This window comes from Mycolicibacterium novocastrense (assembly GCF_001499835.1).
GTDB classification, from domain to species: domain Bacteria; phylum Actinomycetota; class Actinomycetes; order Mycobacteriales; family Mycobacteriaceae; genus Mycobacterium; species Mycobacterium novocastrense.
The window spans coordinates 54,216-99,183 of sequence record NZ_LQIH01000016.1 but is presented as its reverse complement, the minus strand read 5'-3'; the positions used below and the strand labels follow the sequence as shown (position 1 = coordinate 99,183).

The 44,968-nt window shown below is 67.0% G+C and carries 48 protein-coding genes (1 of these 48 running past the window's edge); 28 read left to right on the top strand and 20 right to left on the bottom strand.

The features are described 5' to 3' along the window. Positions 1-127: 127 nt before the first annotated feature. The 9 genes from AU072_RS14200 to AU072_RS14160 all read right to left on the bottom strand — a co-directional run bounded on the left by AU072_RS14200 (position 128) and on the right by AU072_RS14160 (position 7,422). Positions 128-1,006 (bottom strand): SDR family NAD(P)-dependent oxidoreductase, encoded by an 879-nt coding sequence (locus AU072_RS14200; protein ID WP_064414352.1) that lies wholly within the window; start codon positions 1,004-1,006, stop codon positions 128-130. Next, complete coding sequence (locus AU072_RS14195) at positions 996-1,442, bottom strand: nuclear transport factor 2 family protein (protein ID WP_064401914.1); 447 nt, start codon at positions 1,440-1,442, stop codon at positions 996-998. Before AU072_RS14195 ends, AU072_RS14200 begins: the two co-directional genes overlap by 11 nt. 5 nt (positions 1,443-1,447) lie before the next feature. Beyond that, entirely contained in the window at positions 1,448-2,575 is a 1,128-nt protein-coding gene (locus AU072_RS14190; RefSeq protein WP_064414351.1) for an NDMA-dependent alcohol dehydrogenase, read from the bottom strand. Between the two features lie 91 nt (positions 2,576-2,666). After that, positions 2,667-3,212, bottom strand: a complete 546-nt coding sequence (locus tag AU072_RS14185) for a nuclear transport factor 2-like protein (protein ID WP_064414350.1) — start codon at positions 3,210-3,212, stop codon at positions 2,667-2,669. Between the two features lie 2 nt (positions 3,213-3,214). Further along, positions 3,215-3,424, bottom strand: a complete 210-nt coding sequence (locus AU072_RS14180) for a ferredoxin Fdx (RefSeq protein WP_064348029.1) — start codon at positions 3,422-3,424, stop codon at positions 3,215-3,217. Between the two features lie 8 nt (positions 3,425-3,432). Next, the gene (locus tag AU072_RS14175) at positions 3,433-4,785 is read right to left on the bottom strand and encodes a lanosterol 14-alpha demethylase (protein ID WP_064414349.1); all 1,353 of its coding nucleotides are present in this window, start codon (positions 4,783-4,785) and stop codon (positions 3,433-3,435) included. Then, complete coding sequence (locus AU072_RS14170) at positions 4,782-5,609, bottom strand: SDR family oxidoreductase (RefSeq protein WP_064348031.1); 828 nt, start codon at positions 5,607-5,609, stop codon at positions 4,782-4,784. Before AU072_RS14170 ends, AU072_RS14175 begins: the two co-directional genes overlap by 4 nt. Beyond that, entirely contained in the window at positions 5,609-6,817 is a 1,209-nt protein-coding gene (locus AU072_RS14165) for a cytochrome P450 (RefSeq protein ID WP_064414348.1), read from the bottom strand. Before AU072_RS14165 ends, AU072_RS14170 begins: the two co-directional genes overlap by 1 nt. Then, entirely contained in the window at positions 6,814-7,422 is a 609-nt protein-coding gene (locus AU072_RS14160) for a TetR/AcrR family transcriptional regulator (protein ID WP_064414347.1), read from the bottom strand. Before AU072_RS14160 ends, AU072_RS14165 begins: the two co-directional genes overlap by 4 nt. 139 nt (positions 7,423-7,561) lie before the next feature. On the opposite strand from AU072_RS14160, the gene AU072_RS14155 reads away from it, so the two are divergent. The 5 genes from AU072_RS14155 (at position 7,562) to AU072_RS14135 (ending at position 12,388) form a co-directional block, all read left to right on the top strand. Beyond that, complete coding sequence (locus tag AU072_RS14155; protein ID WP_064414369.1) at positions 7,562-9,028, top strand: aldehyde dehydrogenase; 1,467 nt, start codon at positions 7,562-7,564, stop codon at positions 9,026-9,028. 82 nt (positions 9,029-9,110) lie between these two features. Continuing rightward, complete coding sequence (locus tag AU072_RS14150; RefSeq protein WP_064414346.1) at positions 9,111-9,872, top strand: SDR family oxidoreductase; 762 nt, start codon at positions 9,111-9,113, stop codon at positions 9,870-9,872. After that, complete coding sequence (locus AU072_RS14145; protein WP_082680820.1) at positions 9,869-10,717, top strand: NAD(P)-dependent oxidoreductase; 849 nt, start codon at positions 9,869-9,871, stop codon at positions 10,715-10,717. Before AU072_RS14150 ends, AU072_RS14145 begins: the two co-directional genes overlap by 4 nt. A 2-nt stretch (positions 10,718-10,719) precedes the next feature. Then, positions 10,720-11,172, top strand: coding sequence for a carboxymuconolactone decarboxylase family protein (locus AU072_RS14140; protein ID WP_064414345.1), 453 nt, complete (start codon positions 10,720-10,722; stop codon positions 11,170-11,172). Next, positions 11,162-12,388 (top strand): hypothetical protein, encoded by a 1,227-nt coding sequence (locus AU072_RS14135; RefSeq protein WP_064414344.1) that lies wholly within the window; start codon positions 11,162-11,164, stop codon positions 12,386-12,388. Before AU072_RS14140 ends, AU072_RS14135 begins: the two co-directional genes overlap by 11 nt. A gap of 6 nt (positions 12,389-12,394) precedes the next feature. Here AU072_RS14135 and AU072_RS14130 read toward each other — a convergent pair whose 3' ends face one another. From AU072_RS14130 to AU072_RS14120, 3 genes are read right to left on the bottom strand one after another with little or no spacing between them, the layout of a single operon-like run. After that, positions 12,395-12,895 carry an EspA/EspE family type VII secretion system effector gene (locus AU072_RS14130; RefSeq protein WP_064414343.1) on the bottom strand — a complete coding sequence of 167 codons (501 nt, stop codon included), beginning with the start codon at positions 12,893-12,895 and terminating at the stop codon, positions 12,395-12,397. A 52-nt stretch (positions 12,896-12,947) separates the two neighbouring features. Further along, positions 12,948-13,556: a TetR/AcrR family transcriptional regulator gene (locus tag AU072_RS14125; protein ID WP_064414342.1), complete on the bottom strand. Its 609-nt coding sequence runs from the start codon at positions 13,554-13,556 to the stop codon at positions 12,948-12,950. Between the two features lie 26 nt (positions 13,557-13,582). Continuing rightward, complete coding sequence (locus AU072_RS14120) at positions 13,583-14,812, bottom strand: cytochrome P450 (protein WP_064414341.1); 1,230 nt, start codon at positions 14,810-14,812, stop codon at positions 13,583-13,585. Between the two features lie 71 nt (positions 14,813-14,883). Between AU072_RS14120 and purD the strand changes: the two genes are divergently transcribed. Continuing rightward, a complete protein-coding gene (gene purD / locus AU072_RS14115) occupies positions 14,884-16,152 on the top strand; it encodes a phosphoribosylamine--glycine ligase (protein WP_064414340.1) in 1,269 nt (422 codons plus the stop codon). Here purD and AU072_RS14110 read toward each other — a convergent pair. Next, entirely contained in the window at positions 16,149-16,970 is an 822-nt protein-coding gene (locus tag AU072_RS14110; protein WP_064414339.1) for an alpha/beta hydrolase, read from the bottom strand. The two genes, purD and AU072_RS14110, sit on opposite strands and share 4 nt — an antisense overlap. Before the next feature lie 130 nt (positions 16,971-17,100). Here AU072_RS14110 and AU072_RS14105 point away from each other — a divergent pair, with 130 nt between their 5' ends. Next, the gene (locus tag AU072_RS14105; RefSeq protein ID WP_064414338.1) at positions 17,101-17,730 is read left to right on the top strand and encodes a TetR/AcrR family transcriptional regulator; all 630 of its coding nucleotides are present in this window, start codon (positions 17,101-17,103) and stop codon (positions 17,728-17,730) included. A gap of 91 nt (positions 17,731-17,821) precedes the next feature. Continuing rightward, on the top strand, positions 17,822-19,198 hold the full coding sequence (locus tag AU072_RS14100) for an APC family permease (protein WP_064414337.1): 1,377 nt from the start codon (positions 17,822-17,824) through the stop codon (positions 19,196-19,198). On the opposite strand, the gene AU072_RS14095 is transcribed toward AU072_RS14100, so the two are convergent. Then, positions 19,174-19,965 carry a DUF429 domain-containing protein gene (locus AU072_RS14095; protein ID WP_064414336.1) on the bottom strand — a complete coding sequence of 264 codons (792 nt, stop codon included), beginning with the start codon at positions 19,963-19,965 and terminating at the stop codon, positions 19,174-19,176. The genes AU072_RS14100 and AU072_RS14095 overlap by 25 nt on opposite strands. Before the next feature lie 40 nt (positions 19,966-20,005). Between AU072_RS14095 and purB the strand changes: the two genes are divergently transcribed. The 4 genes from purB to AU072_RS14075 are packed head-to-tail and all read left to right on the top strand — an operon-like array spanning position 20,006 to position 24,191. After that, entirely contained in the window at positions 20,006-21,424 is a 1,419-nt protein-coding gene (gene purB / locus AU072_RS14090; RefSeq protein ID WP_064414335.1) for an adenylosuccinate lyase, read from the top strand. Beyond that, positions 21,421-22,653, top strand: a complete 1,233-nt coding sequence (locus AU072_RS14085; protein ID WP_064414334.1) for a cytochrome P450 — start codon at positions 21,421-21,423, stop codon at positions 22,651-22,653. Before purB ends, AU072_RS14085 begins: the two co-directional genes overlap by 4 nt. 10 nt (positions 22,654-22,663) lie before the next feature. Then, on the top strand, positions 22,664-23,626 hold the full coding sequence (locus AU072_RS14080) for a tellurite resistance/C4-dicarboxylate transporter family protein (protein ID WP_328586850.1): 963 nt from the start codon (positions 22,664-22,666) through the stop codon (positions 23,624-23,626). Next, positions 23,613-24,191 (top strand): DUF1707 SHOCT-like domain-containing protein, encoded by a 579-nt coding sequence (locus tag AU072_RS14075; protein WP_064414333.1) that lies wholly within the window; start codon positions 23,613-23,615, stop codon positions 24,189-24,191. Before AU072_RS14080 ends, AU072_RS14075 begins: the two co-directional genes overlap by 14 nt. On the opposite strand, the gene AU072_RS14070 is transcribed toward AU072_RS14075, so the two are convergent. Continuing rightward, positions 24,138-25,052: a type IV toxin-antitoxin system AbiEi family antitoxin domain-containing protein gene (locus AU072_RS14070; protein WP_064414332.1), complete on the bottom strand. Its 915-nt coding sequence runs from the start codon at positions 25,050-25,052 to the stop codon at positions 24,138-24,140. The two genes, AU072_RS14075 and AU072_RS14070, sit on opposite strands and share 54 nt — an antisense overlap. Before the next feature lie 100 nt (positions 25,053-25,152). Further along, a complete protein-coding gene (locus tag AU072_RS14065) occupies positions 25,153-25,770 on the bottom strand; it encodes a hypothetical protein (protein WP_064414331.1) in 618 nt (205 codons plus the stop codon). A gap of 31 nt (positions 25,771-25,801) precedes the next feature. On the opposite strand from AU072_RS14065, the gene AU072_RS14060 reads away from it, so the two are divergent. The 6 genes from AU072_RS14060 (at position 25,802) to AU072_RS14035 (ending at position 32,349) form a co-directional block, all read left to right on the top strand. Then, a complete protein-coding gene (locus AU072_RS14060) occupies positions 25,802-26,701 on the top strand; it encodes a phosphoribosylaminoimidazolesuccinocarboxamide synthase (RefSeq protein WP_064414330.1) in 900 nt (299 codons plus the stop codon). Then, entirely contained in the window at positions 26,698-28,803 is a 2,106-nt protein-coding gene (locus AU072_RS14055) for a S9 family peptidase (RefSeq protein WP_064414329.1), read from the top strand. The genes AU072_RS14060 and AU072_RS14055 overlap by 4 nt, the downstream gene beginning before the upstream one ends. Positions 28,804-28,848: 45 nt before the next feature. Beyond that, complete coding sequence (locus AU072_RS14050) at positions 28,849-29,406, top strand: TetR/AcrR family transcriptional regulator (RefSeq protein ID WP_064414328.1); 558 nt, start codon at positions 28,849-28,851, stop codon at positions 29,404-29,406. Between the two features lie 9 nt (positions 29,407-29,415). After that, positions 29,416-29,913, top strand: a complete 498-nt coding sequence (locus AU072_RS14045; RefSeq protein WP_064414327.1) for a glutathione peroxidase — start codon at positions 29,416-29,418, stop codon at positions 29,911-29,913. Between the two features lie 69 nt (positions 29,914-29,982). Continuing rightward, positions 29,983-30,687, top strand: a complete 705-nt coding sequence (locus AU072_RS14040; RefSeq protein WP_064414326.1) for a DUF2334 domain-containing protein — start codon at positions 29,983-29,985, stop codon at positions 30,685-30,687. A 24-nt stretch (positions 30,688-30,711) separates the two neighbouring features. Beyond that, entirely contained in the window at positions 30,712-32,349 is a 1,638-nt protein-coding gene (locus AU072_RS14035) for an FAD-binding dehydrogenase (protein WP_064414366.1), read from the top strand. A 1-nt stretch (position 32,350) separates the two neighbouring features. On the opposite strand, the gene AU072_RS14030 is transcribed toward AU072_RS14035, so the two are convergent. After that, the gene (locus AU072_RS14030) at positions 32,351-33,004 is read right to left on the bottom strand and encodes an MBL fold metallo-hydrolase (RefSeq protein ID WP_064414325.1); all 654 of its coding nucleotides are present in this window, start codon (positions 33,002-33,004) and stop codon (positions 32,351-32,353) included. A 46-nt stretch (positions 33,005-33,050) separates the two neighbouring features. Here AU072_RS14030 and AU072_RS14025 point away from each other — a divergent pair, with 46 nt between their 5' ends. The 3 genes from AU072_RS14025 to purQ are packed head-to-tail and all read left to right on the top strand — an operon-like array spanning position 33,051 to position 34,674. Continuing rightward, entirely contained in the window at positions 33,051-33,728 is a 678-nt protein-coding gene (locus AU072_RS14025) for a hypothetical protein (protein ID WP_064414324.1), read from the top strand. 35 nt (positions 33,729-33,763) lie between these two features. After that, positions 33,764-34,003 (top strand): phosphoribosylformylglycinamidine synthase subunit PurS, encoded by a 240-nt coding sequence (gene purS, locus AU072_RS14020; RefSeq protein WP_064401883.1) that lies wholly within the window; start codon positions 33,764-33,766, stop codon positions 34,001-34,003. After that, positions 34,000-34,674 (top strand): phosphoribosylformylglycinamidine synthase subunit PurQ, encoded by a 675-nt coding sequence (gene purQ / locus AU072_RS14015; RefSeq protein WP_064414323.1) that lies wholly within the window; start codon positions 34,000-34,002, stop codon positions 34,672-34,674. Before purS ends, purQ begins: the two co-directional genes overlap by 4 nt. Before the next feature lie 11 nt (positions 34,675-34,685). Here purQ and AU072_RS14010 read toward each other — a convergent pair whose 3' ends face one another. Both AU072_RS14010 and AU072_RS14005 read right to left on the bottom strand, forming a co-directional pair. Beyond that, on the bottom strand, positions 34,686-35,483 hold the full coding sequence (locus AU072_RS14010) for a family 1 encapsulin nanocompartment shell protein (protein ID WP_064414322.1): 798 nt from the start codon (positions 35,481-35,483) through the stop codon (positions 34,686-34,688). Then, positions 35,483-36,481 carry a Dyp-type peroxidase gene (locus AU072_RS14005; RefSeq protein ID WP_064414321.1) on the bottom strand — a complete coding sequence of 333 codons (999 nt, stop codon included), beginning with the start codon at positions 36,479-36,481 and terminating at the stop codon, positions 35,483-35,485. The genes AU072_RS14010 and AU072_RS14005 overlap by 1 nt, the downstream gene beginning before the upstream one ends. Positions 36,482-36,530: 49 nt before the next feature. Here AU072_RS14005 and AU072_RS14000 point away from each other — a divergent pair, with 49 nt between their 5' ends. The 7 genes from AU072_RS14000 to AU072_RS13970 are packed head-to-tail and all read left to right on the top strand — an operon-like array spanning position 36,531 to position 44,785. Further along, positions 36,531-37,790 carry a M18 family aminopeptidase gene (locus AU072_RS14000; protein ID WP_064414320.1) on the top strand — a complete coding sequence of 420 codons (1,260 nt, stop codon included), beginning with the start codon at positions 36,531-36,533 and terminating at the stop codon, positions 37,788-37,790. A gap of 15 nt (positions 37,791-37,805) precedes the next feature. Further along, positions 37,806-38,162, top strand: coding sequence for a VOC family protein (locus tag AU072_RS13995; protein ID WP_064414319.1), 357 nt, complete (start codon positions 37,806-37,808; stop codon positions 38,160-38,162). A 41-nt stretch (positions 38,163-38,203) separates the two neighbouring features. Further along, the gene (locus AU072_RS13990; protein WP_064414318.1) at positions 38,204-39,289 is read left to right on the top strand and encodes a serine hydrolase domain-containing protein; all 1,086 of its coding nucleotides are present in this window, start codon (positions 38,204-38,206) and stop codon (positions 39,287-39,289) included. Between the two features lie 45 nt (positions 39,290-39,334). Continuing rightward, a complete protein-coding gene (gene purL / locus AU072_RS13985) occupies positions 39,335-41,653 on the top strand; it encodes a phosphoribosylformylglycinamidine synthase subunit PurL (RefSeq protein ID WP_064414317.1) in 2,319 nt (772 codons plus the stop codon). Beyond that, the gene (locus AU072_RS13980; protein WP_064414316.1) at positions 41,650-43,371 is read left to right on the top strand and encodes an alpha/beta hydrolase; all 1,722 of its coding nucleotides are present in this window, start codon (positions 41,650-41,652) and stop codon (positions 43,369-43,371) included. The genes purL and AU072_RS13980 overlap by 4 nt, the downstream gene beginning before the upstream one ends. Beyond that, entirely contained in the window at positions 43,371-43,997 is a 627-nt protein-coding gene (locus AU072_RS13975; RefSeq protein WP_064414315.1) for an Rv0804 family intramembrane glutamic endopeptidase, read from the top strand. The genes AU072_RS13980 and AU072_RS13975 overlap by 1 nt, the downstream gene beginning before the upstream one ends. Next, positions 43,994-44,785 (top strand): SDR family NAD(P)-dependent oxidoreductase, encoded by a 792-nt coding sequence (locus AU072_RS13970; protein ID WP_064414314.1) that lies wholly within the window; start codon positions 43,994-43,996, stop codon positions 44,783-44,785. Before AU072_RS13975 ends, AU072_RS13970 begins: the two co-directional genes overlap by 4 nt. Positions 44,786-44,789: 4 nt before the next feature. Here the strand turns inward: AU072_RS13970 and AU072_RS13965 are convergent, their stop codons facing one another. Beyond that, positions 44,790-44,968: the final stretch of an MCE family protein gene (locus tag AU072_RS13965; protein WP_064414313.1), read on the bottom strand. Its footprint extends 1,030 nt past the window's final position; only the last 179 of its 1,209 coding nucleotides appear in the window; the start codon falls outside the window, past its right edge — the gene reads right to left on this strand; its stop codon occupies positions 44,790-44,792.

The window sequence follows — 44,968 nt, the reverse complement described above, 5'->3', positions numbered from 1 at the left end:
ATGCGCGAGCGACGCAAGAAGGCGGGCCAGGAGTCACAGAAGTCGCCAAGCGCTCCAACATCCCAGCCCGCTAAACGGAACCCTACGACAAACCCACAAGTGGCTTGACCTTCGTTAGGAACTCAAATCAGCGTTGTTTTTCGCCTCCAGCGATCAACTCGCTGATTTCGGTGATCGACCATGGCGGCGACTCCGCGTGGTCGCGGTAGGCGAGGATCGTCGGCGTCGGCCTGTCGAACCGCCCCACGAACCCGCCTGCGGCGATGAAGATCTGACCCGTCACGTCCTTGGCCAGGTCGCTGACCAGATAGGCGTAGGTAGGCGCGACGTACTCCGGCGGCGCGGCATCGAGGGCGCCTTGCATGCTCACCTCGTCCAGCAGGCCGCGACGGTTGAGGTCTGCGATATGGGCCTCGTAGTCCGGCCCGGTGGAGAGCCGCGTCCTGGCCCCGGGGCAGACGACGTTCGCGCGTACACCGTGCTCCTTCAGCTCGGCGGCGATCGCGAGGGTCAGCCCGTTGACGCCGCCCTTGCCCGCCGGATAGCCCGTACCGCCGTAGTCGCCGAGGAACGCGAACGAGCTCGTGTTCACGATCGCACCTCCGCCCTGAGCGACCATCCTGGGCGCCGCGGCTCGGCAGGTTTCAAAGGTCGTATTGAGATGCGCGTCGATCAGCTCGCGGAACTGGCCGGACGTGATCGTGAGAATGGACGACCCGACGGGTTCGGCCGTGCCCGCACAGTTGATCAGAATGTCGATGCGCCCGAACTCCCGGACGCACGTGTCGATCAACGCGTCCGCCGTTTCGGGATCGGCTGGCGAGCCGGCCACTCCTTGCGCGTTTGGAATCCGTTGCGCCGCTTCGGTTACAGCCTGGGGATCACGGCCGTTGACGACGACTCCCGCACCGTGGGCGGCGAGCAGTTCGGCCACCGCCAGCCCCACACCGCGCGATCCGCCGACGACGACAGCGGCCCGCCCGGTCAGCGACGGGCTACTTGCCATCCGTTGACTGGCCACCCGCTTGGCCGAACTCCATCATGTCCATGTTCCAGTAGCCACGAAGGTTCGTGAGCAGACCGGCGTCGTTGACCTTGTAGGTGAACACTCCGCGCACCGTGCTGGTCATCCCGTTGTCGAACTTGCTGCGCAGCACCAGGATATGAGCCACCTCGTGCGGAGAACTGGAGGGGAACGTCTCCTCACAGGTGATCCGCAGGTCATTGGAGGCGATGTTGGCGTCGTAGAAGCCGGACACCGCCTCCTTCCCGCGGATTCCCGTGCCGTCGGGGTTGGTGAAGGACTGCCCGATCGGATCCTCGATGACGACGTCGTCGGCCATCAGGGCCAACCAACCCTCTTTGTCGTGGGAGTGCACGCATTTCCACGAATTGTGGGACGCCGCCAAAGCCGGTGTCTTCTCGACGGTTTCCTGGGACATGACCTCTACCGGTCGTCGTCGGTGTAGCGAATGACGCCGCGGATGTTGCGGCCCTCGAGCATGTCGGAGTAACCGTCGTTGATCTGCTCCAGCTTGTACTGCCGGGTGACCATGTCATCGAGGTTCAGCTTGCCGGCCTTGTACATCGACAGCAGCTGCGGGATGTCGTAGTGGGGGTTGCCGCCACCGAAGATGGTGCCCTGCAGGTTCTTCTGCAGCAGGGTCAGCATCGCCAGGTTGAGGTTGACCTCGGTGTCGAGCAGGCTGCCGATGGCGGTGACCACGCAGGTGCCGCCCTTGGCGGTCAGGCTGAGGTAGTTCTCGATGTCCTTGCCGTGCAACTCGCCCACGGTGATGATCACCTTGTGGGCCATCAGTCCCCAGGTGACCTCGCCGATACCGGCCATCGCGGATTCCCAGTCCGGATAGGCATGTGTGGCACCGAATTTCAGCGCCTGGTCACGCTTCCACTCCACCGGATCGATCGCGAAGATGCGACGCGCGCCCGCGGTGACGGCGCCCTGCAGAGCGCCCATGCCGACGCCGCCGACGCCGACGATCGCGACGTCCTCACCGGGCCGGATGTCACCGCTGCGGACGGCCGAGCCGTAGCCGGTGGTGATGCCGCAACCGACCAGGCAGGCAACCTCGAACGGGATCGACTCGTCGATCTTCACCACGGAACTCTTGTGCACGACCATGTAGGGCGAGAACGTGCCCAGCAGGGTCATCGGGAAGACGGGTTGCCCCTTGGCGTGAATGCGGTGGGTGCCGTCGGAGACCGCGGTGCCCCCGAGCAGGCCGGCGCCGAGGTCGCAGAGGTTGCGCATGCCGGCCTGACACGACGGACAGTTGCCGCAGGACGGGATGAACGACATCACGACGTGATCGCCGGGCTTGAGGTCTTCGACGCCCGGACCGACCTCGGTCACGATGCCCGCGCCCTCGTGGCCACCGAGGACCGGGAAACCGGCCATCGGGATGCCGCCGGTCACCAGGTGGTGGTCGGAGTGGCACATCCCCGACGCTTCCATCTGCACCTTGACCTCGTCCTTGACGGGGTCCCCGATCTCGATCTCCTCGATCGACCACGGCTGGTTGAACTCCCAGATGAGAGCACCTTTTGTCTTCATTCGAACGTGCCTTCCGCTAGTACCGGTGACCTCAGACTAGAGGCAGTAGTTAGGTAGGTCACACCCACCCCCAATCAACTGCTTGGCCGGGTCACCAGATCGGTACCGGTGCCTGGCCCAGGGGGTAATAACCGGGCAACTTCTCCCCGGCCAGGGAGCGCTCGATGCGCTTCTGCATACCGGGCGACAGGTCGCCGGACTCGATCAGCTTCGCGTACCCCTTGGCGACGTGGCCGAAGTCGAAGAAGTCGCGCTGCCACTCGATTTTCAGGTTTTCATCCAACCGGAACCAGCTGCCCCCGATCCCGTAGATCTCGTCTTTGGTGCCGTCGGACTTGTTCGCGATCTGCTTCCAGAAGCCGACAATCTCGCCCTGCTTGTCGTCGACGAGCACCTTCTGGTACTCGTAGACCCAGTTCTCCAGACCCTCCATCTCCAAACCCAGTGCGACATCCCGGATTTCATCTTTGCCGACGCACATGACGTCTTCTTTGGGGCCGATGTTCCAGCCGTAGGTCGCATCATCGGTGTAGAACTCGGCCAGCGGCTTCCAGTCGCCGTTGCGTTCGGCCTCCCGGTTGGCCTCCAGCCACTGCTCGACCCAGTTGTCGAGCGCTTCGCGGGGCAGTGACGGCATTGTCATTCTCCTGTTTCTTTGATGGCCAGTGCTTGGGTCGGGCACATGTCGACCGCGTTCTGTATCTCGTCGCGGGCGTCGTCGGGTGGTTCGGGGTCGAGGATTTCGACCTTGCCGCGTTTGGGGACGGTGAAGTAGTCGGGCGCCTCGAGCTCACACATCGCGTGCCCCTGGCACAGGTCCAGGTCTACTTCGACTCTGTAGCAGCCCATTCGATCCCCTACTTGGCGCGCCTGCGGTACCGGGCCTTCGCGGGCCGTTGCAGCTGCACCACCATCTTCGAGTGGTCATTGCGGTAACTGTCGGCCGGTTGCGCCATCTCGAATTCGTACTCGCGCAACAGGACCGAGAAGATCGCCTTGATCTGCATCTGGGCGAACGCCGCGCCGACGCAGCGATGCCTGCCGGCACCAAACGGAATCCAGGTCCAGCGGTTCACGATGTCGGCCTGCTCGGGCTTGTTGTAGCGGTCCGGATTGAAACCGTCGGGATCCGGGAAGTCCTCGGGAATCCGGTTGCTGATGGCCGGCGAGGCAGCGACGAAATCGCCCTTGTGAATGGGGAAGCCGGCGACCTCGAACTCACCCTGGGCCACCCGCATCAAAATGATCAACGGCGGGTGCAGCCGCAGCGTCTCCTTGACGACATTGTCCAGCAACGGAATCTGGCGCAGCGCATGAAAGCTCACCTCTTGACCGTCGGCGTAGAGCTCGTCGAGTTCGGCCTGAACCTTGGCGTAGATCTCGGGGTGCCGGATCAGCTCGATCAAGGTCCACGCAGACGTCCCCGAACTGGTGTGGTGCCCGGCGAACATCAGCGAGATGAACATGCCGGTGACTTCGTCGGCCGAGAAGCGGGGATTGCCGTCCTCGTCGCGGATCGACACCAGCACGTCGAGCATGTCGCGGTCGGACTTGTCCGCCGGCGGATTGGCCAGGCGCTGGTTCATGATCTCCTGCACCAACGCAACGAGTTTCACGCGCGCCTCGTCGCGGCGCTGGAAACTCTCGATCGGCAGGTAGGGGTCGACGTAGCACAGCGGGTCGGTGCCGCGCTCGAGATCGTGGTAGTACTCGGCGAACCGGTGGTCCAGCTGGTTGCGGAACTTCAGCCCGATCAGGCAGGCCGTCGACGTGTAGATCGTCAGCTCGGCGAAGAAGTCGAGCAGTTCAATCTCGCCCTCGTCGCCCCAATCGGCGATCATCTTCTTGACTTCGCCTTCGATGGTGGTGGCATGGCCCTTCATGTGTTCACCGCGAAGAGCGGAGTTGTGCAGCATCTCCTTGCGACGCTCGGGGCTTGCGTCGAACACCACGCCCTTGCCGAAGATCGGCGTCATGAACGGATAGGCCTCGGCCTGGTCGAGATCCTCATCGGCCGAACGGAAGAAGAACTCGTTGGCCTCGGCGCCGGACAGCAGGATGACGTGCTTGTCCACCAACTGGAACCAACCGACGTCGCCGCATTCCTCCCGAACCCGTTTCATCAGACCGATCGGGTCGGTGCGAAACTCCTCCAGATGTCCGTGTTCTTCTTCGCCGCCGGAAACCCGGGGCACGATCGCGGTCGTCATGACTTCAGGTTCTCCTCGTTCAACTTGAGCTGCTGGCGTTCTGCGGGTGCAGTGGTCAGCGGCGCTTCGGGCTGAAGCTCCATGTTCGCGATGAACCCACCGCGCGGCGTCTCCGCCACGAAGGCAATGGCGCGAGCGAGATCGGACGCCCGCAGAAAATAGTCGTGGCGGGCCTGGCCCCACTTCGCCCAATCTTCCAGCGCGGGCCCGATTTTCTCGGCGGGAAGGCTCCAGCCCATGCTGGTTTTGGTGGGGCCTGGGTGCACGATGGACGCGCGCACGCCGGTGCCCTCGAGTTCCATCTGGAAGTTGTTGACCATGGCGACAAGCGCGGCCTTCGCCGCCCCGTAGGCGCCCATATGCGGCCGCTGACGCAGCGCCACATCGGATCCGACGAAGATCAGGTCGCCGCGTCGGCGCTCGAGCATGCCGGGCAGCACCGCCGAGGCCAGCCGGTTGGCGCCGACCAGGTGAATCTGCAGCTGCGACTCGAACTCGTCGGTGCTGATCTCGGCCAGCTTGCCGAAATAGGTGTCACCGGCACCGGCGACGAGCACCTCGATCTCACCGAGCGCCTCAACGGATTGGGCGACAAACGTTTTCACCGAGTTGGGATCGGTGACGTCGAGGTGGAAGCCGACCGCCTCGCCGCCGTCGGCGTTGATCTTTCCGACGATGTCTTCGAGTTTCTCCACGCGTCGGGCGCCGAGCGCGACCGGAAACCCGCGCGCGGCCATCTCGATCGCCGTCGCCTCTCCGATTCCGGACGATGCGCCGGCGACGATGACGGGCCGGCGTTCGGGCAGGGGGTCGAACCGGGGCATCAGACAGTCTCCACAGTGATCGGTAGGTGAGCGAATCCGCGGACATTGCTCGAGTGGACGCGGACGGCGTTGGCCTCGTCCACCTCGTAACCGCGGATTCGCTTGAACAACTCGGTCAGCGCGACCCTGGCCTCCATGCGCGCCAGATGCGCGCCGAGGCAGAAGTGGGCGCCGCTACCGAAACTCAACAACTTGGGCCCGATTTCGCGACCGATGATGAACCGGTCCGGGTCCTCGAACACACGCTCGTCGCGGTGCGCCGAACCGGGCAGCAACAGCACGACATCCCCATCGGGAATTTCGGTGTCGTACAACGTCAGGTCACCGGCGACGGTGCGCGCCAGAATCTGGCTCGAGGTGTCGTAGCGCAGCGTTTCCTCGACCCACAGCGGTATCCGGTCCAGCTCGGTGTAGAGGGGGGTGAGTTGGTCAGGGTTGCGGTGGCCCCAGAACGCCGCGTTCGCAAGCAGTTTCGTCGTCGTCTCGTTACCGGCGATCACCATCAGGAACATGAAGCCGAGAATCTCGTCGTCGGTTAGCCGGTCGCCGTTGATCTCGGCCTCCAGCAACGCGGTGGTGAGGTCGTCCGTCGGGTTCTTGCGGCGTTCGGCCACCATGCCCTGGTAGTAGACGATCAGATTGATCGACGCCTCGACGGCCGCCGGCGGTACGTCGGTCACGCCCTCGTCGCGGTGCATCACACCGTCCGCCCACGCGCGCACCTGCGTGCGGTCCGGTTCCGGGACGCCCATCAGCTCGGAGATCACGTCCATCGGCAGCTTGCCCGCGAACTCGTCGACATAGTCGACGGTTTCGTTGGAGCGGGCCTTCTCCAGCATGACGTCGAGGTGCTGCACCGCGATCTCGGTGACGCGCGGTTCCAACTCGCGGATCCGACGAGGCGTGAAACCCTTCGACACCAGTGTGCGCAGCCGCAGGTGGTCGGGGTCGTCCATCGCCAAGAACGACATCGTCTTGGACGCGTGCGGGCCTCGGGAGGCAGGATCCAGGGATACGCCGAACTTGTTCGACAGCGTGGTGCTGTTGCGGAAACCCTCCCAGACGTCCTGATGTCGCGAAAGGGCCCAGAAGCCGAGTTCGTCATTGCGGTACAGCGGCGCCTCGTCGCGCAGCCGTTTGTAATACGGATACGGATCCTCGTGGAAGTCGTAATCGTATGGGTCGAGGACGATTTCGCTGACCGTCACTGGTCCTCCCCTATGACGAGGCCGACCACGTAACTGAGTCGGTCGGCGATCTGGTGGTAGGTGAACACGCCGCTGCCGGCGTTGACCAGCGCGCCGAAGAACGTCATCTCCAGTGCGGCAAGAGCTCGCGGGTCCGCGTCCGGTCCCATTGCCGAGCGGATGCGACGGTGGATCTCACCGCCGATGCGGTCGCGCACCACCCGCACCGCGGGGTCCGCACCGCTGAGCAGCGCGGTCGTGCACGCGGCCGCGACCTCCGGTTCGTCGGCGACGGTCAACGCCATCGCGCGCAGGGCCTTCTCGACGCGGGTCACCCTGCTGTCGTTGACGTCGGTGAAGTACGGCACCTGACGGATGAGGTCGAGGTACACCTCCGCGATCAAATGGTTCTTCGACGAGAAATAGGTGTAGGCGGTGGCCGGCGCGACCTTGGCCCTGGCGGCGACGGCGCGCACCGTCAGATCGGCGTACGAGGATTCGCGCAACATTTCGACACCGGCGGTGAGCACCTTGCGGAACGTCTCCTCCTGGCGGCGGTTCCGCGGTGTTTCGCCGGTACTGACAGGCGTCGAGCCTGTGACCGCAACCACGGGTTCGCTGGACACCTGTCCAAGTTATCGGACCAGCCCTGGGATCCGCAAGTACGCAGCTAGAAAACCATATGCTTGCCAGCCGCACCGCGAGGAGACTATCGTTCGGTTCATCAATTCGGACAGTTGTCCAGCAATGGTGAACGGAGACCGCATGGCTGTGCTGGCGAATCGGGAAAGTCTGCTGCTCATCGACGGCAAGCTCGTCGCCGGCAGCGGCGGGTCGTTCGAGACCGTCAACCCCGCGACCGAGGAAGTGCTCGGTGTTGCGGCCGACGCCACCGCCGACGACATGGGTCGTGCCATCGAAGCCGCGAGGCGCGCCTTCGACGAAACCGACTGGTCGACCGACACCGGGCTGCGGGTGCGGTGCCTGCGCCAGCTGCAGGCGGTCTTGAAGGACCACATCGAGGAACTGCGGGAGATCACGATCGGCGAGGTCGGTGCGCCGCGGATGTTGACCTCGGCAGCCCAGCTCGAGGGACCGGTCGAGGATCTGAGCTTCTGCGCCGACACCGCGGAGTCATACCAGTGGGTCACCGATCTGGGGGAAGCGTCGCCGATGGGCATCAAAACCCGCCGGCGGATCGCACGCGAGGCCGTCGGTGTCGTCGGCGCCATCACGCCGTGGAACTTCCCGCACCAGATCAACCTCGCCAAGATCGGCCCGGCGCTGGCCGCGGGCAACACCATCGTGCTCAAGCCGGCACCGGACACCCCGTGGTGCGCGGCCGCCGTCGGGGAGTTGATCGCCGAGTACACCGACATCCCGCCGGGGGTGGTCAACATCGTGACCTCCAGCGACCACGGGGTCGGCGCGCTACTGTCCAAAGACCCACGGGTGGACATGGTTTCGTTCACCGGGTCGACGGCGACCGGCCGCAGCGTGATGGCCGACGGCGCCGCGACGATCAAGAAGGTGTTCCTGGAGCTGGGCGGCAAGTCGGCGTTTCTGGTGCTCGACGACGCCGACCTGGCCGCCGCCTGTTCGATGTCGGCGTTCACCGCGTCGATGCACGCCGGGCAGGGCTGTGCCATCACGACCCGACTGGTGGTGCCCCGGGCACGTTACGACGAGGCGGTGGAGGCGGCTGCGGCGACGATGGGCGGGCTGAGGCCGGGCGACCCCCAGGACGCCGGAACCATCTGCGGCCCACTCATTTCCGCACGCCAGCGCGACCGGGTTCAGGGCTACCTCGACTCCGCTATCGACGAGGGCGGCAAGTTCGCCGTCGGGGGTGGCCGGCCCGCCGACCGCGACACCGGCTTCTTCATCGAACCCACCGTCATCGCCGGGCTGGACAACAACGCCAAGGTCTCCCGCGAGGAGATCTTCGGGCCGGTGCTGACGGTCATCGCGCATGACGGTGACGACGACGCGGTCCGCATCGCCAACGATTCGGCGTACGGCCTTTCCGGAACCGTGTTCTCGGCCGACGAAGAACGCGCGAACCGGGTCGCGGCACGGATGCGGGTCGGTACGGTCAACATCAACGGCGGCGTCTGGTATTCGGCGGATATGCCATTCGGTGGCTACAAACAGTCCGGGCTCGGCCGGGAGATGGGGCTGGCCGGCTTCGAGGAATACCTGGAGATCAAGGCGATCGCCACGGCGGTCTGACACGCCGAACGTGGGTAGCCCGCACGTTCAGACACAAAAAACGTGACACAACCCCACACTCGGCAACGACGAAAGGAACGCGATGGGGCTCTACGGAGACCAGTTCAAGGACAAGGTGGCGATCGTCACCGGTGCGGGCGGCGGTATCGGCCAAGCATATGCCGAGGCGCTGGCGCGCGAAGGCGCCGCGGTGGTGGTGGCCGACATCAACACCGAGGGCGCGCAGAAGGTCGCCGACGGGATCAAGGGTGAGGGCGGCAGCGCGCTCGCCGTGCCCGTCGACGTGTCCGACCCGGAGTCCGCGAAGGAGATGGCGGCGCAGACGCTTTCGGAGTTCGGCGGCATCGACTACCTGGTCAACAACGCCGCGATCTTCGGCGGCATGAAACTGGACTTCCTGATCACCGTCGACTGGGACTACTACAAAAAGTTCATGAGCGTGAACATGGACGGGGCGCTGGTCTGTACCCGTGCGGTGTACAAGAAGATGGCCAAGCGGGGCGGCGGGGCGATCGTCAACCAGTCCTCGACCGCGGCGTGGCTGTACTCGAACTTCTACGGCCTGGCCAAGGTCGGGGTGAACGGGCTGACACAGCAACTGGCCACCGAACTCGGCGGGCAGAACATCAGGGTGAACGCGATCGCGCCGGGGCCGATCGACACCGAGGCCAACCGCACGACCACGCCGCAGGAGATGGTCGCCGACATCGTCAAGGGAATTCCGTTGTCGCGCATGGGCCAACCCGAAGATCTCGTTGGAATGTGCCTGTTCCTGCTGTCGGATCAGGCGAAGTGGATCACCGGCCAGATCTTCAACGTCGACGGCGGGCAGATCATCAGGTGAGCGACGTCAAGCTGGGGTACATCGGACTGGGCAACCAGGGCGCGCCGATGGCCAAGCGTCTGGTCGACTGGCCGGGCGGCCTCATCGTGTTCGACGTGCGCACCGAGGCGATGACCCCTCTGGTCGAACTGGGTGCCAATGTCGCCGACACCATCGCCGATGTTGCGAAGGCCGACATCATCAGCGTCACCGTGCTCAACGACGAACAGGTGCGCGACGTGGTGGGACAACTCGGGGAGCATGCCGCGCCGGGCACCGTGATCGCCATTCACTCGACGATCGAACCAGACACTGCCGCGGAGTTGGCCGATCAACTGCGGGACAAGGGTATTCACATCGTGGACGCGCCTGTCAGCGGCGGCGCCGGGGCGGCCGACAAGGGTGAGCTCGCCGTGATGGTCGGTGCCGACGACGAGGCCTTCGCCAAGGTCAAGCCGGTGTTCAAGAAGTGGGCGTCGCTGGTCGTCCGGGCCGGTGAGCCCGGAGCGGGAACGCGGATGAAGCTGGCCCGCAACATGTTGACCTTCATCGGGTTCGCCGCGGCCTGTGAGGCGCAGAAACTGGCCGAGGCGGCCGGGCTGGACCTGCAGAAGCTCGGTCGTGTGGTGCGGCACAGTGACGCGCAGAGTGGTGGACCCGGAGCCATCATGTACCGCGACGACACCGAGCCGCTCACCCGGGACCACTTCCTGTACGACATGTTCACGCACACACGTGGACTCGCAGAAAAGGACCTCAGCTTGGCGCTCGCGCTGGGCAAGACCACCGAGACCGAACTCCCGCTGGCCGAGATCGCGCTGCAGAATCTGGCCGCCGGGCTCGGCGTGCCGCACACGAAGGAGTGACGATGGACGAGTTGCGCCGCAAGGGCCTCGAGAAGATGAACGAGGTATACGGCTGGGAGATGCCCAACATCGAGGGCGATCCGTACTTCGACCTCACCGTCGACCACCTCTTCGGCACCATCTGGACGCGGCCTGGACTGTCGATGCGCGACAAGCGGATCATGACGCTGACCGCCGTGACGGCCGTCGGAAACTCCGACCTCGCCGAAATCCAGGCCAACGCGGCGCTGGCCAACGGGGAGATGACCGAGGACGAGCTCAAGGAGATGGCCGTCTTCTTGACCCACTACCTCGGGTTCCCGTTGGGTTCCAAGCTGGACGGCGCGGTGAGCAAGGTGATCAAGAACCGCAAGAAGGCCGCGGAGCGAGGCCGGGGAGAAGACAAGAAAGCCAATGTCAATGCCGCGGTGAAGATGCACTCCGGTGGGACGGTTCATGACGACCATGACAAGTAGGTACGCGTCACTGTCACGTGAGGAACTGGCGGCACTGCTGCCGGAGCTGCTGCTGATCGGCCAATTGATCGACCGCTCTGGAATGGCCTGGATCATCAGCAATTTCGGTCGCGAGGAGATGCTGCAGGTCGCGATCGAGGAGTGGATGGGCGCCAGCCCGATCTACACCAAGCGGATGCAGAAGGCCTTGAAGTACGAGGGCACCGATGTCATCACGATCTTCAAAGGTCTGCAGCTCGACATCGGGGCGCCACCGCAGTTCATGGATTTTCGCTACACCGTCCACGACCGCTGGCACGGCGAATTTCACCTCGACCACTGCGGCGCGCTGTTGGACGTGGAACCGATGGGCGAAGAGTACGTGCGCGGCATGTGCCACGACATCGAGGACCCGACGTTCGACGCGACGGCCGTGGCGACCAACCGCCGAGCCCAGATCCGCCCGATCCACCGCCCGCCGCGCACACCCACCGACCGGCACCCGCATTGTGCGTGGACCGTGATCATCGACGAGTCCTACCCCGAGGTGGAGGACCACCCGGTACTCGAGGTGGTCGCCCGGACACGTGCCGCCAGAACCGAACTCGACCCCATCGACACCGGTGACCAAGGGCAGTCGGACTACTCGGGCCCGTTGGTTTCGGACTTCGACTTCGGCGCGTTCTCACATTCGGCGCTGGTGCGCATGGCCGACGAGGTTTGCCTGCAGATGCACCTGCTCAACCTGTCGTATGTCATCGCCGTCGGGAAGCGGGCCGGCACCAACACCGAACTGGCGACCGAGATCTGCACCAGACAACTGATCGGGGTGGCCGGTATCGCCGCCGAACGCATTCACCGAGCGCTGAAGCTTCCCGGCGGAATCGAGGGTGCGGTTCGCACGCTCGAGTTGCACCCGATGTTCAACCCCGCCGCCTACGTCGACGCCGAATTCGGGCCGGACACCGTGCATCTGCGGCGTTCACCCGCTCACGAGGACGGCGCCTGGATCTCGTTGGTGACGCCCGACGAGGTGCGCCCGTTGCAGGCCGCGGTCACCGCGGTCGACAAGCATCTCGATGTCGAGGTGACCGGCACCGCTCAGGAGTGGACCGCGCGCGTCGTCGAGACGGACAGCGAGGCCAAGGAATTCTCCGAGGTGTCGGTTGTCAGGGTCAGTGGCGGTTCGACATGGGAGTTCGAAGACCGCAAATCGCTGCCGCTGACGGTGCTCTGAACCCGGTCAGGGCGCGGGCCTGCCCAATTCCTCGTATTCTGCCCCCAGCGCGCGCATCCGCGCCGCGATGGCGGCCAGGTCGCTGTGTGAGCGCTGGATGATCTCGGCGACCTCCCCGGCGCCCCTGCTGACCACCGGCCACAGCATCTGTTGGCCGGCAGGCGTTTCGGGCACCGCCGCGGCGGCATCCTCCACCCACTGGCGGACCGCGTCGAGCTCACGCCGGCCGGCCGACACCACCGCGGCCGACCTGTCCACCTCCGCGGCCAGTCGGCGGTCCAGGTCGGCCAACGCCCCCAGAGCCCTTGCCTGCCTGGCGTTCCGGTCGCGATAGCCCTCAGCGCCTGCGCCCGTCCAATCCGAACCGGGCGTCGCCGACTCCACCTCGTCCCGTAGAGCCTCCAAGCGGGCGCTGTGGTCCAGCCCGCCGCCGTCCTGCGGGATGCCCTCACCGAACGAGGCGCGCGCCCGCGCCCACGTCGAGAGGAAGGCATCGACGACACTCACGATCGTGAGTTTACGGCCCGCCAGGAGGCCGACCGCGCACCAATTGTGACGCTCAGCGGGCCGCCGTCGGAGCGGCGACGGACGCGCCGACCCAGCGGCGCAGGTAGCCGCGCAGCTCGGGGCCCCGTCGCGGGGGACGCCCCGGGTCGATGACGAACGACTGGATGATCCGCAGCAGGTGTTCGGCCAGCTCGTCGAGGTCGTGATCATCGAACCCCAGCGCGGCCCAGTCCACGTCGAAGCGGCGCAGCATCGAATTGGCGAACTCCAACGCCACATCCGAGGTGACCGTCTGACTGAACTCGCTGGCCCGCGCGGGCATCAGCAGCAGCCCCATGTGTTTGTCCTGCGGCAGCCACTCCAACGCGGTGGCGATGCCCTCGGCGACCGCCTCCTGCGGGTCGGTCAGGCCCTGCAGGTGGTCGGCGAGCCGGTCCAGAAAGCCGGTCGCCGCGCGCTGTGCTGAGGCCTGAAGGAGCGCGTCGGTGCTGGGAAAGTACCGGTAGACGGTCTGGCGCGTGACCCCCAGCGTGCGTGCGACGTCGCTGATCGAGAACTCCGCGCCACGCGCGTCGATCGCCTTGCCTGCGGCGTCGAGGATGCGGGCGACCGCCTCCTCATCCGTCGACGGCGCCGCACCGGACCAACCGTGAGTGCGCACGGCGAAATCCTACTCAGCCGACCCCATCAACCGGTGTAGGAGACCTGCAGGTCCTTGACGCCGTTGATCCACCCCGAGCGAAGACGTTGCGGTTCACCGCGTTTGGCGATGTCGGGAATCTGGTCGGCGATCTCGTTGAAGATCAGCTTGATCTCCATGCGGGCCAGGTTCGCGCCGATGCAGTAGTGGGCGCCGTTTCCCCCGAAACCGAGGTGCGGATTGGGGTCACGTGAGATGTCGAACCGGAAGGGCTGGTCGAACACCTCTTCGTCGAAGTTGGCCGAGCTGTAGAACAGCCCCACCCGTTGGCCCTCGCGGATCGTGACGCCGCCGAGTTCGGTATCGGCCAGTGCGGTCCGCTGGAAGCAGTGCACGGGGGTGGCCCACCGCACGATCTCGTCGGCGGCGGTCGCGGGTCGGTCGCGCTTGAACAACTCCCACTGCTCGGGGTTCTCGAAGAACGCGTTCATACCGTGGGTCATCGCGTTTCGGGTGGTCTCGTTTCCGGCCACCGCCAGCAGGATCACGAAGAACGCGAACTCCACGTCGTCGAGCGACTCCCCGTCTAGGTCCGCCTCGATCAGCCGGGTCACGATGTCATCTGCCGGGCAACGACGGCGCTCCTCGGCCATCGAGTAGGCGTATCCCATCAGCTCCGCGTTGGCGGCGGTGGGATCGCTGTCGAAGTCGGGGTCGTCGGTGTTCATGATCGCGTTGGTCCAGTGGAAGAGCTTCTCCCGATCGGCCTCGGGCACACCGATCAGGTCGGCGATGGCCAGCAGCGGCAGACGCATCGCGATGTCGTCGACGAAGTTGCCACTGCCCTTTTGCCTTGCCTCGGCCACGATTTCGCGCGCGGCGGTCGCCAACCGCTCCTCGAGCGTCGCGATCGCTCGAGGGGTGAACAGTCGCGACACCAGCTTGCGCAGCCTGGTGTGTTCGGGTGCGTCGTGGTTGATCAGCAGCGCCTTGGTGAGTTCGAGTTGTTCCGAGGTGACGCCTTCGGGCAGGCGCATCACCGCGCCTTTGCGGTTGGTCGACCACAGCTCGGAGTTGCGCGAGATGGCCTTGACGTCCTCGTGGCGGCTGATCACCCAGTAGCCGCCGTCGTCGAAGATCGACTCGGACTGCTCGTTCCACCACACCGGCGCGGTCTTGCGCAGCTGGGCGAATTCGGCGACGGGGATTCCGCGCAGAAGTACCTCGGGATCGGTGAAGTCATATCCGGGCCCGAACGGGCATGTGGCCTGCGTCATACCTTAGACCATACAGTGTCTTGTCAAGTGTATGGCCGCACGAGTCTCGTGGACCGTTAGGGTGAGCAGTTGTGCGAGTCCTGGTAATCGGATCCGGTGCCCGTGAACATGCATTGCTGCTGGCGCTGCGACGTGACCCCGAGGTCGAAAGTCTGTCCATCGCGCCGGGTAATGCGGGCACCGCCGCGATCGCCGACCAGTACGACGTCGACATCACCTCGGGGGAGGCGGTGGCCGGACTGGCGCAGCGGCTGGAGGTCGACCTCGTTGTCATCGGGCCGGAAGTTCCGCTGGTCCTCGGCGTCGCCGATGCGGTGCGCAGGGCCGGGATCGCCTGCTTCGGGCCGAGCAAGGACGCGGCCCGCATCGAGGGTTCGAAGTCCTTCGGCAAGGAGCTGATGACGGCCGCCGGTGTGCGCACCGCCAGAAGCGAGGTCGTCGACAACCCCGCTCACCTCGACGCTGCGCTCGACCGCTTCGGCCCCGACGGCGGCGAGGCCGCATGGGTGGTCAAGGACGACGGTCTGGCCGCGGGTAAGGGGGTGGTGGTCACCGCCGATCGCGCGGCCGCCCGGGCCCATGCCGCAAGCCTGCTCGAGGCCGGACATCCGGTACTGCTCGAGTCGTTCCTCGACGGGCCGGAGGTGTCGCTGTTCTGCCTCGTCGACGGCGAGACCGTGGTGCCCATGCTGCCCGCGCAGGACTTCAAACGGGTCGGCGACAACGACACCGGACCCAACACCGGCGGCATGGGGGCGTACGCGCCGCTGCCGTGGCTGCCCGAGGGCGTCGTCGCCCAGATCGTCGACGATGTGGTGAAACCCGTTGCCGCCGAACTGGTCAAGCGCGGCAGTTCGTTCTCGGGATTGCTGTACGCCGGACTGGCCATCACCTCGAGGGGCCCGGCGGTGATCGAATTCAACTGCCGCTTCGGCGATCCCGAGACCCAGCCCGTGCTGGCCCTGCTGGAGACGCCGCTGGGCCGGCTGCTGTATGCGGCCGCGACGGGCGGCCTCGCCGACGAGCCCCCGCTGCAGTGGCGCGACGGCGCCGCCGTGACCGTGGTGCTGGCCGCCGAGAACTACCCGTCTCGCCCACGGGTCGGCGACGTGATCACCGGCTCCGACGTCGAGGGCGTGCTGCACGCGGGCACGAGTCGTCGCGAGGACGGCGCCGTCGTGTCCTCGGGAGGCCGCGTGCTCTCCATCGTGGGTACCGGTGCGGATCTGTCCGCCGCACGCGAGGCCGCCTACCGGGTGATCGAGTCGATTCGGCTGCCGGGCAGTCACTTTCGCAGCGATATCGCCCTGGCCGCGGCGCAGGGGCGGATCGGCGTCTAGGCCGTCAGCAGCGGGGCCATCCAGGCCAGCTCGGCGGGCAGCTGCGAGCTCCAGAACCCGGCGTCGTGCCCACCGGGCGAGAACCCGCCGGCGGGCGGATTCGGCAGCTGCGCGATGAACTCCTTCGTCGCCGAGTAGAACGGATCGCCGGTCCCGCAGTCGATCCGGATCGGAATCGATGCCAGCGCGGGCAACCCCCAAACACTGTTGGCGGCATAGTCTTCCGCGCTGTCGAACGCACCGGGCGCTGCGGCGCTCGAGGACGTCCACAGCGCGGGACTGACGGCGCAGATCGCGGCGGTGCGGGCGGGGCCGAGCCGCGCTCCGAGCAGCAGCGCGCCGTAGCCGCCCATCGACCAGCCGAGGAAACCGACGCGTGAGGTGTCCAGACCTTGTGAGCCCAGCATCGGGATCATCTCGTCGAGCACCATCGCCCCGGAGTCCTCGCCGGAGGCCCGCTTGTGCCAGTAGCTTCCACCGCCGTCGACGGCGACGACCGCGAATGGCGGCAGCCCCGCGGCGACCGCCTGGGCCAAGCCCTGTTCCACCCCGCCGGCCATCACACCCGCTGCGTTTTGCCCCTTACCGTGCAGCGCGATGACCGGACGCAGCGGCGCGGTCTGGCCGGGCGGACGGGCGATCGCCCAATTGGTCTCCAGGCCGCCGCGGGCCGCCGAGACGAACGAACCGTCGACGTAGGTCGGCGCGGCGGGTGCGGCCGGCACCGCGGGCGCCAGCCGCAGCGCCGCCACTCCGGCAGCCGTGCCGACCCCGAGACGCAGAAGCGATCGACGGCTCAGTTCGGGCATGGCGCCCATGATGCCATCGCGGCGTGACTGCCCGGCAGGCGGAGACTGGCCCGTCGCATCAGAAACACCGGCACCGACTTCGGTGAGAATGCCTGACGATTGGCCGAAAGCGCGATGGGACGGCCGCCCGACTGGCAGCATGCTAAAGGTGACGGCAGCGGTCACTCCCAAGGGAGAACGTCGACGCTTTGCGCTGGTCAGCGCCGCTGCCGATCTGCTGTGCGAGGGCGGCTTCGACGCGGTGCGGCATCGCGCGGTGGCCCGTCGCGCCGGTCTGCCGTTGGCGTCGACGACGTACTACTTTTCCTCGCTGGATGATCTGATCGCCAAGGCCGTCGAATACGTCGGAGAGCGGGAGGCCGAACAGTTGCGCGCGCACGTGGCGATGCTGTCGCGCCGGCGGCGAGGCGCGGAGTCGACCGCCGACATCCTGGTGGATCTGTTGGTCGACGACGTGGTGGGGCAGCGGGTCAGCGAACAGCTGATCTCGCGCTATGAGCGCTATATCGCCTGTGCGCGTCACCCCATGCTGCGCGAAGTCCAACGGCGGATCATGCGCCAGCGCACCGATGCCGTCATCGAGGTCATCGAGCGCTCGGGTCGCTCGGTGCGCGCCGAGTACCTCACCGCGTTGGTCAACGCGGTCGATGGTGCGGTGGTGGCGGCGCTCGTCGCCGAGGGCGACGGCCCACGCGCAACGGCACGCGCGACCTTGATCGACGTGATAGACGTGTTGGCACCAATCGACGAACGAGTGGCACAGGTGTAGGTGTCACCAGGAGGGCACCGATGAGCGCTTGCGCGAAGAGCAGACGACGGTGAGTACGCCGACCGACAAGCAACCTGAGCTACGGCGGGTGATGGGCCCGGGTTTGTTGCTGCTGTTCATCGTCGGCGACATCCTCGGTACCGGTGTCTACGCGCTGACCGGTCAGGTCGCCGGGGAAGTGGGTGGGGCGGCATGGCTGCCGTTCCTGCTCGCGTTCGCCATCGCCACCATCACCGCGTTCTCCTATCTGGAACTCGTCACCAAGTACCCGCAAGCCGCGGGCGCGGCGCTCTACGTGCACAAGGCATTCGGGATCCAATTCTTCACGTTCCTGGTCGCGTTCGTGGTGATGTGTTCGGGCATCACGTCGGCCTCGACCGCATCACAGGCGTTCGCGGCCAACCTGATCAAGGGTTTCGGCCTGGATTGGGGTAAGGGGGGCGTCGCGGTCATCGCGTTGACCTTCATGGCCGTCCTCGCCGCGATCAACCTGCGCGGTGTCAGCGAGAGCGTCAAGCTCAACGTCGGCCTGACCGTCATCGAGATCAGCGGTCTGCTGCTGGTGATCTTCGTCGGGCTGTGGGCCTTCACCCAGGCCGGCGACCACGACTTCTCACGCATCGTGATGTTCGAAAGCAGCGAGGACCGAAGCACATTCGTCGCGATCACCGCGGCGACATCGCTGGCCTTCTTCGCCATGGTCGGTTTCGAGGACTCGGTCAACATGGCCGAGGAGACCAAGGACCCCGTCCGGATCTTCCCGAAGGTGTTGTTGACCGGCCTGAGCATCGCCGGCGTCGTCTACATCCTGGTGTCGATCATCGCCGTGGCACTGGTGCCGATCGGCGAATTGCGGGAGAGCAGCACTCCACTGGTGAGCGTGGTCGAGGCCGCCGCGCCCGGACTTCCGATCGACGAGTTGTTCCCGTTCATCACGATGTTCGCGGTCTCCAACACCGCGCTGATCAACATGCTGATGGCCAGCCGGTTGATCTACGGCATGGCACGCCAGCACGTTCTGCCGCCGGTGCTGGGTTCGGTGCACCGAACTCGCCACACCCCGTGGGTGGCAATCATTTTCACGACCATCATCGCGTTCGGGCTGATCTTCTATGTCTCGGCGTTCGCGAGCAGCAAGGCGCTCTCGGTGCTCGGCGGCACCACCTCGCTGCTGTTGTTGGCGGTCTTCGCGACGGTCAACGTCGCGGTGTTGGTCCTACGTCGCGATGCCGTCAAGGACGACCGGCACTTCCGAACACCCACGGTACTGCCCGTCATCGGGTTCATCACCTCGCTGTACCTGGTGACACCGCTGTCGGGCCGTCCGGGCACGCAGTACCTGCTGGGCGGGATCCTGGTGCTGATCGGAATCGTGCTCTTCCTCGTCACCATGGCGATCAACCGGCGGCTCGGCATCAAGGTCGCCGGCATCACCGATCCGACTCAACTGGCGCAGACGCCGGACTGACCGCCCGGCCGCCTGCCACGGGCTCGAGGAGTCGGTGTCAGCCCGGGCGGTAGCGCCGGCGTGACGATGTAGCCGGCCTCGCCGTCGCCGTAGATCGTGACGTCGTGGCGTCGCCGCTCGAAAAACAGCGCGACGTACGCACAGAGCACCGCGTCGACGGGATCCTCGCAAGCGTTCAGCTGGAAGGCGCGATCGCTGGCCTCGATCCTCCGGCGAATTTCGAGCCAGGCGGGACTGCTGCGCACCCGAAGCCGCGGCGTCGCGTCGTTCAACCCCTCGATCAGCGCCACCATGCGCAACAGCTCGTCCTTGCGTTTGGCGACATCCTTGACGCGCCGCTTGTATTTGAGCGTCTTGCCGAGCCTGAACAGTGCGATCGTCGCCGCGTGGGGGTAGACCTCGATCGCCCGACGGTCGCTGCGCGACAGCGGGTCGGTGTCCAGGCCGAGCCGTTGGCAGAGGACCTCGGCGCGGGGAGGATCGAACAGTGGATTGCCCGTGTTCGCGGGCTGCGCAGTGGCCTCGAACGGCGCGAAGTCCCGGTTGTAGAGCGTCTCGCCGAGCCGGTACCCGCTGGGGTTGGTGACGATGAGCGGCGCGTCCACGCCCACCACGCAGGGGCCCTCGACATACGGCGCGAGGGCCGCCGCGATCTCGTCGTCGCTGACCGCCGCACCCACGTGCACAAGCCGTCCGTCGTCGTCGAGGACGGCCACCCCGGATTGGTTTCGCCCCGCCCACGCGAGATCGAGCCCAACGAAGTACATGGGACCAGCCTGCACGAGCCGGGTCGTAAGCTCAGTGGTTGTGACGATCCCCAACGTGCTGGCCAATCGGTACGCCAGCGAGGACATGGTGGCGATCTGGTCACCGGAAGCCAAGGTCGTCGCGGAGCGCCGGCTGTGGCTGGCGGTGCTTCGCGCGCAGGCGGAGCTGGGCGTGGATGTGCCCGCCGGCGTGCTCGACGACTACGAGCGGGTGCTCGAACAGGTCGACCTCACCTCGATCGCCGCCCGCGAACGCGTGCTGCGCCACGACGTCAAGGCGCGCATCGAGGAGTTCAACGCGCTGGCGGGCCACGAACACGTGCACAAGGGCATGACGAGTCGCGACCTGACCGAGAACGTCGAGCAGCTCCAGATCCGGCGTTCCCTCGAACTGGTGCACTCCCACGGTGTGGCCGTGGTGGCCCGGTTGGCCGAGCGCGCCGTGTTGTACCGCGATCTGGTGATGGCCGGCCGCAGCCACAACGTCGCGGCACAGGCCACCACATTGGGCAAGCGGTTCGCCTCGGCGGCCGAGGAGCTGCTGATCGCGTTGCAGCGCCTGCGCTCGTTGACCGACCGCTACCCGTTGCGCGGGGTCAAGGGCCCGATGGGCACCGCCCAGGACATGCTCGACCTGTTCGACGGCGACGCCTCGCGGCTTGCCGAACTCGAGCGGAGGGTCGCCGAATTCCTCGGATTCACAGAGATTTTCACCAGTGTCGGGCAGGTGTACCCGCGCTCGCTGGACCACGACGTCGTCTCCGCGCTCGTGCAGGTGGGCGCCGGCCCGTCGTCGATGGCCCACACCATCCGGCTGATGGCCGGCCACGAACTGGTCACCGAGGGCTTCGCACCCGGGCAGGTGGGATCGTCGGCGATGCCGCACAAGATGAACACGCGTTCCTGTGAACGGGTCAACGGGTTGCAGGTGGTGCTGCGCGGTTACGGCTCCATGGCGGCCGAACTCGCAGGCGCGCAATGGAATGAGGGCGACGTGTTCTGCTCGGTGGTGCGTCGCGTGGCGCTGCCGGATGCGTTCTTCGCCGTCGACGGTCAGATCGAGACGTTCCTGACCGTGCTCGACGAGTTCGGCGCCTACCCCGCGGTGATCCAGCGTGAACTGGACCGCTACCTGCCGTTCCTGGCGACGACGCGGATCCTCATCGCCGCCGTCCGGGCCGGGGTGGGCCGCGAAACCGCACACGAGGTGATCAAGGAGCACGCCGTGGCGGTGGCGTTGGCCATGCGGGAGAAGGGCCAGGAACCCGATCTGCTGGACCGGTTGGCGGCCGACTCGCGGCTGCCGCTGGACCGTCCGGCGCTGGATGCTGCGCTGGCCGACAAGCAGGCGTTCACCGGTGCGGCGGGCGATCAGGTGGACCGCGTCGTCGCGGCGGTCGACGAGTTGGTGAGCCGTTATCCCGAAGCGGCCAAATACACTTCGGGTGCCATCTTGTGACACTGGCCGGGATCGACTTCACCGATCTGGACAACTTCGCGAACGGATTTCCGCACGAACTGTTCGCGTTGCATCGGCGCGAGGCTCCGGTGTACTGGCACGAGCCGACCGAGCACACGCCAGACGGGGAGGGGTTCTGGTCCGTGGCCACGTACGCCGAAACGCTTACGGTGTTTCGCGATCCGGAGACCTTTTCGTCGGTGACCGGCGGCTCCCGGCCGTATGGCGGGACGCTGCTGCAGGACTTGGCGATCGCCGGTCAGGTGCTCAACATGATGGACGACCCGCGGCATTCCCAGATTCGCAGGCTGGTCAGCTCGGGCCTGACACCGCGGATGATCCGACGCGTGGAGGACGATCTGCGGGTGCGTGCCCGGCGGCTGTTGGATGCGGTTGAACCCGGGGTGCCGTTCGACTTCCTGGTCGACGTGGCGGCCGAGCTGCCGATGCAGATGATCTGCATCCTGTTGGGAGTGCCGGAGTCCGAACGGCATTGGTTGTTCCAGGCGATCGAGCCGCAGTTCGACTTCGGCGGTTCTCGGAAGGCCGCGGTGGGCCAGTTGACCGCCGAAGAGGCCGGCTCGCGGATGTACACCTACGGGCAGGAGTTGATAGCCGCCAAACGTGCCTCGCCGACCGACGACATGTTGTCGGTAGTCGCGAACGCATCGGTGGACGACGGTGAGCTCGCTCCGGCCCTCCTTTCGGAAATAGAGCTGTACCTGTTCTTCAGCCTGCTGTTCAGCGCCGGTGCCGAGACGACGCGCAACGCGGTGGCGGGTGGCCTGCTGGCGTTGATCGAGAACCCCGACTCGCTGACCGCGCTGCGCAACGACTTGGGGCTGCTGCCGTCGGCGGTCGAGGAGATGGTGCGCTGGTCGTCGCCGTCACCGTCCAAGCGGCGCACCGCAACCCGCGACGTATCGGTGGGTGGATGCGAGATCGAGGCCGGGCAGAAGGTGCAGATCTGGGAGGGTTCGGCCAATCGCGACGCTGCGGTGTTCACCGAACCCGACGTGTTCGACATCGCCCGCAAGCCCAACCCGCACCTGGGCTTCGGCCAGGGGGTGCACTACTGCCTGGGGGCGAACCTGGCGCGGCTCGAACTGCGGGTGTTGTTCGAGGAGTTGCTGTCTAGATTCTCTCAGGCCCGTCTCGTCAAACCCGTCGAATGGACGCGAAGCAACCGGCACACCGGTATGCGGCATCTCGTGATCGAGCTGCGGTGAGCGGCGGGCGGTGAGGCCCGACGCGTTCGCGTTCGTGATGGCGACCGGGATCGTTTCCATCGCGGCGGTCGACCACGGCCTGACCTACGTCAGTGGCGCGCTGGCCGTGCTGGCCGTCCTGGGGCTGCTGGTTCTTGTTGTTGTGGCAGTGGTTTCGTGGTTTCGACGACCGCCCGATTGGTCGGATCCCGATGTGACGATCGGCTTGTTCACGTTCGTGGCGGCGTGTGCGGTGCTCGACAGCAGGTTGATGGCGAACTCGGTGGCGATGTGGGCGCTGGCCGTGCCGGCGGCGTTGGTGTGGTCGGTTTTGGTTGTCTCGACAGCACGCAACTTCGTTCGTCGGGCCTGGAAGGAACTGCAGGGGCGGGCGCGCGGGGCGTGGGAACTGTGCAGCGTCGGCACGTCCGGTTTGGCGATCGTCGCGGTCGCCCTTGCGCGCGACACGGGTTGGCATGCCCTGCTGCTGACCGGCGTCGCGATATGGATCGCCGCGATCGCGATATACGGGGTCATGACGACGTTGATCTTGGCGCGCGCATTCGCTGCGCGGCTGGATCCCGGCGGGTTCGAGCCCGACGCGTGGATATTGATGGGTGGGCTCGCGATCGCGACGTTGGCGGGGGACCACATCCATCGTGCCGGCATCGACGCCGTCCGCGACGTGACCGTCGCGACGTGGTGTCTGGCGACGGCGTGGATTCCGCCGCTGGTCTACTTCGCTGTACGGCATATCGGACGTCCGGGTGCGCGGCGGTTCGCCGGCGTGTGGTGGGCGATGGTCTTTCCGCTGGGCATGTACTCGGCGGCCAGCCATGCTATGGCGGTGGAGACCGGATGGCATGGCATACCGGCGATTTCACTGGTCTTCCTCTGGATCGCATTTGCTGCGTGGATCGCTGTCGCGATCGCGGGAGTGCTGCGGGTGAGTGCTCGGACCCGCCACCTACCCTCGGGTCATGGACATCGATGACTCGAACGTGCGGGTTTCCGACGTCGACCGCGATCATGTGAGGCAACTGCTCGAACGGGCGGTCGGCCAAGGCATGCTCACTCTCGACGAGTTCAGCGAGCGGATCGACACCGTGCTCGCCGCGCGGACCCGCGGCGAGCTGCGCCGGGTGATCGCCGACCTGCCCTCGCCGGATGCACTGCAGCCCGTCGCGGCCGGAGGGGAAGAGCGGCTGCGGGGCCGGATGTCGTCGATCTCGCGACGGGGACCGTGGACGGTGCCTGCGCGTATCGACCTCAACACGCGCCTGTGCGATACGACGCTCGACTTCACCGCCGCGACCCTGCAGAGCCCTACCGTCGTCCTGGATATCGACGATTACTTCAGCTCAACAGAACTGATTCTGCCCGACGGTGCCACCGCCGACCTCAACGGCGTCGAAACCTTCGCGGGCAGCACCACTCTGAAGGTGCCGTACGGTCCGCCCTCGCAACGGCTGCATCTCGTGGCGCGCGGACGGGTGCGATTCGGGTCAGTGACCGCGCGCTATCCGTTCGGTCACGCCTTGCGGCGCATGCTGGGCTGACGGCTGCTGCCGGGTTGCGGCGGCTACTTCGGCGATCACCCGCTCCGGATACGCCGTCAGGTCAAGCCAGGTGAAACGCAACACTTTCCAGCCCAACAGGGCGATCACGTTCTGCCGGTTGCGGTCGATCTGGAAGACCTCGCTGTCGGTGTGGAACGCCCAACCGTCGACCTCGATCGCCACTTTCTCGACCACGAACGCGACGTCGATCCTGTAGCCGCCGAGGGGATAGTTCGTCCGCCATCCGGAGAATCCGGCGTCGCGCAGAAGTTTCACGAGGAGTCGTTCGGCTTCGGAACGCGCACCGTCCTCGGCCGCGCGGAGTAGTCGCCGTGCGGCGGGTGAACCGTGTCTGCCCTTGTTGCGTAGATGCGCCCGCCAGAGTTGGGCGAGTTCGACATGACGCTGCAGGGCGGTGTCCATCAGCTTCGGCCCGCCGCCGCGTCGGACCGCGGCTTCGATCACCGTCAGCGGCAGCGCGGTGAGCCGCAGACCGGCCCGCTCGACGACGTCGCGGGGCGACAGGTCGCGTCGCCGCAACCGCGAGCCGGGGCGGCGTCGGCCGTTGCTCGACTTGGGCACGGTCACGTCGACGACCTCCGGCGCATATTTCGACGCTCCGTGCCACCACGCCGCGGCGAGACCGCTGGCACACGCGCGGTCGCCGTAGCCCCATACCGCGGCTCGGATTCGGGCGGCATCGCTGAATGGTCGGTCGTCGGCGAAATAGACGCCGGGACCGCAGCGACGCCATCGCCCCGCCTGTGCGCGTCTGCGGACAGACTGGTCGCTCAAGCCGATTTCGCGGGCCTGCGCGAGAGTGATGACGCCATCGTGAGCGCGCAATAAATCGTCGAGCACTGCAATAGGACGCCGGCGAGGGCCCGATCGGCTCCCCGCCGCGCGATCTGTGAGTGAAAACGTTCGGTGGGCGATCGAAATCACTCACAAATCGCGGCCCCTAGAGGTGGCGGGCGACGCCTGACGAGCGTAATTCCAGCGCCGCGAGGCCGCGGATCGCGTCGGCGTCGTGCATGCGCCACGCCTCGACGGGGTCGGCGTGCACGGCGACCAGCTTGGCCAGCGGCCGGTTGGCCAGCGCTCGCAGCGCCAACAGCTGCTCGCCCGCAGGGGTGCGGGCCAGCGTGATCGCGGTCCACTTGCGACGGAAGAAGCGCAGCCGAAGGTACAGCCACGGCATCGCGACGAACAGGATCGGCGGCGCGGCCACCGCCAATGCCAGCACCCACGCCAGCCACGACGCCGTGGTGTCGAGGCTGTGACCGGCACCGGCGATGTCGAGTGCGGCCTCGCTGGCCGCCCGTAACGGCTTGCTGAGCGCATCGCCGACGAGTGGGAAGTCGTCGGTGCGCTCGCCCGCTGTATCGAGGTTGTCGGCGACACCGTTGGCACCGGTCTCGACCTGGCGGCCCACCGCCGCGATCGTGGAGACCGCCGAGTGCACAGCCATGCCGACCAGCACCCACACCGTGGTCCAGGCAACCACGACGAAATCGCTGACGAGCTGCGCCAGGACCCGCGAGGGTGTCGTGGCATAGGGGATAAACCGCGAAGTCATGGCTGTAGATGCTGCCCGATAGGCTGGCCCGATGCGCCCCGCTCTGTCCGACTACGAACATCTGGCCAGCGGCAAGGTTCGCGAACTGTATCGCGTGGACGACGAGACGCTGCTCTTCGTGGCCAGCGACCGCATCTCCGCCTACGACTACATCCTCGACTCGCTGATCCCCGACAAGGGCCGCATTCTGACGGCGATGAGCGTGTTCTTCTTCGACCTGTTGAGCCGGACGGCGGGCACGCCCAATCACCTCGCCGGCCCACCCGACGACGAGCGAATCCCCGCCGACGTGCTCGGGCGCGCGCTGGTCGTGCAGGAACTCCAGATGTTGCCGGTGGAGGCGGTGGCCCGCGGATACCTCACCGGTTCGGGGCTCATCGACTATCAGAAGACGGGCGCGGTCTGCGGAATTCCGCTTCCCGGCGGGCTGGTCGAGGCCAGCAAGTTCGACGAGCCGCTGTTCACCCCGGCGACCAAAGCCGAACTGGGACAACACGATGAGAACATCTCGTTCGACGACGTGGTCGAGCTGATCGGCGAGCAGCGGGCCGAACAACTGCGCGATCGGACGTTGGAGACCTACCGTCGCGGCGCCGAACATGCCTTGACCACGGGGATCATCGTCGCCGACACCAAGTTCGAGTTCGGTGTGGACACCGACGGCGAACTGAGGCTGGCCGACGAGGTGTTCACCCCCGACTCGAGCAGGTACTGGCGCGCCGACGACTGGAAAGAAGGCGTGGTGCAGAACAGCTTCGACAAGCAGTTCGTCCGCAACTGGCTCACCTCCGCGGAGTCCGGGTGGGACCGCGGCGGTGACACGCCTCCGCCGCCGCTGCCGCCGGATGTCGTCGAATCGACCCGCGCCCGCTACATCGAGGCCTACGAGCGCATTTCGGGCCGCAAGTTCGACGACTGGATCGGCGCATGAGACCGCCGGAGGCCAAGCGCGTCGACACCCGGCGGGAGCATCACGGCGACGTCTTCGACGATCCCTACGAGTGGCTGCGCGACAAGACCAACCCAGACGTGATCGCACATCTGGAGGCGGAGAACGCCTACACCGAGCATGTCACCGAGCATCTTGCGCCCCTGCGGCAGGCCATCTTCGACGAGATCAAGGCACGCACCAAGGAAACCGATCTCTCGGTGCCGACCAGGCGCGACGCCTGGTGGTACTACGGCCGCAGTTTCGAGGGCAAGCAGTACAGCGTGCACTGCCGTTGCCCCGTAACCGATCCCGACGACTGGACGCCCCCGCTGCTCGACGAGAACACCGAGATCCCCGGTGAGCAGGTTCTGCTCGACGAGAACCTCGAGGCGCAAGGTCACGAGTTCTTCTCGCTGGGCGCCGCCTCGGTCAGCCTGGACGGCAACATCCTCGCCTACTCGGTCGACCTCAAAGGCGACGAGCGGTACACGCTGCGATTCAAGGATTTACGCACCGGTGAACTGTACGAGGACACCATCACCGGTATCGGCCCCGGCGCGACGTGGGCGGCCGACAATCGCACCCTCTACTACTCGACCCTCGATGAGGCGTGGCGTCCGGACACCATCTGGCGGCACCGCCTCGGCGCGGGGCTACCCGCGCAGAAGGTCTACCACGAACCCGACGAACGGTACTGGCTCGGCGTCGGTCGCACCCGCAGCGACAAGTACGTGATCATCGCCGCGGGCAGCGCCGTCACCTCCGAGGTGCGCTACGCCGACGCGACCGACCCGGAGGCCGAATTCACGATCGTGTGGCCGCGCCGCGATCTCGTCGAGTACTCCGTCGAACACGCCGTCGTGGGCGGTGAGGACCGGTTTCTCATCCTGCACAACGACGGAGCGGAGAACTTCACCCTGGTCGAGGCGCCCGTCGGCGACCCCACCGCGGTGCGCACCCTGATCGAACACCGCGACGACGTCCGCCTCGATTCCGTGGACGCGTTCGACGGCCATCTCGTCGTCAGCTATCGCAGTGAGGCGCTGCCGAAGATCCAGCTCTGGCCCCTTCACCCGAGCGGTGAGTACGGCCGTCCCGAGGACTTCACCTTCGAGTCCGAGCTGACGTCGGCGGGACTGAGCGCCAACCCCAACTGGAGCGCACCCAAACTGCGCATCGGCGCCACCTCCTACACCACACCGGTGCGCATCTACGACGTCGACCTGGCCACCGGCGAACGGACGCTGCTGCGCGAACAGCCCGTGCTCGGCGACTACCGGCCCGAAGACTATGTCGAGCGGCGTGATTGGGCGATCGCGCAGGACGGTGCGCGGATACCGATCTCGATCGTGCACAAGATCGGACTGCAGTATCCGGCGCCCACGCTGCTGTACGGCTACGGCGCTTACGAGGCCTGCGAAGATCCGCGGTTCTCCATCGCGCGGCTGTCACTGCTCGATCGCGGGATGGTCTTCGCGGTGGCGCATGTGCGGGGCGGTGGGGAGCTCGGCCGGCCGTGGTACGAACACGGCAAGATGCTCGAGAAGAAGAACAGCTTCACCGATTTCGTCGACGTCGCAGCGCATCTCGTGCAAACCGATGTGACCCGGCCGGAAAATCTGGTGGCGTACGGGGGTAGTGCCGGTGGTCTGCTCGTCGGTGCCGTCGCCAACATGGCTCCGGACTTGTTCGCGGGCATCCTCGCGGTGGTGCCGTTCGTCGACCCGCTCACCACGATCCTCGACCCGTCGCTGCCGTTGACGGTCACCGAGTGGGATGAGTGGGGAAACCCGTTGGAGAGCAAGGACGTTTACGAGTACATGAAGTCGTATTCGCCCTATGAGAACGTCGCGGCGAGGAACTACCCGCGCATACTCGCCATGACGTCGCTCAACGACACCCGGGTGTATTACGTCGAGCCGGCGAAATGGGTTGCCGCACTGCGCCACGCCAAGACCGACGGTCATCCGGTGCTGCTGAAGACGGAGATGAATGCCGGCCACGGCGGTATCAGCGGTCGATACGAACGCTGGAAGGAAACCGCTTTCCAGTACGCCTGGTTACTCGACGCTGCCCGGGCCGATCACGAGCGCCGCCCGTGAAAGCAAGTATCTAGGCACTGTCAAGATTTCGATTATGATGGCCGCATGGGCAAGGCGTCCTACCACCACGGCGATCTGAAGGCCGTCATCCTCGCGGAGGCCGCGAGGCTGGTGGCCGAGCGCGGTGCCGACGGGATCTCGCTGCGAGAACTCGCGCGGGTCGCCGGGGTGTCGCACGCCGCGCCCGCACACCACTTCACCGATCGGCGCGGTCTGTTCACCGCGCTGGCCACGCAGGGGTGGCGCAAACTTGCCGCGGCGCTCGCCGAGGCGAAGCCCGAATTCATCGATGCCGCACTGGCGTACGTGCGCTTCGCGCTCGACCATCCGGGGCACTACGCGGTGATGTTCGACCGCTCGCTCGTCGATCCGGACGACGCGGAGCTGAAGGCGGCTCGCGACGCGGCAGGCGCGGAACTGAGGCAGGGTGTCGGCACCCTCGACGATCAGCGCGCCGCGCAGGACCCTGCGGCTGCGGGGCTCGCGGCCTGGTCACTGGTGCACGGCTTTTCACTGTTGTGGCTCAACAAGGCGATCGACGCCGACGGTGATCCGATGGCGACCGTGCACCGGGTCGCGGGCATGCTGTTCGAGACCGGGTAGCGTACGGGCATGACCGAGACTCCGCTGACCGACATCGCTGTGACCACCCTCGACGGCCGCGACACCACGCTCGGCGAACTGGCCGACGGTGCCGCTCTGGTGGTCAACGTCGCCTCCAAGTGCGGCCTGACTCCGCAGTACACCGCGCTCGAACAGTTGGCCAAGGACTACCGCGACCGCGGGCTGACCGTGATCGGCGTGCCCTGCAACCAGTTCATGGGCCAGGAGCCAGGTACGGCCGAGGAGATTGCCGAGTTCTGCTCGACGACGTACGGGGTGACGTTCCCCTTGCTGGCCAAGACCGACGTCAACGGCGCCGACCGGCACCCCCTGTACGGCGAGTTGACCAAGACGCCCGACGACAGCGGTGAGGCCGGCGACATCCAGTGGAACTTCGAGAAGTTCCTGCTCGCGCCTGGCGGAACGGTCGTCAAGCGGTTCCGGCCGCGCACCGAACCCGACGCTCCCGAGGTGATCGCGGCAATCGAGGACGTGCTGCCGCGATAGCCGCAGATGGCCACCTGCCGTCAGTGTGTTGGAAACCATTGCGACACCTGACGCCGTCACACTGACGGCGTGGCTGGACAGCTGATCGTCTCCGTCTCCGGGATCACCGGGCGCACGATGCCCGACGTCGCGGACTTCTGTTCGCATCTCGACGCGCGTGGTGTGCCGGTCTCGTTTCTGGTGGCGCCCAGGATCAGAGGCGGCCGTCGGCTCGAGGAGGACGCCGCCACCGTCGAATGGCTCGCCGCCCGCAACCACGCCGGTGACACCATCGTGTTGCACGGCTTCGACGAGGCGGCCACCACGAAGCGGCGTGGAGAATTCGCGACCCTGCCCGCACACGAGGCCGGGCTGCGGTTGCTGGCCGCCGACCGCGTGATGGAACACCTGGGTCTGCGTACCCGGCTGTTCGCCGCGCCGGGATGGACCGTATCCAACGGCACCGCTGTGATGCTGCCGCGCAAGGGCTTTCGTCTTCTTGCCGGGCTCACCGACATCACTGACCTGGTCCGAGGGGCGGCTGTACGGTCGCGTGTGCTCGGTAGCGGCGAAGGTTTCCTCAGTGAACCGTGGTGGTGCCGCGCCCTGGTGCTGTTCGCCGAGCGGACGGCGCGACGAAGCGGAATCGTTCGAATCGCGGTCGCCGCCCGGCACTTGCGCAGGCCGGGCGCGCGACAGGCGATGCTCGACGCCGTCGACCTCGCGCTCATGCACCGCTGCGTGCCGGACGTCTACAAATGGCGCCCGAGCCCCGCAATGACCGCCGCCGCTTAGCACCCGACCGCTAACGTGGCGGCCATGGCAGATGCTGACGTCATCGTCGTCGGAGCCGGGCTGGCGGGTCTGGTGGCGGCCTGCGAGCTGATCGACCGCGGGCGCCGCGTTCTGATCGTCGACCAGGAGAACGCCAACAACATCGGTGGTCAGGCGTACTGGTCGTTCGGCGGGCTGTTCTTCGTCGACAGCCCCGAACAACGACGGCTGGGTATTCGCGACAGCCACGAGTTGGCGCTTCAAGACTGGCTCGGCTCGGCCGGATTCGACCGGCCCGAAGACCACTGGCCACGCCAATGGGCGCACGCCTACGTCGATTTCGCCGCCGGTGAGAAACGCGGCTGGCTGCGCGAACGCGGCCTGCAGACGTTCCCGCTCGTCGGGTGGGCCGAGCGCGGCGGATACGACGCGCGCGGACACGGCAACTCGGTGCCCCGATTCCACATCACCTGGGGCACCGGCCCCGCGATCGTCGACATCTTCGCTCGCCGGCTGACCGGGCGCGTACGGTACGCGCACCGGCACAGGGTCGACGAGCTCATCGTCGAGAACGGAGCCGTCGTCGGCGTTCGCGGAACGGTACTCGAGCCCTCGGACGCACCCCGCGGCGTGGCCACCTCACGAGAACTGGTCGGGCAGTTCGAATTCCGGGCCCAGGCGGTGATCGTCGCCAGTGGCGGCATCGGGGGCAACCATGACCTGGTGCGCCAGAACTGGCCCAAACGGATGGGCCGCGTCCCCGAGCAACTGCTGTCCGGTGTGCCCGCACACGTCGACGGGCGCATGATCGGCATCACCGAGGCGGCCGGGGCGCGGGTGATCAACAGCGACCGCATGTGGCACTACACCGAGGGCATCACCAACTACGACCCGATCTGGCCGCTGCACGGCATTCGCATCCTGCCCGGGCCCTCGTCACTGTGGTTGGACGCCAACGGCAACCGCCTGCCGTCGCCGCTGTACCCGGGCTTCGACACGCTCGGCACGCTCGAGCACATCGCGAAGACCGGACAGGACTACACCTGGTTCGTCCTCAACGCCCGCATCATCGCCAAGGAGTTCGCGCTGTCGGGGCAGGAACAGAACCCGGACCTCACCGGACGCAGCATTCGCGACGTGTTGGCGCGGGTCCGTGCCGGGGCGCCGGCGCCGGTGCAGGCGTTCGTCGACCGCGGTGTCGACTTCGTCAGCGCCGACTCGCTGCGCGAACTGGTCTCGGTGATGAACGACGTCCCCGATGTGCTGCCGCTGGACTACGCCACAGTCGAGGCCGAGGTCACCGCCCGTGACCGGGAGGTGGCCAACAAGTTCACCAAGGACACCCAGATCGCCTCGATCCGGGTGGCGCGCAACTATCTCGGCGACCGCGTCAGCCGCGTCGTGGCACCGCACCGGCTGACCGATCCCAAGGCGGGGCCGCTGATCGCGGTGAAGTTGCACATCTTGACGCGAAAGTCGTTGGGCGGCCTGGAAACCGACCTCGACGCACGTGTGCTCAGGCCCGACGGCAACGCGTTCGACGGGCTGTTCGCCGCCGGGGAAGCGGCGGGCTTCGGCGGCGGCGGTGTGCACGGCTACCGGTCGCTGGAGGGCACCTTCCTCGGCGGCTGTGTGTTCTCCGGGCGTGCGGCGGGGCGCGCGGCCGCACGCGATTTGGCCTGACTCAGAATTGCGTGCCGTCTTCGGGTTCGAGCACCTGGAAATCGGTGTCGGTCATCTCGGTGAGCCGGCCGTAGAAGATCCCGCGGGCGCTCGGATCGATGATGCCCTGGTGGATGGGCACCGCATGCGTCGGCGCCACCGCGCGCAGGTAGTCGACCGCCTCGGAGATCTTCATCCACGGCGCGGCCGCGGGGGTGGCGAGGACGTCGACGGGTTCGCCCGGTGCGTACAGGGCGTCGCCGGGGTGCATCAGGCGGGCGCGATGGGTGCCGTCGTCGACGAGGTAGGAGATGTTGTCGATGACCGGGATCTCGGGGTGGATCACCGCGTGCTTGCCGCCGACGCCGCGCACGGTCAGGTGATCGATGGTCAGGACGTCGCCGACGTTGACCGCGCGCCACGGGTCGCCGAGTTGCGCGGCGGTCTGCGGATCGGCGTACAAGGCGGCCTGCGGATTGGCGTCGAGCAGGGCGGGCAACCGCTCGGTGTCGGCGTGGTCGGGGTGCTGATGGGTGATCAGGATCGCCGACAGGCCGGTGATGCCCTCGAATCCGTGCGAGAAGACGCCCGGATCGAACAGGATCGTCGCTTCGTCACCGGATTGGCTTGTGAAATTGGCCAGTAAGCATGAATGTCCGAAATGGGTCAATTGCATGGCTATATTGTGGCGGCGCCGGCCGTGTTCAGGGGGTAGTTGAGTCGTGCGTTTGCTGCTTGCGGTGGCCCTCGCCACGTTCGGCGTGGCGTTGACCGTCGGCCCGGTGCCCGGCCCCGCAGCGCGGGCGGTCCCGGGTGTGTGCCCGCCGATCTGCGATGCGATCCCTGACGCGGCGTGGCCGTCCTCGAGTGCGCTACCGCTGTCCTCGGTGTACCGGTGGCCGGGGCTGGCCGGGCTGGCGGTCACCGCGCCCGCGCCGCGGTTCCTGTTCGAGGAACTCTGCGCCAGCCCGCCGCTGCCTGGCGACCCGCGCGACTACGTCGTGGCGGCAAAGGCGCAGGTCACCCATCCGGCCGGTCAGTGGCAGTTGCGGGCGCAGGTGCTGCATTGGCGCGGAGACGTCGCGCACAACGGACCCCTCACCCGTGCGGTGCTCGACTCGGCGCAGTTGCGGCTGCGGACCTGCCAGCTGACGGCGCCTCTGGTGTCGCCGTCGATCACCACGGCCGATCCCGAACGGCTGGCCGCGGTGATCAGTGTGGCCGGGCAGAAGGTGGTGCGCCAGTACCTGCTGGCCCACCCCACCAGCGGCAGCCTCGTCGAACTCGCGCTGTGGTCGACGCTGCCGCTGCAGGTGCCATGGCCGGCGGTGCCCGATGCGCAGGTTCTCGACGCGCTGGCCGCCCCGCTGTGCGAGGCGTATCTCGGTTCGTGCCGGTGAGTCGCGCGCAACGGAACCGCCGGTACAGTTGACGCGTGGCAAGGGTGGTGGTGCACGTGATGCCCAAGGCCGAGATCCTCGACCCGCAGGGGCAGGCGATCGTCGGCGCATTGGGCCGTCTGGGCTTCAATGGTGTCTCAGATGTCAGGCAGGGCAAGCGTTTTGAGCTCGAGGTCGATGACAGCATCGACGACGACACCCTTGCCGAGATCGCGGAATCGCTGTTGGCGAACACCGTGATCGAGGATTGGTCGGTGAGTAGGGAGCAACCATGACGGCACGTGTGGGCGTCATCACATTCCCGGGCACCCTTGACGACGTCGACGCCGCGCGCGCGGTGCGGTTGGCAGGTGCCGAGCCCGTTTCGCTGTGGCATGCGGACGCCGACCTGAAGAGCGTCGACGCCGTGGTGGTGCCCGGCGGGTTCTCCTACGGGGACTATCTGCGCGCCGGAGCGATCGCGAAGTTCGCACCCGTGATGGGCGAGGTCATCAGGGCCGCCGAGGGCGGTATGCCGGTTTTGGGGATTTGCAACGGTTTTCAGGTGCTGTGCGAGTCCGGCCTGCTGCCGGGCGCCTTGACCCGCAACATCGGGCTGCACTTCGTCTGCCGCGACATCTGGCTGCAGGTGGCGTCGAACTCCTCGGCCTGGACGTCGCGATATGAGACCGGCGCCGACGTGCTGATCCCGCTGAAGTCCGGCGAGGGCCGGTACGTGGCCAGCGACAAGGTGCTCGACGAGCTCGAGGGCGAAGGGCGCGTGGTGTTCCGGTACCGCGACAACCCCAACGGCTCACAGCGCAACATCGCAGGCATCAGCTCGGCCAACGGACGCGTCGTCGGTCTGATGCCACATCCCGAACACGCCACCGAGGCGCTGACCGGACCGTCCGACGACGGGCTGGGCCTGTTCTACAGCGCACTCGACGGCGTCCTCAGCGCCTAGGGCCGCGGAGGTCAAGGGGTCAGGGCCACCGAGGCTTCGGCGGTGTAGCACAGGAACGTCAGCGTCTCCTCCAGATACAACTGCACGGTGGCTGCGTCGTGCGACAGGTATCCGATCGACACATCGGTGCCCAGCTGTAGGTCGAAATCGCCTCCGCGCGTTGACAACACGAATGCACCGTCGATGGCCGGCGCCCAGATGATGTCGCCGTCGACGAGCCGGTTGAGGTGCTCGCGGATCGGATAGCCGTGTTGGGTGGTTTCACTGACCTTGGTGTACACCTCCGCCGACAGCAGAACCGAATACGGGCCGTCGACGCCGGAGAGCCGCAACTCGGAGAGCGCCTGGGAGATGACGTCGGGGATGTCGCGTTCGTCGTCGGGCAGCGCGAGCGCGGTGTTCGAACTGCACGCCCGGATGCCTTCGATCGACGCCGCCGCATAACCCTCGAAGATCGCCCGGTCCTCGGCGAACGCCAACTTCATGGCGGCGTCCTTGACCGGATCCCAGTCCGAGTCCTGCGAACCGCGCTCGACATCGTCGATCGCGGTGCGCGACACCGTGAACGGCACGCGAAGCCGCACCAGCGGTTTGGCCTCCCGCAGGTGCGCGACCACGCCGTCGCCCGGAGGTGTCACGTCGCGCAGGTGGCCCGTGCTGATCGCGGCGGCGACCGGGCCGCCCGGCTCGCTGACGTCCACCACGCGACGACCGGCGATGTGACGCTTGAAGGTTCGTGACGCCTCGAGCTCGATCTCCGCCCAGGCGGCTGCGGTGATCGGTGCGAGATCGCGATACAGATTGTTCATCAGCGGGTTCCTTTCAGGCTGCCGATGGCCAGCGAGCCCCCGTATTCGGCGGGGGTGACCGAACCGGGCAGAGGGGGAGGATCGTCGAGGAAGTCGAGCGTCGGGGTGAAGAACAGGCCGCCCGTCAACGCGGTCGAGAAGTCCAGGATGCGATCGGTGTTCCCGGGCGGGTCGCCGAGGAACATGTTGTCGAGCATCCGCTCGGTGACGGCCGGCGTCCGCGAATACCCGATGTAGTAGGTGCCGAACTCGCCCTTGCCGATCTCGCCGAACGGCATGTTGTGCCGAACGATTTTCAGTTCGTTGCCGTCGCCGTCGGTGATCACGTTGAGCGCGACATGGGAATCGGCCGGTTTGACGTCGTCGTCGAGTTCGATGTCGTCGAGTTTGGTGCGGCCGATCACCCGCTCCTGTTCCTCCACCGACAGGGAGTTCCACGCGGTCATGTCGTGCACGTACTTCTGCACGTGGACATAACAGCCGCCGGCGAAATCGGGGTCCTCGTTACCGATCTGGGTGGCCGACCGCGCGAGCGCACCGTCGGGGTTCTCGGTGCCGTCGACGAAGCCCATCAGGTCGCGGTTGTCGAAGAACTTGAAGCCGTGCGTCTCGTCGACGATGGTGATCGCGCCGGCCATGGCGTCGACCAGCTTGGTGGCCAACTCGAAACAGACGTCCATCGACTCTGCCCGGATATGGAACAGCACGTCACCGTCGGTGGCCGGGGCGTGGTGGCGGTCGCCGCGAATCTCGGCGAAAGGGTGCAGTTCGGCCGGTCGGGGGCCGGTGAACAGCCGGTCCCAGGCGTTGGACCCGATCGACGTGATCGCCGACAGCCGCTTGGCCGGATCGCGGAAACCGATGGCCCGCACCAGCCCCGAGATATCGGGCAGCGCGTCGTGGACGGTCACCTCCCCACCGTCGACGATGGTCGCCACCAGGAAGACGGCCGCAGGCGTCAACGGTTCGAGCACCGGTTGCGGTTGGATCTCGGGCACAACTGGACCCTAGCGTCAATGATCTTGATTCACCGGTAAAGATGAAGGAATGGCAGCTAGCCCCCAGAGACTGTGCGAGTTCATCGACGCGTCGCCGTCGCCGTACCACGTCTGCGAGACGGCTGCGGCGCGCCTGCGCGAGGCCGGCTTTCGCGAATTGTCCGAAGCCGACGCCTGGCCCACCCACGGGAACTTCTTCGTCCTGCGCGCCGGTTCGCTGATCGCCTGGCGCACCGACGGGGGTAGCCGTAACTCCTCGTTCCGTATCGTCGGCGCCCACACCGACAGCCCCAACCTTCGGGTCAAACAGCACCCTGACCGGTTCGTCTCGGGTTGGCGAGTGGTTGCGCTGGCGCCTTACGGCGGCGCGTGGCTGAACTCGTGGCTCGACCGCGATCTCGGGATCAGCGGCCGGTTGTCGGTGCGCACCGGCAGCGGGTTGGTGCACCGCTTGGTGCGGATCGACGAGCCGATCCTGCGGGTGCCTCAGCTGGCCATCCACCTCGCCGAGGACCGCAAGGCCGTCGAGCTGAACCCGCAGCGCCACGTCAACGCGGTGTGGGGCGTCGGGAGCGGGCCCCGGTCGTTCCTGGACTACGTGGCCGAGCAGGCCGAGGTGGCGGCCGACGACGTGCTGGGCGCCGACCTGATGACCCATGACCTGACACCGTCGCGCCTGGTCGGTGCGGACCGCGATCTGGTGAGCGCCCCGCGGCTGGACAACCAGGCGACCTGCTATGCCGGGCTGGAGGCGTTCCTGGCGGCCGAGCCGAGCGGATATTCGCCGGTGCTGGTGCTGTTCGACCACGAGGAGGTCGGATCGCAGTCCGACCACGGCGCCCAGTCCGACCTCCTGCTGACCGTGCTCGAGCGCATCACGCTCAGTGCGGGCGGCGGGCGCGAGGATTTCCTGCGGCGCCTCCCCGGCTCGATGGTGGCGTCCGGCGACATGGCGCACGCCACCCACCCGAACTACCCCGAGCGCCACGAGCCGGGACACCTCATCGAGGTCAACGCCGGACCGGTGCTCAAGGTGCAGCCCAACCTGCGCTACGCCACCGACGGACGCACCGCCGCCGCGTTCGCGCTGGCATGCGCGCAGGCCGGGGTGCCGCTACAGCGCTACGAACACCGGGCCGACCTGCCGTGCGGGTCGACGGTCGGGCCGATGACCGCGGCGCGCACCGGCATCCCGACCGTCGACGTCGGCGCCGCCCAGCTGGCCATGCATTCCGCACGAGAGGTGATGGGCGCAGACGACGTCACCGCCTACGCCGCGGCGTTGACGGCATTTCTGTCACCGCGGTGATCTAAGGTCGGCGCCATGGCCCTCGCCGTGTTCAACGTCACCTTCGACAGCACCGATCCCGACCGGCTCGCCGAGTGGTGGGCCCGCGCCCTGGGTGGCCAGGTAAACCCAATGGCGCCAGGCTTTTTCGTGACGGTCTCGCCTCCCGACGGCGCCACCGGCCTCGGCTTCCAGAAGGTCGACGATCCCACACCGGGTAAGAATCGACTCCACCTGGATCTGGGCGCCGACGACGTCGAGTCGGAGGTCAGGCGGCTGGTCGAACTCGGCGCCACCGAGAAAGGGCGGCACAGCATGGGCGATTTCGGATGGGTGGTGCTGGCCGATCCGGACGGGAACGAGTTCTGCATCGGTTCGTCCGACCACCCGTAGAACGGGTGTGAAACCGAGCGCACCCCCTTACCGTCGATCCTGTGACTCGACCGGTCCGTGCGGTGACGGCGGCCCTGGCCGCCGCGCTGCTGATCAGCGCCTGCGCAGCCGAAGCCCCCGCGCCCCCGGTCGAGACAGCGGTCGAATCCGACGATCGCCCCGTCCGCAGCCAGAACTTGCTGGTCGACGTCGTCGCATCCGGCTCTCCGGGGTGCTCGGCGGCGGTGGGCGTCGACGGCGCCGTGGTCTGGGTCGGAGCCCGCGGCCTCGCTGACGTCGCCACCGGTGCCCAGATCAGCACCGACACCGCGTTCGACATCGCCTCGGTGTCCAAACAGTTCACGGCGACCGCGATCCTGCTGCTGGCCGGCCGACAGCAGCTCGCGCTCGACGACACCTTGACGATGCACGTTGCCGGGCTTCCGCCGTGGGCCGGCACGGTCACCGTCGGGCAGCTGATGCATCAGACCAGCGGGATTCCCGACTACATGGGGCTACTCGAAGACGCCGGCTTCGCGTTGACCGACCGCACCACCAACGCCGACGCCCTGAGGGTATTGGGGTCCGTGACCGAACTCGACTTCGAGCCAGGCACGGCGTTCGAGTACTCGAACTCGAACTACGTGCTGCTGGCCGAGATCGTCGAACGGGCCGCACGACAACCGCTCTCGGCGTTCCTGGCCGAGCGGATCTTCTGGCCGCTCGAGCTGGCCATGGTCCTTGACCCCGCCGGCCCGGTCCCCGGCGCCGCGGTGCCCTACACGGAGGCCGACGGTGAATACACCCCGGCGCGGACCGCATGGCAGCAGGTCGGTGATGGTTCGATCCAGACCGCGCCGAGCCAACTGGTGCGCTGGGCGGACAACTACCGCACCGGCGAAGTCGGCGGCCGCAAACTGCTCGACGCCCAGCTGGCCGGGGCGGTCGAGACGGGAGAGGGTGACCGGTACGGCGCCGGCATATACGAATACGCCGATGGCGCGCTGGGCCATGACGGGTCCTGGGGCGGCTTCCTCACCGACTTCCGGATCGATCGAGACCGGCACACGTCGGTGGCCGTGAGCTGCAACGCCGACACGCAGGACCCGAGTGCCCTGGCCGACGCGCTCGCGCGAATCTGGGGCTAGGCGCGTGTCGGGTGCCCGAGACGGCGGACAACCTAGAATGGCCTCGTGACGTCGGAGCTAACCCACGCCTTGAACACTGTAGACACCGTCGACAGAGCCGCCGCCACTCCCGATCACCCCCAGCCGTTCCGCGAACTCGGCCTCAAGGACGACGAGTATCAGCGGATCCGCGAAATTCTGGGCCGCAGGCCCACCGACGCCGAACTCGCGATGTATTCGGTCATGTGGAGCGAGCACTGTTCGTACAAGTCGTCGAAGGTGCATCTGCGCTACTTCGGCGAGACCACCACCGACGAAATGCGCAAGACGATGCTGGCCGGCATCGGCGAGAACGCCGGCGTCGTCGACATCGGTGACGGCTGGGCCGCCACCTTCAAGGTCGAGTCGCACAACCACCCGTCCTACATCGAGCCCTACCAGGGAGCGGCCACCGGTGTCGGCGGCATTGTTCGCGACATCATGGCCATGGGCGCACGTCCGGTCGCGGTGATGGACCAGTTGCGTTTCGGTGCAGCCGACGCGCCCGACACCCGCCGCGTCGTCGACGGGGTGGTGCGCGGTATCGGCGGCTACGGCAACTCGTTGGGACTGCCCAACATCGGTGGCGAGACCGTGTTCGACGCGTCGTACGGCGGTAACCCGTTGGTCAACGCGCTGTGTGTGGGGGTGTTGCGCAAGGAGGACCTGCACCTGGCGTTCGCGTCGGGCACCGGCAACAAGATCATCCTGTTCGGCGCCCGCACCGGGCTGGATGGCATCGGCGGCGTCAGCGTGCTGGCCAGTGAGACGTTCGGCGGCGACGAATCCGGGGCCTCCGGACGCAAGAAGCTGCCCAGCGTCCAGGTGGGCGATCCGTTCATGGAGAAGGTGCTCATCGAATGCTGCCTGGAGTTGTACGCCGCTGACCTCGTGGTCGGCATTCAGGACCTCGGCGGAGCCGGATTGTCCTGCGCCACATCCGAACTCGCATCGGCCGGCGACGGCGGCATGCGCATCGAGCTGGATGCGGTGCCGTTGCGGGCGGCGAACATGACGCCCGCCGAGATCCTGTCGAGCGAGTCGCAGGAGCGCATGTGCGCGGTCGTCGCACCCGAGAACGTCGACAAGTTCATGGCCGTCTGCCGTAAGTGGGAGGTGCTGGCCACGGTCATCGGCGAGGTCACCGACGGCGATCGCCTGCAGATCACCTGGCACGGTGAGACCGTCGTCGACGTGCCGCCGCGCACCGTCGCACACGAGGGCCCGGTCTACGAGCGGCCGGTGCAGCGGCCCGAGACACAGGACGCGCTCAACGCCGACACCACCGCCAAACTGCCGCGACCGTCGACCGGTGACGAACTCAAGGCGACTCTGCTTGCGCTGCTTGGCAGTCCACACCTGTGCAGCCGAGCGTTCATCACCGAGCAGTACGACCGCTACGTGCGCGGCAACACCGTGCTGGCCGAGGACGCCGACGGCGGCCTGCTGCGGGTCGACGAGGCGACGGGCCGCGGCATCGCGATCTCGACCGACGCGTCGGGCCGCTACACCGCGCTCGACCCCTACACCGGCGCGCAACTGGCGCTGGCCGAGGCGTACCGCAACGTCGCGGTCACCGGCGCAACACCGGTCGCGGTGACCAACTGCCTGAACTTCGGCTCCCCGGAGGATCCCGGCGTCATGTGGCAGTTCAGCCAGGCCGTACGAGGTCTCGCCGACGGCGCTGCGGCACTGGGGATTCCGGTCACCGGCGGCAACGTGAGCTTCTACAACCAGACCGGCACCACCGCGATCCTGCCCACCCCGGTGGTCGGTGTGCTCGGGGTGATCGACGACGTCAAACGGCGCATCCCCACCGGATTCGGCGACGAACCCGGCGAGACGCTGATGCTGCTCGGTGACACCCGCGACGAGCTCGACGGGTCCATCTGGGCGCAGGTGACCGCCGACCACCTCGGCGGTCTCCCGCCGAAGGTGGACCTCGAGCGCGAGAAACTGCTGGCCGACGTGCTGACGGCGGCATCCCGCGACGGGCTGGTCTCGGCCGCCCACGACCTGTCCGAGGGCGGCCTGATCCAGGCCGTCGTCGAGGCCGCACTTCGCGGTGAGACCGGTTGCCGCATCGTGCTTCCCGAGGGCAGCGACCCGTTCGTCATGTTGTTCTCCGAATCGGCGGGCCGGGTCCTTGTCGCGGTGCCGCGCACCGAGGAGAGCCGCTTCCGCGCGATGTGCGAGGCCCGCGGACTGCCCGCCACCCGCATCGGCGTGGTGGACGGGGCCGGCGGGGATGAAGGGGCCGCCGTCGAGGTCCAGGGTCAGTTCAGCGTCACTTTGGAGGACCTGCGCAGCACGTCGGAGAGCGTGCTGCCCAGGTTGTTCGGGTGAGCGAGACCACCCGACAACAACACCCCATATACATCTGGGCGTGGCGCCTGCTCCGCCTCGACTTCGTCGGAATCGCCTTCGGCGCACTGTTCTTCTGCCTTTCGCTGACCCCCTCGCTGTTGCCCCGGGACTGGTTGTTCGCGGGGCTGATCGGCGGCATCAACGCCGCGATCGGCTACGGCATCGGCGTCTTTGTGGCGAAGATGGTGCGCCGCTTCGTGTTACGGCGGGTCAGTTGGTGGCCGCCCGCGAAGCCGGTGCTGTGGGCGGCCGAGAGTGTCACGGTGGTGCTGGCGATCGCGGCCAGCGTGCTCATGGTGATCCCCGCCGCCGCATGGCAGCGTCAGGTGTCGGCGGTGATGGGCATGGAAGGTCCCACGACGTTCGGATACCTGCGCACGCTGGTGCTCGCGGTGCTCGTCGGGGCGGTGTGTGTGGCCATCGCCCGGGTGCTGCTCGACATCATCAAGACGATGGCCCGGTTCTTCATCCGCCGGTGGCATCTGCACGACGAGGTGGCATTGTTCATCGGCACGGCGATCGTCGTGGTGCTCGCCATCATGCTGATCAACGGTGTCCTGGTTCGCGGTTTCCTCGCCGGCGCCAACCGCGTGTTCCAGCCGCAGAACACCACCACCAGGGCGGGGGTGATCCAGCCGATCGAGCCCGAGAAGTCCGGCAGCCCAGAGTCGTTCGCAGCCTGGGACACCCTGGGCTATCAGGGCCGGAACTTCGTCGCGACCGGTCCGGACGCCCGGGAGCTCACCGAACTGAACGGCACGCCCGCCAAAGAGCCGATCCGCGTGTACGTCGGCCTGCAGACCGCCGAGACCGATGAGCAGCGGATGGCGGTGTTGCTCAGCGAACTCGAACGCACCGGTGCATTCGAGCGCGAGCTGCTGGTGATCGTCCCCACCACCGGCACCGGCTGGATCAACCCCGTGGCCGCCCGGTCGCTGGAGATGATGTACAACGGCGACACCGCCCTGGTGGGCTCGCAGTACTCCTTCCTGCCGAGCTGGATCTCCTTCCTCGGCGACCAGCAGAAGTCGATGGAATCCGGGCGCATGATGATCGACGCGATTCATCAACGCTGGGAACAACTTCCAGAGGATCGGCGACCCAAGCTCGTGCTCTACGGGGAGAGCCTCGGTTCGATGGCAGGCCAGGGTGCGTTCGACTGGCTCCCCGACATCTCGCGGATGGGCTTCTCCTCGGTGTTGTGGGTGGGCCCGCCGAACGCCAGCCCGCTGTGGAGGGCGATCACCGAGCGGCGTGATCCCCGAACCCCCGAAGTCGAACCGCGGTACGACAACGGCCGCACCGTGCGCTTCTCCCAGGCCACCGATCCCGCGCAGATCGCGAAGGTGGCCACCACGCCGTGGGAGGGCACGCGCGTGTTGTTCCTGCAGCACCCCTCCGATCCGATCGTGTGGTGGTCGACCGACCTGCTGACCACTCGGCCCGACTGGTTGCGCGAACCGCCCGGCATCGACCGCACCGCATCGATGCGGTGGTATCCGATCGTCACCTTCGGGCAGGTCGCCGCCGATATGACGAATGCAAGTTCCGTGCCCGGCGGCCACGGCCACAACTACGGCGACCTCGTGCTCGACGGGTGGGCCGCGGTGGCGCCGCCCCCGGGGTGGACTCCCGAGGACACCGAACGCATCCGCACCGCCCTGGCCGAATCCGACTCCAAGGGCGGACCCCAATAGTGGTCCAGGCGGGGAAGTTTCGTGCCGCCGCGATCGCGGTCGTGCTGGTGGTGTGGAGTTTCATCGCGCCCCGGGTGCGATTCCACCCGATGTGGAATGCCGCACTGGGCGCGGGCGTCTACGCGCTCGCGCGCCCACCGCTGGGGCTGCGCCCACCAGCGCTGTGGTCGGGCCTGCGCTACGGACTGGCCGTGGCCGTGCCGATCGGGCTGGGGGTCGCCGTCGCCACCGCGATCCCGCCGGTGCGGCGCGGAATGGCTGCCCGGGAACTGCCGGACCGTCCGGTGCGGTGGATGGCGCTGAACATCCCGATCGGTACCGTGTGGCCCGAGGAGGTCGCCTACCGCGCGACGTTGGGCAACGCCGCCGAGACCGCTTTCCAGCCCGCGCGCGGGCGCCTGCTGCAGGCGGTGGCATTCGGTCTCTGGCACATCATGGACGCCCGCATCACCGGCAACCCGATCCTGGGCACAGTCCTGTTCACCGGCGTCGCGGGCTGGTTGTTCGGGTGGCTGCACGCTCGGTCGGGCAGCGTCGTGGCGCCGATGCTCGCGCACTTGGCAGCCAACGAAGCCGCGGCATTGGCGGCGCTGGCCGTGCAGCGGCGCATAGAGTCCCGGTCATGAGCACATCGGGGCGGGCCCGGTCGCGGACCTTCGTCGTGACCGGTGCGGCGTCGGGCATCGGCCTGGCCACCGCGAGACGCCTGCTCGCCGAGGGCGGCACGGTCATCGGTACCGATGTGGCCGAGCCCCGCGAGAACCTGGGCGACGGCTTCGAGTTCGTCGGCGCCGACGTCACCGACGAGCGTGCGATCGGCGGCGTCTTCGCCGCGGTCGGGGGTCGCCTGGACGGGGTCGTGCACGCCGCGGGGGTGGCCGGTGGCGGGCCGGTACACCTGCTCGACCGCGCCGAATGGGACCGCGTCATCGCGGTCAACCTCACCGGGACGTTCCTGGTGGCCAAGGCCGCCCTGGCGAAGATGATCGAACAACCGCGGGTGGGCGGTGAGCGCGGATCGATCGTCACCTTGGCCAGCGTTGAAGGGTTGGAGGGGACGGCAGGCGGCAGCAGCTACAACGCCGCAAAGGGGGGCGTCGTGATCCTGACCAAGAACATCGCACTCGACTACGGCCCCAGCGGTATTCGCGCGAACGCCATCTGTCCCGGTTTCATCGACACCCCGATGCTGGAAAGCGTGATGGGCCTCGAGGGTATGGAGGGACCACTGCAGTCCATCACCGAAGAGCATGCGCTGCAGAGGCGGGGGCGCCCCGACGAGATCGCGTCGGTCGCAGCGTTTCTCGTCTCACCCGATGCGTCGTTCGTCACCGGTCAGGCGATCGCGGTGGACGGCGGCTACACCGCCGGGCGCGACCACGGCGTGGTGAGACTGTTCGGATTCCCCGACTGATTCCTCAAGGGTTGATGGTCAATTCGCCGATTTGGCGGCCCCACACATACTCGATGAACATCGGCTGGCCGAGCTCGATGTGGTTGTACGGCGCGATGCTGGCGCCGGTGTCCATCACCAGGTACGGCGTCGGGTACAGGTCACGGGTGATGTCCTGCCAGCAGCCCGGGCGGCCTTCCGGCC

Bases quoted from the DNA above. Each gene is read 5' to 3' on its own strand.
- AU072_RS14200 (WP_064414352.1), bottom strand. From the start codon at position 1,006: ATGGCAAGTAGCCCGTCGCTGACCGGGCGGGCCGCTGTCGTCGTCGGC.
- AU072_RS14195 (WP_064401914.1), bottom strand. From the start codon at position 1,442: ATGTCCCAGGAAACCGTCGAGAAGACACCGGCTTTGGCGGCGTCCCAC.
- AU072_RS14190 (WP_064414351.1), bottom strand. From the start codon at position 2,575: ATGAAGACAAAAGGTGCTCTCATCTGGGAGTTCAACCAGCCGTGGTCG.
- AU072_RS14185 (WP_064414350.1), bottom strand. From the start codon at position 3,212: ATGCCGTCACTGCCCCGCGAAGCGCTCGACAACTGGGTCGAGCAGTGG.
- AU072_RS14180 (WP_064348029.1), bottom strand. From the start codon at position 3,424: ATGGGCTGCTACAGAGTCGAAGTAGACCTGGACCTGTGCCAGGGGCAC.
- AU072_RS14175 (WP_064414349.1), bottom strand. From the start codon at position 4,785: ATGACGACCGCGATCGTGCCCCGGGTTTCCGGCGGCGAAGAAGAACAC.
- AU072_RS14170 (WP_064348031.1), bottom strand. From the start codon at position 5,609: ATGCCCCGGTTCGACCCCCTGCCCGAACGCCGGCCCGTCATCGTCGCC.
- AU072_RS14155 (WP_064414369.1), top strand. From the start codon at position 7,562: ATGGCTGTGCTGGCGAATCGGGAAAGTCTGCTGCTCATCGACGGCAAG.
- AU072_RS14150 (WP_064414346.1), top strand. From the start codon at position 9,111: ATGGGGCTCTACGGAGACCAGTTCAAGGACAAGGTGGCGATCGTCACC.
- AU072_RS14140 (WP_064414345.1), top strand. From the start codon at position 10,720: ATGGACGAGTTGCGCCGCAAGGGCCTCGAGAAGATGAACGAGGTATAC.
- AU072_RS14135 (WP_064414344.1), top strand. From the start codon at position 11,162: ATGACAAGTAGGTACGCGTCACTGTCACGTGAGGAACTGGCGGCACTG.
- AU072_RS14120 (WP_064414341.1), bottom strand. From the start codon at position 14,812: ATGACGCAGGCCACATGCCCGTTCGGGCCCGGATATGACTTCACCGAT.
- AU072_RS14110 (WP_064414339.1), bottom strand. From the start codon at position 16,970: ATGGGCGCCATGCCCGAACTGAGCCGTCGATCGCTTCTGCGTCTCGGG.
- AU072_RS14105 (WP_064414338.1), top strand. From the start codon at position 17,101: ATGCTAAAGGTGACGGCAGCGGTCACTCCCAAGGGAGAACGTCGACGC.
- AU072_RS14100 (WP_064414337.1), top strand. From the start codon at position 17,822: ATGGGCCCGGGTTTGTTGCTGCTGTTCATCGTCGGCGACATCCTCGGT.
- AU072_RS14095 (WP_064414336.1), bottom strand. From the start codon at position 19,965: ATGTACTTCGTTGGGCTCGATCTCGCGTGGGCGGGGCGAAACCAATCC.
- AU072_RS14075 (WP_064414333.1), top strand. From the start codon at position 23,613: ATGGACATCGATGACTCGAACGTGCGGGTTTCCGACGTCGACCGCGAT.
- AU072_RS14065 (WP_064414331.1), bottom strand. From the start codon at position 25,770: ATGACTTCGCGGTTTATCCCCTATGCCACGACACCCTCGCGGGTCCTG.
- AU072_RS14060 (WP_064414330.1), top strand. From the start codon at position 25,802: ATGCGCCCCGCTCTGTCCGACTACGAACATCTGGCCAGCGGCAAGGTT.
- AU072_RS14055 (WP_064414329.1), top strand. From the start codon at position 26,698: ATGAGACCGCCGGAGGCCAAGCGCGTCGACACCCGGCGGGAGCATCAC.
- AU072_RS14050 (WP_064414328.1), top strand. From the start codon at position 28,849: ATGGGCAAGGCGTCCTACCACCACGGCGATCTGAAGGCCGTCATCCTC.
- AU072_RS14045 (WP_064414327.1), top strand. From the start codon at position 29,416: ATGACCGAGACTCCGCTGACCGACATCGCTGTGACCACCCTCGACGGC.
- AU072_RS14035 (WP_064414366.1), top strand. From the start codon at position 30,712: ATGGCAGATGCTGACGTCATCGTCGTCGGAGCCGGGCTGGCGGGTCTG.
- AU072_RS14030 (WP_064414325.1), bottom strand. From the start codon at position 33,004: ATGCAATTGACCCATTTCGGACATTCATGCTTACTGGCCAATTTCACA.
- purQ (WP_064414323.1), top strand. From the start codon at position 34,000: ATGACGGCACGTGTGGGCGTCATCACATTCCCGGGCACCCTTGACGAC.
- AU072_RS14010 (WP_064414322.1), bottom strand. From the start codon at position 35,483: ATGAACAATCTGTATCGCGATCTCGCACCGATCACCGCAGCCGCCTGG.
- AU072_RS14000 (WP_064414320.1), top strand. From the start codon at position 36,531: ATGGCAGCTAGCCCCCAGAGACTGTGCGAGTTCATCGACGCGTCGCCG.
- AU072_RS13995 (WP_064414319.1), top strand. From the start codon at position 37,806: ATGGCCCTCGCCGTGTTCAACGTCACCTTCGACAGCACCGATCCCGAC.
- AU072_RS13970 (WP_064414314.1), top strand. From the start codon at position 43,994: ATGAGCACATCGGGGCGGGCCCGGTCGCGGACCTTCGTCGTGACCGGT.